At 42.9% G+C, this 57,219-nt stretch carries 65 protein-coding genes, 2 tRNA genes and 1 other RNA gene (2 of these 68 running past the window's edge); 19 read left to right on the top strand and 49 right to left on the bottom strand.

Features of this window, described 5'->3' with window-relative positions; genetic code table 11:
• From thiI to ezrA, 3 genes are all read right to left on the bottom strand, one after another.
• A protein-coding gene (gene thiI / locus FC51_RS00655; protein ID WP_057909306.1) for a tRNA uracil 4-sulfurtransferase ThiI crosses the window boundary here: on the bottom strand, positions 1-1,097 show its 5' portion. It extends 121 nt beyond the left edge of the window; only the first 1,097 of its 1,218 coding nucleotides appear in the window; it begins with the start codon at positions 1,095-1,097; the stop codon falls past the left edge of the window.
• An 8-nt stretch (positions 1,098-1,105) separates the two neighbouring features.
• Positions 1,106-2,251, bottom strand: a complete 1,146-nt coding sequence (locus tag FC51_RS00650) for a cysteine desulfurase family protein (protein WP_057909307.1) — start codon at positions 2,249-2,251, stop codon at positions 1,106-1,108.
• A 164-nt stretch (positions 2,252-2,415) separates the two neighbouring features.
• A complete protein-coding gene (gene ezrA / locus FC51_RS00645; RefSeq protein ID WP_057909308.1) occupies positions 2,416-4,152 on the bottom strand; it encodes a septation ring formation regulator EzrA in 1,737 nt (578 codons plus the stop codon).
• 162 nt (positions 4,153-4,314) lie between these two features.
• Between ezrA and FC51_RS00640 the strand changes: the two genes are divergently transcribed.
• From FC51_RS00640 to FC51_RS00620, 5 genes are all read left to right on the top strand, one after another.
• The gene (locus tag FC51_RS00640) at positions 4,315-4,779 is read left to right on the top strand and encodes a GAF domain-containing protein (protein ID WP_057909309.1); all 465 of its coding nucleotides are present in this window, start codon (positions 4,315-4,317) and stop codon (positions 4,777-4,779) included.
• Between the two features lie 191 nt (positions 4,780-4,970).
• Positions 4,971-5,582 (top strand): 30S ribosomal protein S4, encoded by a 612-nt coding sequence (gene rpsD / locus FC51_RS00635; protein ID WP_057909310.1) that lies wholly within the window; start codon positions 4,971-4,973, stop codon positions 5,580-5,582.
• 110 nt (positions 5,583-5,692) lie between these two features.
• Entirely contained in the window at positions 5,693-6,982 is a 1,290-nt protein-coding gene (locus FC51_RS00630) for a replication-associated recombination protein A (RefSeq protein WP_057909311.1), read from the top strand.
• 14 nt (positions 6,983-6,996) lie between these two features.
• Positions 6,997-7,290 (top strand): hypothetical protein, encoded by a 294-nt coding sequence (locus tag FC51_RS00625; RefSeq protein ID WP_057909312.1) that lies wholly within the window; start codon positions 6,997-6,999, stop codon positions 7,288-7,290.
• Positions 7,291-7,363: 73 nt separating this feature from the next.
• A complete protein-coding gene (locus tag FC51_RS00620) occupies positions 7,364-7,846 on the top strand; it encodes a universal stress protein (protein ID WP_013727704.1) in 483 nt (160 codons plus the stop codon).
• Between the two features lie 218 nt (positions 7,847-8,064).
• Here the strand turns inward: FC51_RS00620 and FC51_RS00615 are convergent, their stop codons facing one another.
• The 35 genes from FC51_RS00615 to FC51_RS00450 form a co-directional block, all read right to left on the bottom strand.
• Complete coding sequence (locus FC51_RS00615) at positions 8,065-8,976, bottom strand: helix-turn-helix transcriptional regulator (protein WP_057909313.1); 912 nt, start codon at positions 8,974-8,976, stop codon at positions 8,065-8,067.
• 102 nt (positions 8,977-9,078) lie between these two features.
• Complete coding sequence (locus tag FC51_RS00610) at positions 9,079-9,624, bottom strand: DNA-3-methyladenine glycosylase I (protein WP_065203806.1); 546 nt, start codon at positions 9,622-9,624, stop codon at positions 9,079-9,081.
• A gap of 32 nt (positions 9,625-9,656) precedes the next feature.
• Complete coding sequence (locus FC51_RS00605) at positions 9,657-11,174, bottom strand: glycerophosphodiester phosphodiesterase family protein (RefSeq protein WP_057909314.1); 1,518 nt, start codon at positions 11,172-11,174, stop codon at positions 9,657-9,659.
• A gap of 63 nt (positions 11,175-11,237) precedes the next feature.
• On the bottom strand, positions 11,238-12,371 hold the full coding sequence (locus tag FC51_RS00600) for a D-alanine--D-alanine ligase family protein (protein WP_057911122.1): 1,134 nt from the start codon (positions 12,369-12,371) through the stop codon (positions 11,238-11,240).
• A 125-nt stretch (positions 12,372-12,496) separates the two neighbouring features.
• The gene (locus tag FC51_RS00595) at positions 12,497-13,270 is read right to left on the bottom strand and encodes a hypothetical protein (RefSeq protein WP_057909316.1); all 774 of its coding nucleotides are present in this window, start codon (positions 13,268-13,270) and stop codon (positions 12,497-12,499) included.
• Positions 13,257-14,138, bottom strand: coding sequence for an ATP-binding cassette domain-containing protein (locus tag FC51_RS00590; protein WP_057909317.1), 882 nt, complete (start codon positions 14,136-14,138; stop codon positions 13,257-13,259). Before FC51_RS00590 ends, FC51_RS00595 begins: the two co-directional genes overlap by 14 nt.
• Positions 14,135-14,503 (bottom strand): GntR family transcriptional regulator, encoded by a 369-nt coding sequence (locus tag FC51_RS00585; protein ID WP_057909383.1) that lies wholly within the window; start codon positions 14,501-14,503, stop codon positions 14,135-14,137. The genes FC51_RS00590 and FC51_RS00585 overlap by 4 nt, the downstream gene beginning before the upstream one ends.
• 30 nt (positions 14,504-14,533) lie before the next feature.
• A complete protein-coding gene (locus tag FC51_RS00580) occupies positions 14,534-16,351 on the bottom strand; it encodes an ABC transporter permease (protein WP_057909318.1) in 1,818 nt (605 codons plus the stop codon).
• A gap of 21 nt (positions 16,352-16,372) precedes the next feature.
• Positions 16,373-17,125: an ABC transporter ATP-binding protein gene (locus FC51_RS00575; protein ID WP_057909319.1), complete on the bottom strand. Its 753-nt coding sequence runs from the start codon at positions 17,123-17,125 to the stop codon at positions 16,373-16,375.
• A 138-nt stretch (positions 17,126-17,263) separates the two neighbouring features.
• The gene (locus FC51_RS00570; RefSeq protein ID WP_057909320.1) at positions 17,264-18,133 is read right to left on the bottom strand and encodes an SPFH domain-containing protein; all 870 of its coding nucleotides are present in this window, start codon (positions 18,131-18,133) and stop codon (positions 17,264-17,266) included.
• Positions 18,134-18,197: 64 nt separating this feature from the next.
• Complete coding sequence (locus tag FC51_RS00565) at positions 18,198-19,028, bottom strand: MetQ/NlpA family ABC transporter substrate-binding protein (protein ID WP_057909321.1); 831 nt, start codon at positions 19,026-19,028, stop codon at positions 18,198-18,200.
• A 25-nt stretch (positions 19,029-19,053) separates the two neighbouring features.
• On the bottom strand, positions 19,054-19,749 hold the full coding sequence (locus FC51_RS00560; protein WP_057909322.1) for a methionine ABC transporter permease: 696 nt from the start codon (positions 19,747-19,749) through the stop codon (positions 19,054-19,056).
• A complete protein-coding gene (locus tag FC51_RS00555; protein ID WP_057909323.1) occupies positions 19,742-20,776 on the bottom strand; it encodes a methionine ABC transporter ATP-binding protein in 1,035 nt (344 codons plus the stop codon). The genes FC51_RS00560 and FC51_RS00555 overlap by 8 nt, the downstream gene beginning before the upstream one ends.
• 121 nt (positions 20,777-20,897) lie before the next feature.
• Complete coding sequence (locus FC51_RS12745; RefSeq protein ID WP_420911853.1) at positions 20,898-21,020, bottom strand: hypothetical protein; 123 nt, start codon at positions 21,018-21,020, stop codon at positions 20,898-20,900.
• Positions 21,021-21,124: 104 nt separating this feature from the next.
• On the bottom strand, positions 21,125-21,418 hold the full coding sequence (locus tag FC51_RS00550; protein WP_057909324.1) for a glycine cleavage system H family protein: 294 nt from the start codon (positions 21,416-21,418) through the stop codon (positions 21,125-21,127).
• 15 nt (positions 21,419-21,433) lie between these two features.
• A complete protein-coding gene (locus FC51_RS00545; protein WP_057909325.1) occupies positions 21,434-22,636 on the bottom strand; it encodes an FtsW/RodA/SpoVE family cell cycle protein in 1,203 nt (400 codons plus the stop codon).
• Positions 22,637-22,666: 30 nt separating this feature from the next.
• Positions 22,667-22,891: a DUF2969 domain-containing protein gene (locus tag FC51_RS00540; protein ID WP_057909326.1), complete on the bottom strand. Its 225-nt coding sequence runs from the start codon at positions 22,889-22,891 to the stop codon at positions 22,667-22,669.
• 21 nt (positions 22,892-22,912) lie between these two features.
• Positions 22,913-23,188: a membrane protein insertion efficiency factor YidD gene (yidD, locus tag FC51_RS00535; RefSeq protein WP_057909327.1), complete on the bottom strand. Its 276-nt coding sequence runs from the start codon at positions 23,186-23,188 to the stop codon at positions 22,913-22,915.
• 11 nt (positions 23,189-23,199) lie between these two features.
• Positions 23,200-24,210, bottom strand: a complete 1,011-nt coding sequence (gene mreB / locus FC51_RS00530; protein ID WP_057909328.1) for a rod shape-determining protein — start codon at positions 24,208-24,210, stop codon at positions 23,200-23,202.
• Between the two features lie 123 nt (positions 24,211-24,333).
• Positions 24,334-25,644, bottom strand: a complete 1,311-nt coding sequence (gene murA, locus FC51_RS00525) for a UDP-N-acetylglucosamine 1-carboxyvinyltransferase (protein WP_057909329.1) — start codon at positions 25,642-25,644, stop codon at positions 24,334-24,336.
• A 16-nt stretch (positions 25,645-25,660) separates the two neighbouring features.
• Positions 25,661-25,891 (bottom strand): DUF1146 family protein, encoded by a 231-nt coding sequence (locus tag FC51_RS00520; protein ID WP_057909330.1) that lies wholly within the window; start codon positions 25,889-25,891, stop codon positions 25,661-25,663.
• A gap of 358 nt (positions 25,892-26,249) precedes the next feature.
• Positions 26,250-26,666: a F0F1 ATP synthase subunit epsilon gene (locus tag FC51_RS00515; RefSeq protein WP_057909331.1), complete on the bottom strand. Its 417-nt coding sequence runs from the start codon at positions 26,664-26,666 to the stop codon at positions 26,250-26,252.
• Between the two features lie 13 nt (positions 26,667-26,679).
• Positions 26,680-28,113 carry a F0F1 ATP synthase subunit beta gene (gene atpD / locus FC51_RS00510; RefSeq protein WP_171031883.1) on the bottom strand — a complete coding sequence of 478 codons (1,434 nt, stop codon included), beginning with the start codon at positions 28,111-28,113 and terminating at the stop codon, positions 26,680-26,682.
• Between the two features lie 29 nt (positions 28,114-28,142).
• Entirely contained in the window at positions 28,143-29,054 is a 912-nt protein-coding gene (locus FC51_RS00505; RefSeq protein ID WP_057909333.1) for a F0F1 ATP synthase subunit gamma, read from the bottom strand.
• Between the two features lie 21 nt (positions 29,055-29,075).
• Positions 29,076-30,632 carry a F0F1 ATP synthase subunit alpha gene (gene atpA / locus FC51_RS00500; RefSeq protein WP_057909334.1) on the bottom strand — a complete coding sequence of 519 codons (1,557 nt, stop codon included), beginning with the start codon at positions 30,630-30,632 and terminating at the stop codon, positions 29,076-29,078.
• A 27-nt stretch (positions 30,633-30,659) separates the two neighbouring features.
• Complete coding sequence (gene atpH / locus FC51_RS00495) at positions 30,660-31,202, bottom strand: ATP synthase F1 subunit delta (protein ID WP_057909335.1); 543 nt, start codon at positions 31,200-31,202, stop codon at positions 30,660-30,662.
• Positions 31,199-31,708, bottom strand: coding sequence for a F0F1 ATP synthase subunit B (gene atpF, locus FC51_RS00490; RefSeq protein WP_057909336.1), 510 nt, complete (start codon positions 31,706-31,708; stop codon positions 31,199-31,201). The genes atpH and atpF overlap by 4 nt, the downstream gene beginning before the upstream one ends.
• 42 nt (positions 31,709-31,750) lie before the next feature.
• A complete protein-coding gene (atpE, locus tag FC51_RS00485) occupies positions 31,751-31,963 on the bottom strand; it encodes a F0F1 ATP synthase subunit C (protein ID WP_008858078.1) in 213 nt (70 codons plus the stop codon).
• Between the two features lie 39 nt (positions 31,964-32,002).
• Complete coding sequence (gene atpB / locus FC51_RS00480) at positions 32,003-32,716, bottom strand: F0F1 ATP synthase subunit A (protein WP_057909337.1); 714 nt, start codon at positions 32,714-32,716, stop codon at positions 32,003-32,005.
• Between the two features lie 341 nt (positions 32,717-33,057).
• Complete coding sequence (gene upp, locus FC51_RS00475) at positions 33,058-33,687, bottom strand: uracil phosphoribosyltransferase (protein ID WP_057909338.1); 630 nt, start codon at positions 33,685-33,687, stop codon at positions 33,058-33,060.
• A gap of 106 nt (positions 33,688-33,793) precedes the next feature.
• Positions 33,794-35,044 (bottom strand): serine hydroxymethyltransferase, encoded by a 1,251-nt coding sequence (gene glyA, locus FC51_RS00470; RefSeq protein ID WP_057909339.1) that lies wholly within the window; start codon positions 35,042-35,044, stop codon positions 33,794-33,796.
• 27 nt (positions 35,045-35,071) lie between these two features.
• Complete coding sequence (locus FC51_RS00465) at positions 35,072-36,094, bottom strand: L-threonylcarbamoyladenylate synthase (protein ID WP_057911121.1); 1,023 nt, start codon at positions 36,092-36,094, stop codon at positions 35,072-35,074.
• 12 nt (positions 36,095-36,106) lie between these two features.
• A complete protein-coding gene (gene prmC, locus FC51_RS00460; RefSeq protein WP_057909341.1) occupies positions 36,107-36,955 on the bottom strand; it encodes a peptide chain release factor N(5)-glutamine methyltransferase in 849 nt (282 codons plus the stop codon).
• On the bottom strand, positions 36,948-38,033 hold the full coding sequence (gene prfA / locus FC51_RS00455; RefSeq protein WP_057909342.1) for a peptide chain release factor 1: 1,086 nt from the start codon (positions 38,031-38,033) through the stop codon (positions 36,948-36,950). The genes prmC and prfA overlap by 8 nt, the downstream gene beginning before the upstream one ends.
• A gap of 18 nt (positions 38,034-38,051) precedes the next feature.
• Complete coding sequence (locus tag FC51_RS00450; protein WP_171031882.1) at positions 38,052-38,624, bottom strand: thymidine kinase; 573 nt, start codon at positions 38,622-38,624, stop codon at positions 38,052-38,054.
• 218 nt (positions 38,625-38,842) lie between these two features.
• On the opposite strand from FC51_RS00450, the gene FC51_RS00445 reads away from it, so the two are divergent.
• Together FC51_RS00445 and FC51_RS00440 are read left to right on the top strand one after the other, a co-directional pair.
• Positions 38,843-40,189, top strand: a complete 1,347-nt coding sequence (locus FC51_RS00445) for a Mur ligase family protein (RefSeq protein ID WP_057909343.1) — start codon at positions 38,843-38,845, stop codon at positions 40,187-40,189.
• Positions 40,189-40,893, top strand: a complete 705-nt coding sequence (locus FC51_RS00440) for a type 1 glutamine amidotransferase (RefSeq protein ID WP_057909344.1) — start codon at positions 40,189-40,191, stop codon at positions 40,891-40,893. The genes FC51_RS00445 and FC51_RS00440 overlap by 1 nt, the downstream gene beginning before the upstream one ends.
• A gap of 92 nt (positions 40,894-40,985) precedes the next feature.
• On the opposite strand, the gene FC51_RS00435 is transcribed toward FC51_RS00440, so the two are convergent.
• The gene (locus tag FC51_RS00435; RefSeq protein ID WP_057909345.1) at positions 40,986-41,993 is read right to left on the bottom strand and encodes a serine hydrolase domain-containing protein; all 1,008 of its coding nucleotides are present in this window, start codon (positions 41,991-41,993) and stop codon (positions 40,986-40,988) included.
• A gap of 167 nt (positions 41,994-42,160) precedes the next feature.
• Between FC51_RS00435 and FC51_RS00430 the strand changes: the two genes are divergently transcribed.
• On the top strand, positions 42,161-42,490 hold the full coding sequence (locus tag FC51_RS00430) for a hypothetical protein (protein WP_057909346.1): 330 nt from the start codon (positions 42,161-42,163) through the stop codon (positions 42,488-42,490).
• Between the two features lie 26 nt (positions 42,491-42,516).
• Positions 42,517-43,140, top strand: coding sequence for a hypothetical protein (locus tag FC51_RS00425; RefSeq protein ID WP_057909347.1), 624 nt, complete (start codon positions 42,517-42,519; stop codon positions 43,138-43,140).
• A 42-nt stretch (positions 43,141-43,182) separates the two neighbouring features.
• On the opposite strand, the gene FC51_RS00420 is transcribed toward FC51_RS00425, so the two are convergent.
• Together FC51_RS00420 and FC51_RS00415 are read right to left on the bottom strand one after the other, a co-directional pair.
• Positions 43,183-43,536, bottom strand: a complete 354-nt coding sequence (locus tag FC51_RS00420) for an MmcQ/YjbR family DNA-binding protein (protein WP_057909348.1) — start codon at positions 43,534-43,536, stop codon at positions 43,183-43,185.
• 163 nt (positions 43,537-43,699) lie between these two features.
• Positions 43,700-43,771, bottom strand: a tRNA-Gln gene (locus FC51_RS00415).
• Positions 43,772-43,892: 121 nt separating this feature from the next.
• Between FC51_RS00415 and FC51_RS00410 the strand changes: the two genes are divergently transcribed.
• Positions 43,893-43,966 (top strand) — tRNA-Glu (locus FC51_RS00410).
• A 378-nt stretch (positions 43,967-44,344) separates the two neighbouring features.
• Positions 44,345-44,578 carry a hypothetical protein gene (locus tag FC51_RS00405; protein WP_057909349.1) on the top strand — a complete coding sequence of 78 codons (234 nt, stop codon included), beginning with the start codon at positions 44,345-44,347 and terminating at the stop codon, positions 44,576-44,578.
• A 107-nt stretch (positions 44,579-44,685) separates the two neighbouring features.
• Here FC51_RS00405 and FC51_RS00400 read toward each other — a convergent pair whose 3' ends face one another.
• Genes FC51_RS00400 through FC51_RS00390 form a run of 3 tightly spaced genes read right to left on the bottom strand, consistent with a single transcriptional unit; the run spans position 44,686 to position 47,590 of the window.
• The gene (locus FC51_RS00400) at positions 44,686-46,149 is read right to left on the bottom strand and encodes a sensor histidine kinase (RefSeq protein ID WP_057909350.1); all 1,464 of its coding nucleotides are present in this window, start codon (positions 46,147-46,149) and stop codon (positions 44,686-44,688) included.
• The gene (locus tag FC51_RS00395; protein ID WP_057909351.1) at positions 46,146-46,877 is read right to left on the bottom strand and encodes a response regulator transcription factor; all 732 of its coding nucleotides are present in this window, start codon (positions 46,875-46,877) and stop codon (positions 46,146-46,148) included. The genes FC51_RS00400 and FC51_RS00395 overlap by 4 nt, the downstream gene beginning before the upstream one ends.
• A gap of 14 nt (positions 46,878-46,891) precedes the next feature.
• A complete protein-coding gene (locus FC51_RS00390) occupies positions 46,892-47,590 on the bottom strand; it encodes a cysteine peptidase family C39 domain-containing protein (RefSeq protein ID WP_057909352.1) in 699 nt (232 codons plus the stop codon).
• A gap of 125 nt (positions 47,591-47,715) precedes the next feature.
• Here FC51_RS00390 and FC51_RS00385 point away from each other — a divergent pair, with 125 nt between their 5' ends.
• The 5 genes from FC51_RS00385 to FC51_RS00370 all read left to right on the top strand — a co-directional run bounded on the left by FC51_RS00385 (position 47,716) and on the right by FC51_RS00370 (position 50,764).
• Entirely contained in the window at positions 47,716-48,489 is a 774-nt protein-coding gene (locus FC51_RS00385) for a Cof-type HAD-IIB family hydrolase (RefSeq protein ID WP_057909353.1), read from the top strand.
• Positions 48,490-48,541: 52 nt separating this feature from the next.
• Positions 48,542-48,908: a transfer-messenger RNA gene (ssrA, locus tag FC51_RS12040) on the top strand.
• 392 nt (positions 48,909-49,300) lie between these two features.
• Complete coding sequence (locus FC51_RS00380; RefSeq protein ID WP_057909354.1) at positions 49,301-49,783, top strand: hypothetical protein; 483 nt, start codon at positions 49,301-49,303, stop codon at positions 49,781-49,783.
• Positions 49,784-49,848: 65 nt separating this feature from the next.
• Positions 49,849-50,088, top strand: a complete 240-nt coding sequence (locus FC51_RS00375) for a hypothetical protein (RefSeq protein ID WP_057909355.1) — start codon at positions 49,849-49,851, stop codon at positions 50,086-50,088.
• Between the two features lie 136 nt (positions 50,089-50,224).
• Positions 50,225-50,764, top strand: coding sequence for a hypothetical protein (locus tag FC51_RS00370; RefSeq protein WP_057909356.1), 540 nt, complete (start codon positions 50,225-50,227; stop codon positions 50,762-50,764).
• A gap of 60 nt (positions 50,765-50,824) precedes the next feature.
• Here FC51_RS00370 and spxB read toward each other — a convergent pair whose 3' ends face one another.
• Positions 50,825-52,579, bottom strand: coding sequence for a pyruvate oxidase (gene spxB, locus FC51_RS00365; protein ID WP_057909357.1), 1,755 nt, complete (start codon positions 52,577-52,579; stop codon positions 50,825-50,827).
• A gap of 309 nt (positions 52,580-52,888) precedes the next feature.
• Here spxB and FC51_RS00360 point away from each other — a divergent pair, with 309 nt between their 5' ends.
• A complete protein-coding gene (locus tag FC51_RS00360; protein ID WP_057909358.1) occupies positions 52,889-53,785 on the top strand; it encodes a zinc ribbon domain-containing protein in 897 nt (298 codons plus the stop codon).
• A 109-nt stretch (positions 53,786-53,894) separates the two neighbouring features.
• On the opposite strand, the gene FC51_RS00355 is transcribed toward FC51_RS00360, so the two are convergent.
• Both FC51_RS00355 and FC51_RS00350 read right to left on the bottom strand, forming a co-directional pair.
• Positions 53,895-54,296, bottom strand: coding sequence for a pyridoxamine 5'-phosphate oxidase family protein (locus FC51_RS00355; protein ID WP_057909359.1), 402 nt, complete (start codon positions 54,294-54,296; stop codon positions 53,895-53,897).
• Between the two features lie 72 nt (positions 54,297-54,368).
• Entirely contained in the window at positions 54,369-54,911 is a 543-nt protein-coding gene (locus FC51_RS00350; protein WP_057909360.1) for a VanZ family protein, read from the bottom strand.
• Positions 54,912-55,122: 211 nt separating this feature from the next.
• Between FC51_RS00350 and FC51_RS00345 the strand changes: the two genes are divergently transcribed.
• Together FC51_RS00345 and FC51_RS00340 are read left to right on the top strand one after the other, a co-directional pair.
• Positions 55,123-55,341: a hypothetical protein gene (locus FC51_RS00345; protein ID WP_057909361.1), complete on the top strand. Its 219-nt coding sequence runs from the start codon at positions 55,123-55,125 to the stop codon at positions 55,339-55,341.
• A gap of 140 nt (positions 55,342-55,481) precedes the next feature.
• Complete coding sequence (locus tag FC51_RS00340; RefSeq protein ID WP_057911120.1) at positions 55,482-56,519, top strand: baeRF6 domain-containing protein; 1,038 nt, start codon at positions 55,482-55,484, stop codon at positions 56,517-56,519.
• A 105-nt stretch (positions 56,520-56,624) separates the two neighbouring features.
• On the opposite strand, the gene ribH is transcribed toward FC51_RS00340, so the two are convergent.
• Entirely contained in the window at positions 56,625-57,104 is a 480-nt protein-coding gene (gene ribH, locus FC51_RS00335) for a 6,7-dimethyl-8-ribityllumazine synthase (protein ID WP_057909362.1), read from the bottom strand.
• Positions 57,101-57,219, bottom strand: the 3' end of a protein-coding gene (locus FC51_RS00330; protein WP_057909363.1) for a bifunctional 3,4-dihydroxy-2-butanone-4-phosphate synthase/GTP cyclohydrolase II. Its footprint extends 1,102 nt past the window's final position; the window shows 119 of its 1,221 coding nt (coding positions 1,103-1,221); the start codon falls outside the window, past its right edge — the gene reads right to left on this strand; the stop codon is at positions 57,101-57,103. Before FC51_RS00330 ends, ribH begins: the two co-directional genes overlap by 4 nt.

Raw genomic sequence — 57,219 nt, 5'->3', positions numbered from 1 at the left:
TCAAACTTGCGCGACTTGTCCAAATCCGGACGCGTCTTTGGTGCAGGTGGCGTAAAAATCGTACAACAATCCTCAAACGGCAGAATCGACAGATCATACGTCTTAATCTTTTCAGAAATCTTGATAATTTCAGTCTTGTCCATTGATACCAACGGTCGTAATACGGGCATCGTTGTGACGTCGTTGATGGCCATCATGCTTTCCAAGGTTTGTGAGGCAACCTGCCCCAGGGCTTCGCCGGTAAAGACGCCGCCGCAATGCCTTTCTTGAGTAATTTTGGCGGCAATGCGCAGCATCATCCGCCGTTGAATGGTCATCAGATAGCCTTCGGGAACCTTTTCCTTGATCGTCTCTTGAATCTCGGTAAACGGCACCTGAATGAACTGAATATTGCCGGAATACTTTGCCAAAACCGAAGTCAACTGCTTCGCCTTATTCAGGGCTTGGTCACTCGTATATGGTGGGCTGTAAAAATGAATCATGTCAATTTTAACGCCACGTTTCATGGCCAAATACGTTGCAACCGGCGAATCGATTCCACCGGAAAGCATCATGGTTGCCCGGCCACCGGTTCCCACGGGAAGGCCGCCCGCCCCATGAATCTTTTCTGAAGACAAAAACGCCCCGTTCATGCGAATTTCAACACGAATTGAAATGTCGGGGTTCTTGACGTCAACGCTAATACCGTCAACATTTTCAAGGATGTAGTCGCCTAACAGATTATTGATTTGGTTGGTGTCGTATTGAAAATGTTTATCCTGACGACGGGTGTTAATTTTAAACGTTGCTCCGTCATGGTACTGTTCTTTGACCATTTCCAGCGCAGTTTGTTTAATCGTCTCCATGTCTTTATCCAACTGAACTGATGGATAAAAATTTTCAATTCCAAAAACGCCCTTCAAACTCTCGATAACCGCCTGATCGTCTTCACCATTAAGGGCAACGTGAAGTCGATCCCGCTGTGGCTTGACTTCGAGCTTTGGAAATGGGTGCAAAACAGCTCGGACATTTCTGCCAAGCTGCTTAATAAACTCTTTTTTATTTTTGCCCTTAGTGGACAGCTCGCCATAGCGAACCATAATTTCTGTATAGTGCATACTGACTCCTAACTTAATTTGTCAAATTCTTCATACAATTGATCAAATACTTTCACGAATTGTTTGGCTTCATCAAGTGTATTATGATCGCCAAGTGAAATTCGAACCGCACTGGTGGCAATATCGTCCGGGACCCGCATCGCATTTAAAGTTCCTGATTCGTCATGATCTTTAGATGAGCAGGCACTGGTGGTTGAAATGTAGATATCGTGTTTTTCAAAGGCATGGACAATCGTTTCACCACGAACACCCTTGATTGCAAAACATAAGATATGTGGTGCAAACGTGGCGTCATTCTTTGAAAAAATGGTCACTTTATCAAACTGACTGATGTGGTCCATAATCAATTGCTTGATTTGGCGTTCCTTATCAATGGCAGCCGGTTCTGTGCCCAGAACTAACCGAATTGCTTTTGACATCGCGGTAATTCCGGGAAGGTTTTCGGTGCCTGAACGCTGATTTTTTTCCTGTCCGCCACCATTCATTAATGGCGCGATTCTGCGGCCGCGACGTGCGTAGATGAAACCTGTCCCACGAGGTGCGTGGAACTTATGGCCGGAGAACACGGCGAAATCAGTCCGATCGTTAAAAATCTGATCCTGAATTCCCTTTCCTAATCCCTGAACCGCATCGACATGGAAGTGAATTTTAGGGTATTGTTTTAACAGCTCAGCCGCTTCTTTGATTGGCTGAATCGTCCCAATTTCATTATTGACCGCCATAATCGACACCAACGTCGTCTCCGGACGAATCGCAGCTTTTAAATCATCAATCGAAATGCGGCCCTCGTCATCGACCGGTAAATAGGTCACGTCATAGCCCAACTGTCTGAGCTGTTCAAACGAATTCTTGACGGCGGCGTGTTCAACCGAGGTGGTAATTAAGTGCTTACCAAACGCCCGCTTTTCAATTGCGGTTCCCTTGATAACCCAGTTGTCGCCTTCGGTTCCGCCACTTGTAAAGTAGATTTCATCAGGATGAACGTTCAGTAAATCGGCAATCTGCTTACGTGACTGCTCAAGTAAGTTGAATGCCTGCTCACCAAAATTATGCAGGCTGGAAGGATTCCCCCAGACCTGCTGGCTAACTTTATTGTATGTGTCAAGAACTTCAGGTAATACTTTTGTGGTGGCACTATTATCAAAATAAATCATTCGAAACCTTCTTCTCTCATTTATTGGTTCGACTCCAACAAATATAACTCCCAGTATGATACACCCAAACACAGCGTGTCACAAGCGGGATGCTTGTTGGCGTCGATTTTAAAACAAACAAAAGGCGGGCCACATTTTTGATTGTGCCCGTCTTTTCATTCAAATTATTGATCTTCTTCAACGACATTATCAGACTTGGAACGTTTCTTGGAGTTGAAATAATCATCTTTAATCTTGGTGAAAACGCCGGAAGACTGTTTTTCCAGCGCCTTAGAGATGATACTTAAGCTCTGTTCATAATCATATTTTTGATCAAAGTACATCTGCGCCGTTTTGCTGGCAGCAGCAATTTCGGAGTTGGTGCTGATAAACCGGTTGGCGTACTGAATGGTCTGTTCAGCCAGCACTGCATCATCGATCAGCTGACTGGTCTTTTCTTCAAGTGTATCCATGTCCGATTGAATGATGATCAGCTGTTTGGAAATATCATCCATATCAATCTGCGGCTGATTCATTGCATTATCCAAATGATTGATCTCACGAATAACGGCGGCAAATGCATCTTGATAGGCATCTGATAATCCGGGTAGATTATGATTATCGATTCGACGCTTTTTATTCCGCATTTCCAAATCAAAACCGGCCAGCGCACTTCTGGCAGCATTTTCTTGTTTTGGCAATTTGATGGCTGCTTGAAAGAGCGCTTTTTGCTCGGACTCAATTTGACTCAAGTCCTTCATCATTTGTTTTTGATCAGTTTGAATGGTTGAAAAAACAGCTTCGCCATCCTTCATTTGTTGAACTTCGTTTTGATACTTCTTTTCAATGGTTGAAATCTGTTGATCATATTGGTGATTATTCTCAATTTCTTGATGATTCAAGACATAACTTTTGTTAAGTGTTTCCAGCCTTAACTGCAAGTCACCATTTTGTTTGCGAACATGGTCAATGTACTCACCAATGACTTTAGTGTGCTTTTCAACGTCAGGACGGGCTTTAAATTCTTTATCGATTGCGTCATACATCTGGTCGATTCGATCTGCGATATTCTGAGTCGCTTTTTCAACCGAATCAATTTCCAAGTTTTCAAGTTTCTTGGTGTTAACCTTCAACTGATCGCGAATTCCCTTGATTGTTTTGACAAACTGATCATTGGGAAAGTTGTACTGCTTTTGTTTTAGTTCGTTGTAGCCTGACTCAATTTCGTCAACTTGTTCAACAAATTCTTTAGAAATCAACTCATAGAGCTTGGGAATCCGATCCATATACGATTCCAATTTATCGGTGGCGGTGTTCAAATCGCTCAAGACTTCTTCCGCGCTGTTTGGATCGCCACTTTTTGTCAACTGGGTGAACTCATCAAAAGTCCCCTCAATATCTGAAAGCATCTTCTCTAAATTATCAATGCTGGGGCCAAATGACTGGTTCTTATTGAGAATATCTTCTCGCAAGCGCTTGTATTTCTTATCAAGTTCATCGAGTGCCAACTTATGCTGCTTATTCAAATCATAAAGTTGGGCTAAGCCGGCTTGAATGTCTTTGAGTGTCGAATCAGCGTCGGAAATTGCTTTGTTGGCAGCTTGCCAATCGCTTTTGGTCTTTAAGAAATTAATGCCCTTGCCGTCTTCTTTAACGGCCTCAATGCCTTCATCAATACTCGGCAGCATTTGGTTCTTATAATGCTGATACTTGTTGTACAGTTGATCATACTTTTTGTGAGACTCACCGGTTAAGTTCATCTTCTTGGCAAGCGCAAATTCATCATCCAACGGAATCTTGTTCAAATCCCGCTTATTCTCGTAAATACTCGTTGCCATCTTAATTGTCCGTCTTTGATAAAAAACGAATCCCAGGTAACAAGCCCCCACTACCACGATAATTCCAATCAACAAAGTAAGCATTCGATCCCATCCTTCAGAAATAAAGATATAAAAAAACGTTATTGTAGTAAAATTGTCAAAAACAATTTATTATGTATGAATAGTTAAATAATGTGCTCTAAGTTGAATTATATCATAGTAGGGCCCTTTCACCATATTATTTTTAAAGTGAGGAAAACAATTATGCAAAACGTTAAAAATTTAGTGAACCAACAGCTTGACGCCCTTTTAGAAGGTGAAACCGATTTGGTTGCAAATATGGCCAACGCAGCGGCCTTATTAAACATTAGTCTTGAAGATATCAACTGGGTCGGATTTTACCGTTACGTCCCTTCAGACGATGAATTGATTCTCGGCCCCTTCCAAGGCAATGTCGCCTGCATGCACATCAAAAATGGTGACGGTGTCTGTGGAACGGCGCTCAAGCAAAAGCATTCATTACGCGTCGCCGATGTTCACCAATTTGCCGGCCACATTGCTTGTGATGCCAACTCAAAATCAGAACTGGTCATTCCATTGTTCAAGGACGGTCAGGCAATTGGCGTTTTGGACATCGATTCACCAATTCTGGATCGTTTTTCAAGTGAAGATGAAGAAAACTTGAACGCCTTTGGTGACATCTTCGTCAAACATGTTGACTTAGGGTAGAAATCTTTATACAATGGTGTTTGTGTAAAATAACGCAGCAGTAGACGGTAAGCTCGTCAACATGTTGTTGCCATTCAATTGGTTCTGCAAGTAACTCAATCGGCTGCTTGAGCGAAAGAGCAAAGCAACATGCACGAATACTAAGTCTGCAATGGCTTATTTTACTCCAAAAAAATATTGGAGGATTACTTATGTCAAGATATACAGGTCCAAGTTGGAGAATTTCACGTCGTTTAGGTATCTCTTTATCAGGTACTGGTAAAGAACTTTCACGTCGTCCTTATGCTCCTGGTGATCACGGTCAAGGCCGTCGTTCAAAACTTTCAGAATATGGTTTGCAATTACACGAAAAGCAAAAGCTTCGTTACATGTACGGACTGACTGAACGTCAATTCAGTAACTTGTTCGTTCGTGCCGGTAAGATTCGTGAAGGTAAGCATGGTGTTAACTTCATGATCTTACTTGAAGAGCGTTTGGATAACATGGTTTACCGTTTAGGTTTGGCTACCACTCGTCGTCAAGCACGTCAATTGGTTAACCATGGTCACATCACTGTTGATGGCAAACGTGTTGATATTCCATCATATGAAGTTCAACCTGGTCAAGTAATCTCTGTTCGTGAGAAGTCCAAGAATCTCCAAGTTATCAAGGATGCTGTTGAAGCTGTTGTGGGTCGTCCACAATACGTTAGCTTCGATGCAGACAAGCTTGAAGGCTCATTGGTACGTCTTCCACAACGTGAAGAACTTGATGCTGATATTGACGAATCACTTATTGTTGAATACTACAACAAGTTGGGTTAATCATTCAGCGGGCGTTTTGCTTATGGCAAAGCGCTTTTTTTGTACCTTTAGGAACATGTTATACTTGATAAGGTTTTGATTTTTAACACGTTTAAGAAAGGAGGATCAATATGCAACAACCCCTCGCCTATCGAATGCGACCCACCAGGATTGAAGACATCGTTGGTCAACAAGACTTGGTTGGTCCAGGTAAAATCATTGATCGAATGGTCCGCGCAAAGATGCTCTCGTCGATGATCCTCTATGGGCCGCCGGGAACCGGGAAAACCAGTATTGCCAGTGCGATTGCCGGCTCAACCAAGTATGCCTTTCGGATGCTGAACGCCGCCACGGATACCAAAAAGGATTTGCAAGTTGTCGCGGAAGAAGCCAAGATGAGCGGCACGGTCGTTTTGCTGCTGGATGAAATTCACCGTTTGGATAAAACCAAGCAGGATTTCTTGCTGCCACTACTGGAAAACGGTTCAATCATTTTGATCGGGGCGACGACTGAAAATCCGTATATCAATATCAACCCAGCCATTCGTTCCAGAACCCAAATTTTTGAGGTGCATCCCCTTTCAGCAGATGACATCAAAAAGGCCTTACAGCGCGCATTGGCTGATAAGGAAAAGGGGCTTGGCAATTACCCTGTCACCATTACTGATTCGGCAATCAACTTTCTTTCGACAGCAACCAATGGCGATTTGAGATCCTCGCTGAACGCTTTGGAACTGGCGGTCAAATCCACCGAAAAAAATGCTGAAGGAAACATCCCAGTCACCCAAGCCGTCGTTGAAGAATGCCTCCAGCGAAAGGCCTTAAATTCCGATAAGGACGGTGACGCCCATTACGACGTGATTTCGGCTTTTCAAAAATCAATCCGCGGATCCGACGTTGACGCCGCCCTGCACTATGCCGGCCGCCTAATTGAGTCTGGAGATCTGATTTCGGTGATGCGCCGGCTGATGGTCATTGCTTATGAAGATATCGGATTGGCAAATCCCGGTGCCTGTGAGCGGACCGTGGCCGCAATCGATGCAGCGCGCCAGTTGGGCCTGCCGGAGGGCCGGATTCCGTTGGCAAATGCGATTATTGAACTCTGTTTGAGTCCCAAATCAAATTCAGCCATGACCGCCATCGACGACGCGTTAAGCGATATTCGATCCGGTAATTACGGTGATGTTCCCCTGCACCTCAAGGATGCTCATTATCAAGGCGCCAAGAAGCTTGGCCGTGGTGTGACGTACAAGTACCCCCACGATTTCCCAAATGATTGGGTCAAGCAGCAGTACCTGCCGGATAAAATTAAGAACGCTCAGTATTATCACCCGAAGGAAAACGGCCGTATTGAAAGTGCCCTTAAACAGCAATACTTAAAATTGCGTCACTCGTCAGGCCATCAATCAATTGAAAAATAATTTGGAGAATACTCATGATCATTAATATTTTAGTCGGCATTGCCGTCATCATTGCAGCCTATATTGGCTACTACCTCCTCTCTCATTTAAAGAAAACAATGTTTAATATCTCGGTTCAAGACGAACCCAGGTTAAAAAGTGCTGCCAAAAATGGCGGTTGGATGTTTTTATTTTTAGCGATATTGGGAATTGTTTCACTATTGATTCAAAACGATATCTTGATTTTGGTTGTGCTTCTATGGATGACGGCTCACGGGTTAATCGTTGAATTTGCGATCCTAAACGTGATCAATCATAAGCAACACTAGGTATTTATTTCTTTGTATTTTCCCGAAAGTACAGTACAATTAAGTTAATTAGAAAGAAATGAGGGTGGGCATCATGTTACAACAACAATATAAACAAATTTTGGTCCCAGTTGACGGATCCTACGAGGCTGAGTTGGCATTCAAGAAGGGTGTTGCCGTTGCCATTCGTAATAATGCATCACTTCACTTAGTTCACGTTGTTGATACACGTGCATTTCAAAATATTTCAAGCTTTGATACGTCAATGGTTGAACAAGTCACTGATACCGCAAAAGAAACTTTGGATAAATACATTGAAGATGCAAAAAAAGCTGGTCTCAACGATGTTGATTATTCGATTGAGTACGGTGCACCAAAGACCGTCATTGCCAGAGACATTCCACAAAATCTCAACATCGATTTAATCATGATCGGTGCAACTGGTTTGAATGCCGTTGAAAGACTCTTAATCGGTTCGGTTACTGAGTACGTCACTCGAACAGCGGTATGTGATGTTTTAGTCGTCAGAACAGACTTGGACAACAAGCCTGCTGTTAACCCCAGCAAACATGTTTAAGCCGTCAATTTTCTGACCAATTAATCATTAGATAGAAAACTTATAAAGGAACTGCAACAAAACTTGGTTTTGTTGTCAGTTCCTTTATTTTTGGCTATTTGTCTTCTGGTAGAAAAATGATTAAGCCGTTTGTCGTATTGTTTAACTGGACAATATCAACCATCAGAAAAGGCTGAGTCAAAAGTTGACACTTTTGACCCAGCCCCATTCGTTCCGACTTACTGAACATATGTCGGATTGCCTTCGTTTTTCTTCAATTCTTTTTTGACCATCTGCACAATATGGGATTGATTACGCTTCAAAATCTTTTCAGAAAGTTCCGTGTTCCCGCGCAGTTCGGCGATGAACATGGCGGCGAACTGTTTCATCGTCGCAGCAATCACCTCACCTTGGGCATACAAACACTTTGATTCAAGTTCGGCTAAAATATCGACCTTATAAATCAAATCGTCTTCAGTCAATTGCTTTAAAATTTCGTGAATCAAAACCAGCGCCCGATCATACTTTTCCAATTCCGAATAAGCGGCAATAATATCAACGTATAAATCAACGATCACGATCATATCGTGCTTGCCGGCCTTTTTAACCTTGGACAGGATCTTCGCGCTGGCATCAATAAAGCTTTCAGCCCGTTTGAGCTTGCCTAACTTTTGGTAAGCCAACCCAATCCCCAAGTTCGACCAAGCCTGGTAGAAGGTAAATTCATCCGCCGAGTATTGGGTGAGCTGCAGATTGAAATTATAAATGGCCTCGTTAATATCATCATTGATATAAAGTTCGATGAATCCTTGGTAACAATGATACTTCCCCTTTAGATACCTTGATTCCAACTTTTTACTATCAATCTGGCCAATGTGCTTATTTGCGTCAGCGTACAAATGGTTGCGCATATCATCTTCAATATATGAAAACACCTTATCGCCATACCGTGAGTTCTTCGCAACATCAGTAATCTTTAAATCCAGTCGCTTACAGATCTTGAATAAGATATCAACACTGGTACACGTGTTTCGACTTTCAATGGAACTGATGGTTGCTTGAGTGCAAATCTCTTCAGCAAGCTGAACTTGGGACATCCCTTTATCTCTTCTAGCTTTCCGGATCAACGACCCAGTAATCACCATTGCCATATCATGACTCCCCTATAGTTAATGGACTTAACATACAACCTTGGTATCATATTATAGATTTTTAAAATAATCAAGAAATTTATTCCTCATTTTTGAAGATAATTACTCACGAAAATCACAAGTGAGAAGGTGATCATTAACCACGCCAACCGCTTGCAGGTAGCTATATACCGTGATCGGTCCGACCCGCTGAAGGCCCAAATTTTTAAAGGCTTTCACAAACTTTTCCGTAAAGACATGGTACCTTTCGGCATGGGCTGGCCCGGACAACAGATGATCCATTTGAACATTATTGACCGGCGCCCAAGTTGCCTGCGCTAACTGACTTGGATCGTTCTGAAGTGCTTTGGCATTGGCCACAATTGCCCGAACCTTCGCATGATTGCGAATAATCCGCTTATCTTGGCAAAATGTCTCAATTTCCTGATCCCCACACCTCGCCAAATAGCTGATCGAAAAGTGATGAAACACCTCGTCCATGCCGCCTTCAAACCTTAAGACCGTTTGAAATGCCAACCCAGCCTGCATAATCTCCAATGACAAGGCCTTAAATAATTTCTGAGGATCCCTTTCCGGGCGTCCCCAGATGGTGTCGTGATAAATCATTAATTCGGGACTTTTGGTCGCCCACTCGCATCGTTTAACCATTTTCCCACCTCCTACTTTAAAATTACGCAAAATCACAAGTAATTCTGCAAAGAATTTAAAAGTAGCAGCCATCTGTCTTGTTGATAATTAATTCGTAAATTTTGAAGGCGAAATGCCTGATCGGTCACCTGGCCGGTAACGCCCAACATGGCCATCCGCAGCATGGAGAACCGACTATCATCCGTCCATGAGTATACCTGACGACCGGTTCGCCCAACCGTTGCAATCAAGAATGGGTTGGCCGTAATGTGCTGCAGCGTATAAAAGTCAACCTGATAGCGTGAAATATCAGCAAAGTTCAGCATGGTCACCAAACCGACTTTGACGGTCGGCAACTTACGTTTAATCTGACGCAAAAATGGGTACCCAATCGAGTGAACCCGGTGAGGTAATTTTGTCATTTGTGATCCGAATTGGTCAGCAAATCGAACCCCCATTAAACGATCGGATTGGTTGGTGACTTTTAATTCAATAATTAATGGCTGTCCCAACCGATTCGCCGTTTTCAAGTAATCGCCAAACATATCGACGTGGTGATACCGTTTAATCGTCGCTAAATCCAAACGATTCACTTCTTGCATTCCTCGTCCGGGAATCCGAATGTCATCATCATGCGCGCAAATAAATTGATGATCCCTGGTTTCTTGGATATCCATTTCAACGTACGGAAAATGGTACTGGCTGTTTTTCGTTAATGAAGCGATAGTATTTCCCTTTGCATTGTGGTTGATGACACCCCGGTGAACGATGATCGTTGGTTTGGCAGTCGGCTTCGCGTTATATGCCGGATTTAACCCCGTCATTAGACCGGCAAATATGATTAACGCCAGACCAAAGCTGGTCACCAAGGCGCCGTGATGGATACGGGTAAACTGAATGCCTAACAGTCGGCTGATGACGGCCAGTTCGATTCCAATTGACACCACGTCAATTAATCCTTGAGATAGCAAAAACACGCCACGATTGATCACTAAGCGATTGACTTCTGCCATCAACAGAGTAAATAAGGTGACCGACAACAGCATGCCAAGCACCGTCAATAACTTCATCAAAAATGATTTCCAAGACATCTGTCGAATGGTTTTCCTCAAAGCTTCCATTGGTCGGTCACTTGGATTTGATAGTAGGCCAAGTTGATACTTTGAAAGAAAGATCCCGACTAACGCCAAAATCACATAAATAATAATGGCTGAGATGGCGATCACATAGCGATTAACGGTAATCCAGGTAAATTGGCTGCCAGAAATTGGCACTGAAAATTTGATGAAGTTCGAAAAGCCAAATAGTCCCAGGGGAATTAGCAGAATAAAGACGTAAATTGAGCTGATCAAGTAAGCCAGCATCGTTCTGGGCCGCCCTAACAGCCGTTTCTGGCTCGTTTGACAAATCCCATAATAAAAGAGACCCATCAACAATATAAACAGCACCAGCGAGCATAGCAGCACATTTCCAAATTGGTGAAACTGATCCATCAGATGACGCAAAACAAGAATGGCAACTATCAGTCCACCAATCGAATAATAATAGCCTTTGGTTTGATTTTCATTCATAACAAGCTTCCTTAGATGCAAAAAAACCGGCGAGAAATTTCTTCACCAGTCTAATTGTAATGATTAATTATTATCGATCGTTTGATCCTTAGGTGGTAATGGCTTAAAGTCGTACAAAATTTTAGTCTGGCGTTCAAACTCATCGATGGCTAACTGAACCAAACGGTCAATCAGTTCCGAGTATGAAATGCCGGATGCGGCAAACAGCTGTGGGTATAAACTGATGTTGGTAAATCCAGGTAAGGTGTTAACCTCACTCATGTATGGCTGATCGTCCTTTGAAACAAGATAATCAATTCGTGCCATTCCCTTAAGTCCGAGGGCCCGATAAGTGGTTAAGCCCATTTCGGTAATTTGTTGCGCAAGTTCGTCGGAAATATCAACCGGAACGTCAAATTGTACCTGGCTGGCATCGACAAACTTGTTGTCATAAGTATAAAAGGCATCACTTGCAGGAACCTTAATTGCCCCAATCTTTGAAGCAATTGGGTGGTCATTTCCCAAAATCGAAATTTCGAGTTCTTCCGGGCCTTCGATGGCCTCTTCAATTAAGACCTTATTGTCGTAACGGAAGGCGTCACGGAGACCTTCAGAATATTCGGCCTCATTTTCAACTTTATGAATCCCGACTGAAGAGCCTTGGTTAGCGGGCTTAATAAATAATGTGCGACCCAGTTTATCACTCAATGACTGATAGGAGAATTGTTCCGCAGTCAGTGGTGTGACCACTTCGTAACGGGTCGTTGGAACACCAGCCAGCTTGACGATCTTTTTGGTAATGTCTTTATCAAACGACATTGCCGAACCCAAAATGCCGGTACCGACATATGGCTTGTGCAACAGGCGCAGCAGGCCTTGGATGGTACCGTCTTCACCCAAATTACCGTGAATAATTGGGAAGAAAACGTCAATATCGGCCGCTTCTCCTAAATTTAAAATTGGTGCCAGCGGATTTCTGGTATCCAGTTTGGATAGTTCCTGTCTGGCAACTTCGTCTTCGGGTTCGCCGTCAAATACCCGAGAGGAAGCTTCATGATCCAAGAAGTATCCGTCTTTAGTCATCAAAAATAAGCTGACGTCATATCTGTCCTTGTCCATGGCATCGTAAATGTTATGAGCAGAACGTTTGGAAACATCGTGTTCGGAGGAATTGCCACCGAAAATTAACCCAATATGAAGCTTTTTATTTTTTTCCATGATTTCTCATCCTATTCGTATAGTCGTGTGTTTTCCAGAAACTTAAGTATATCATGGATAATTCAAGTTGAAAACAGTTTCATTAACTTCTCATAACTTTTTTAAAGACTGCTCATTAATGACAATTATTCACGTTTTAGTTGTTTTTTGCTGAAGAGATACTTGACGATGACCAGCAGAACAGCCGCCACTACCAGCATCGAAATCATCATTGGAAACGGATCGTACGCCCCAGTTGCCCGATAGCCAAGGATGAATTTGGCAAAGTTGGCCACCCATGTCATTTGAAAACTGGCGTCCAAGATTAATTTGGATGCCGTGTACATCAGGGTAATGTAAGCAATAATCGGGGTTACGATCAAAATTATTCGCTGGACGATCTTAGAGAATAACGTCAAGAAATTCCCAATGACCATTCCGATCAACGTCCCAACGACTAATAACAAGCCGCTAAAAATGAAGTTGAAGATGAATCCGACGAACGGATTATGGAAGTAGTTGACATAAGACGACATAAAAATATTGGTGTTGTGTGCATGAACCAGGGGCATCAAGACTACATATTGGTAGAACAAATTGAACGTATTTCCGATTAGAATTAACAACCCGTAGACGGTTACCTGAGCTTCAAAAAAAGTGGTCCGCGAAATGCCATTTTGAATGAGGAATTTGAAATTCTCATATGATAAGGTCGAAATCGCAAACATGTAGACACCAAATGCCGCCGTAATCCAAGTTCCCCGCATCTGTTCGGCTAAGGAATAGTCGCTTAGAGAACCTGAAATGAGCGAAAAGATAAACGGTAAAATCAGGAAGGCCACAAACAAAAAGGCGTACATTTCGAAAAGACCAATTATCTGACGCCGGAATAAATATTGAGTCACTTTATTTGTCTTCATGGTGGGCACTCCCCTCATATTGATTGGTCAAATAGATAAATAATTTCTGCAGATCAAAATTCGATAGTTGAACCGTATCGGGTAAAATCCGGTCGTCCAAGTCGCCATAAACGTAGTTGGCCCGGATGCTTCCCATGTTGTCATGGCCAATCACATTCAACCCTTGGGTATATTGATCCACATCTTTTTCTGGTCCGACCACGGAATGGGTTTTAGCCAAAACGTCTTCAACCGGCTGGTTCAAAATCACCCGCCCTTGATCCAGGACAATGACATCGCTAATAATATTGGCCACTTCTTCAATCAAATGTGTTGAAATGATAAAGGTACGTGGATTATCGGAATATGACTGGATCAACTCAGAATAAAACAGTTCTCGGTGGTTGGCATCAAGGCCTAACACCGGCTCATCCAGCAACACAAATTTGACGGGCAGACACAGTGCCAAAATCAACTTAAAAATTGAATTATAACCCGTCGATAATTTGCCAAACTTCTGATTAATATCCAGTCCAAATTCCGTGATTAACCGGTCTGCCAGCTCGTGATTAAAGCTGCCGTAAAATGATTCGGAATCTTTGATAATCTGCTTAAGCTTCCAGCCATCAGCATAGAGGTTCACTTCGCTCATCAGGTACATCAAACCCAACTTGGCATCATTGTCGTCAACATTTTCGGAGTCAATCTTAACTTCCCCTTCCCCAGCGAAGATCCGATTTGTCATGATACTCAGTAACGTGCTTTTACCGGCACCGTTTCGACCCAGAAGGCCATAGATTTTGCCTTCCTCGAAGGTAAGATTGACATCCGACAAAACGTGTTTGGATCCAAATGTTTTGGTGATGTGGCTGACTTCAAGTACACTCATCGCTTGTAACCTCTTTTCACTAATTCTAGTAATTCGTCTTCGGAAATATCCAAATTACGCGCCTCGCGAACCAAATTCACAACAAATTCCTCGAAGAAACTGTTGCGTTTTTCTTCGAGGATTCGTTGCCTGGCTCCTTGCTGAACAAACATCCCAAGGCCCCGTCGTTTCTCAATTAAATTCTTGGCAACGACAATGTTCATGCCTTTTAAAACGGTCGCTGGATTGATGTGAAACTCCTTTGAAATCTCGGTGGTAGAAGGGATTTGTTGGCCCTCTTCAAAGCCACCGGATGCAACCGCATCTTCAATTTGTTCAGCAACTTGGCGGTAAATGGGTTCCGAACTATTAAATTCAAATTTCATCATAACCAACCCATTTCCTTTTATAAGCAATTAGCGTTCCACCTTAGTCTTTGGAACCACGATCTTTGAGTAAATCAATACCGTTACAACAAAGTAGATCAGGTATAAAATCACAAATCCAATCGTCGTGATTCCAAATGTCTGATAGGCACTGGTTAGCAAGTGGCCTTGGACAAACATTTGCAGACCAAAGGCAACGTCAATGATACCGAGAACGGCTGGTAAGGCAAACAAGCCGAGAATTTGTGCCAAAATCGAATGGCTCAAGACAGAACGACGGGTGCCAATTTTGTTCAGCATATCAAAGCGGATCTTATCACTGGCAGTCCCGCTTAAAATCTTAAACATCAAGCAACTGGCAAGCATGGCCAAAAACGCAATTCCCAGGAAAATACCCATAAATTCAAGGCTGCCAAAGACACCTTTGAGTAATTGATACATCGTAAATGACCCCATCTGCAGGTCCTTAACGTGGTATTGTTTTTGTTGAAGTTCGGTAATTTTTGTTAACTGAGGACTGGCAGCGTCCATATCGTGTGCCCGGACTAAGAAAAGGGCGTTTGTCTTGGCATTAATTTGGCTGAAGGTTTGGGCTGAAACGACCTGAATCTTGTAAGATTGAATGGTTGGTGCCTGCAAACTCGACAGTGCCTGGTATGGATCCGAATTAACATCTTTGAAGTCCTTAAGTGAAGCATTGGAAACTTTTGATTTCAGTTGGGCCTGATTGGTAAAATGGGCATACTTCATCGGTTGTTGCTTTAATTGATCGGCCCGGTAATAAACGTGTTTGGTTTGAGAGTCGACCTTCTGTTGATAGGTCACAGTTGATTTACCTTTAATTTGGCCAATCAGTGAGCCCTGTTTGGCAGTCGGATTAGTCAATGCAACAGAATAATAACCGTTTCCCTCTGCTAATTTGGGAACCATATTCTGAAAGCCAACCCCAACCGTAATGGCCCCCAGTGCCAATGCAAACAAAAGTGAGACAACGGAGAGAATCTTGGTATAATCCCGAATTCTGAATTTAAGCTGAGCCAACGTAAATGAATTTAAACCCTTTGAACTCATCTTTGATCGCTGAAGCCACTCCAGCAGCATAACGAAAAATGAGTTAAAAACAAAGTAAGTTCCAAGCACGATGGTCACCAAGCCAATGGCAATCGCCATAATTTTCAGTCGCATAATGTCGTAAAGGGCATAATATCCGCCAGCTAACAGGACGATTCCCAAGATGGCTTGAATCATCAAATGAGACGTCTTAGGCTGCTTCCAATCGCTTTGTTGGCCCGAACGCAGCAGTTGTAGTGCGGACGTCTTAACAAACGTTCTGGCATTCAAGAACCCGGCAATGACGAACAACACCAGAAACATGATAATTGTTGTCCAAACAGCCGGCATATAAAACGCCGAGAAATTGGTGAGTGAAATATGCAGCGCATTGCCGAGAAAATCGCTGAGAATCTGCGTTACTCCGATTCCAAACACGATCCCAACCAGGGTTGAAACCAACCCGATGACAATCGTTTCCAGGATAATCAACTTGCTGATGACGCCTGATTTGGCCCCCAGCATCATGAACAGGCCATAATCGTGCTTTCGCATGCTCATTAAAAAGTTGTTGGCATAAAAGACGTACACCAGTGTAATGATCGCCAATAGAATCGAGCCAAAAATGAAGACGACTTTTGCATTCTGACCAACTGGACTGTTTGTGGTAAATTTATCGTTGGTTGAAATGGCTTCAAACATATAAAAGATCGCCGTTGTAATCATCATTCCTGAAAACAGGACCAGATAATCTTTCCAACGCGCTTTGACGCCGGATAATGAAATTTTAAATAACATAATTGCGCTCCTTTGAATTGATTACTGTTCGAAAGTTCCTAATTTTTCGAGAATTTCTTGATAAAATTCATTCCGTGGCTTGTTACCAGCATCAATCTCATCACCAATCCTGCCATCCTTGATGAACAAGATGCGTTTACAGAAGCTGGCAGAAAATGGATCATGGGTCACCAACAGGATTGAAACGCCCTGCTGATTAATATTGGTCAGCGTGTCCAATAATTCGCGGGCGTTGGTGGAATCCAAAGCACCGGTTGGCTCATCTCCAAATATGATTGATGGATTGGCAACTAACGCTCTGGCAGCAGCAACCCGTTGCTTTTGGCCACCAGATAGTTGGGTCGGATATTTTCCCAATAATTCTTCGATCCCCAACTTACCGGCTGCAGTTTTGACTGCGGTGTTAATCGCCGACTGCTTGGCGTTTTGAAGTGATAACGGCAAAGCAATATTTTCTTGAGCCGTTAAAGTTTCCAATAAATTAAAATCCTGAAAAATGAATCCTAATTTTTTAGAACGAAAATCAGCCATCTGGTTCGCAGATAAATTAGTCACATCTTGGCCGTCAATTTTAACTGAGCCGCTTGTTGGTTGGTCCAACGTTGCCAAAATATTCAATAAAGTCGTCTTCCCGGATCCGGAAGCCCCCATAATTCCAACGAATTCTCCTTGATTAACGGATAAGCTAATTCCCTTCAATGCTTCATATGGTTTGGCACTATTTTTATCGTAAGTTTTGTGTAAGTCTTCAGTTTCCACAATTTTAGTTGTCATAATAAGCCTCCGTGTTAGTTAATTACTTATGTAACTAACTATATATGTAAGGGACCTAAAAGTCAACAAAAAAACGCTTCATTTAGACGTCAGTTACAAACATCTAAATGAAGCGACCTTAATGAACTTCTGCTCAAATTAATCTAAATTATCTGTGTTAATGACGTTTTGCGTTCCCCGTTCAGTAATAATTGAAACCAAAACGTTATTAATCATTTTCATCCGTTGTTCATCGGTAATTGTCGCCCCAAGATCCTTTTGGAGCTGAGAAACAGCATCTTCTGAGATAGCAACTGCTCCTTGGACAATGATTTTTCTAGCCGAGAGAATCGCAGTTGCTTGTTGACGCTGCAGCATTGCATTGGCAATTTCAGTGGCGTATGCCAAGTGGGTCAACCGAGTTTCAATAATTTGCAGGCCGGCAACATCCAATCGTTCCTGCAACTCGGTTTGTAAGGCTTGAGAAACTTCAGTTGCGTTGCCGCGCAGGGTTAACTTATCGGTGGAATCATCAAAACTATCGTATGGATACTGACTGGCAATGTGTCGGATTCCCGATTCACTTTGAATTTCAACAAATTGTTCATAGTCCTCAACACTAAAAATAGCTTTGGCCGAGTCAACGACTTTATAGACAATAACCGCAGCAATCTCTACAGGATTTCCTTTAGAATCATTCACTTTAATAATCGAGCTGTTAAAATTTCGAACCCGCAATGAAATTGTCTGCTTATTCGTCAGAGGCACAGTCATGTAAAGTCCTGAATTGCGAATGGTCCCGATGTATCGGCCGAAGAAGGTCAATACCTTGGCTTCATTTGGTTGAATGATCGTCAACGAACTGGCAAACAACAGGGCCAAAATGATAATAATTGCCCCAATAATGATCGCGCCCATTGACCCATTTTGACTGCCAATCCACAGCAGATACCCCCCAAGTCCCAGAAGGACCAAGGTTGCAATCAACCCCAGATAGCCATTGACGTGAAAAACACTTTTCTCTTTCAAAAAAAACCGCCCCCTATAACTTAATAACTATCTTAAGTATATAGCGGACGGCACATAATTGATATTACTTAACATTCTTTTCTGGAAGAACAGCACCCTTGTAGTGATGTAAAATCCATTTTTGTGTACTGGTTGATTGAAGTGCTTTGACCAACTTCTTGATGGCCGGCTTCTTCTGATCACCCTTACGTGTGGCAATGATGTTAACGTAAGGCGAATCCCGTTTCTCAATCGCAATTGACTGCTTGATTGGGTTTAAACCGGCACCAACGGCGTAGTTGGCGTTAATCACAACAGCATCACCCTCACCGTTTTTGTAGATGGTTGGCAAAAGCTTTGGTTCGTAACTATGCTTGAACTTTAAGTGACGAGGATTTGAGGCAATATCACTGAAGTTGGCAGACGTAATGTCAATCCCCTTCTTAAGTGTGATCAACCCGGCATCCTTGAAGATTTGCAAAATTCGGCCATAGTCAGGAACATTGCTGCTGACGATGATCGTAGCACCTTTCTTGAGATCTTGGAGCTTCTTAACTTTCTTTGAGAAGACGGCGATTGGTTCCAAATGAACGCCACCGGCATTTACTAAAGTACCGTGGTTTTGCTTGTTCCAAAGCTTTAAGAATGGAATGTGTTGGAAGTAGTTGGCGTCCAATTCACCGTTTGCCAAAGCCTTGTTAGGCATCGTGTAGTCTTGGAACGTGGTGATTTTAAGGTTAACGCCCTCTTTTTTAAGCTGTGGGGCAACGTGACGTAAAATTTGTGCGTGAGGAACGGCAGAGGCACCAATTTTTAAAGTCGTCATTTTTTTGCTGGAATTTGATGATGAAGAACACCCAACTAATAAAAATGCCGTGAAGACAACTGCGAATAAACTCAATAATTTTTTCTTCATGTGAAACCCTCCAAGTAATAATGTATTATAGTGTTCGTTTATCGGTGATCTTAACGAAAATATCGCCAACAAACTGAACGATGAAAACAAATAAACAGATAATCACGGTAGCGACCAGGGTCACCGTGTTATTGCTGGCCTGAAAACCATCTTGATAAGCGAGGTTTCCAAGTCCGCCGGCCCCAATTGCACCGGCCATTGCAGTATACCCAATTAACGAAATGGTGGTGACGGTTGCGCCGGCAATCAACGCTGGCTTACTCTCAGGAATCAAGACCTTGGTAATGACGCCCCAGGTCGTTGCCCCCATTGACTCGGCTGCTTCAAGAACTCCGGCATCCACTTCACGGAAATAAGATTCAACCATCCGTGCGTAAAATGGCGCTGCAGAAATAATTAATGATGGCAAAGCGGCCCGTGGTCCAATGATTGTTCCGGCCAGCTTCATGGTAATCGGCAATAACAAAATGATCAAAATGATAAACGGAATTGATCGGAAAATGTTAACAAACAAACCCACAATCCAATTTAAAACTTTATAGCCGATTCCCGGTTTATTGCGGGTCTCATATAAAATTAAGCCAAGAATAATGCCTAGAATCACGATCACAATCATTGAAACCAGCGTCATCCAAACCGTTTCCCAAGTCGCCGACATCATCGATCCCCAATCAACATTGTGGAATTGAAAGTAAGATTTGAATCCAGTTGTACTACCCATGATGAATCACCTCCGTTTCAACTCGTAATTTTTTAAGATAAGCCAAGGCATCGTTAATTTGACTCTCGGCCCCAACAAATTGGAGATCCAATGACCCAAGTGCCCCCTCCTGTGTTTGATGAATCGCACCGGAAATGATGCTGACAGTCAAATCAGGAAAGTTCTTAACAACATCTGAGACAATGGGCAACTCCGCTTGAGGACCATGAAAGACGAGTCGGATAATTTGGCCGTCCGGATACTTTTTGACCAATTCATCAAGGGTCATAGTGTTGTCACTTTGTTGTGGTGTGAATTCCTCACTGACAAATTTCTTGGTAATGTCTTGTTGTGGGTGACGGAAGACTTCAAACACCGATCCGGTTTCAACGACTCGACCACTGTCCATGACGGCAACCCGCTCACAAACCTTAGCAATGGCGTGCATTTCATGCGTAATTAAGAGAATGGTCAGGTTCATTTCCTTGTTAATTTTTAGGAGGAGGTCCAGAACTTCATTAGTCGTATCCGGATCCAATGCACTGGTAGCTTCATCAGATATCAGGATGGTCGGTTCGTTTGCCAAGGCTCTGGCGATGCCGACACGCTGCTTTTGGCCACCGGAAAGTTCGGATGGGTACGAGTGCTCACGACCTTCCAGTCCAACCAGCTTGATCAGTTCTTCGGCCCGTTTGAGGCGTTTATCCTTGGGCACTTTAGCAATTTCCAAGGGTAACGCAATGTTGTCAAGAACGGTTCTCGACCATAACAAGTTAAAATGTTGGAAGATCATGCCGATTTTTTGCCGTTGCTTTCTGAGTTGATGACCATGCAGCTTGGATACGTCTGTTCCGTTAATATCAATTTCGCCGGTGGTTGGCGCTTCCAAGCCATCTAACATCCGCACCAGCGTACTTTTACCGGCTCCGGAATATCCGACAATTCCGAAAATCTCACCATCGTTAATGTCAATATTCACGTCGTTTACGGCTGTCAGACCGCCATCTTTGGTGCTGTATTGCTTGGACACGTTTTTAAATCGAATCAAATTGTTCACCCCTTAAGTATAAAAAAAGCTTTTCGCCTATCTGTAAATCGCTTAGGACTTACAAAAGGACGAAAAGCTTCGCGGTACCACCTTTATTCACCATCATCTCTCAACAATGGCCTTATCGAGTATTGTCATACTCAACGAAATAATGGTCGTTACCCATTACCGGCTTGCCAAAGCTCACCGATACATTTTTAATCAAGACCATCTTCGAAAATCGTTGCTGACCCGCTCTCACCATGCCGGGCTCTCTTGACAGCTTCTAATTATCTACTCATCTTGTAATTTTTTCTTCATCAAACTATTAGATAGTCTACCTAAAATTCACTTAACCGTCAAGAACTTTTACTTTTGAATTTTAGCGATCCATGAAGTTGCTTTGTCACTGCCATTCAAAATTGAAGGGTCATTGACGGCTGCAGTATTAACTTCAGTCACTTTTCCAGCAACTGGGCTTGGAATATCTGAAACGGCTTTGTCAGCTTCAACGTTTAATAACGTATCGCTTGTGCTTAATTCAGCACCAACTTTGGGAAGTGAAACAAATGTGATGTTTCCTAATTCCTTTTTGCCATCGTCAGTTAAACCAATTGTCACAACACCATTATCTTCTTCAGTCCAATAATATTTTGTATCCATCATTATTCCACCTTTTTATGAAAATTCTTTGTCTTCACCAAACATATAACTCTTATTATGATACTGCATCGACATAATTAATCCAATCCCAATCATGTTTCCAATTAAGGCCGATCCCCCGGCACTTACAAATGGTAGTGGAATACCGGTCAATGGTAATAGCCCGATACTCATCCCAACATTTTCAAACACGTGGAATAAAATCATCATGATGACACCAGTGGAGATATATGCGTAAAAGACATTTCTAGTATCGAATGTAACCTTTATCATTTGATAAATCAACAGAAAATACAACAAAATTAAAATACAACTACCTACGAAGCCAAAATTCTCACCAATAACGGAGAAAATCATGTCTGATTCCCGAACTGGTACGTACACGTGTGACTGATTAAACCCAGTCCCAAAAATGCCACCGGATCCAATGGCTTTCATACTTTGCCAAAGCTGATATCCCTGGTTTGACGTATCTGATGACGGATGCAGCCAGGTATCAACCCGGGCAAATTGATAGGCTTGGAACCCAAATTTTTCCAGCAGATGCCGCCCCGACTCGGGAATAACCAGGGCTAAGACCGTCCCCGCTAAGCCAAAAATCGTAATCGCTGACGGCAGGATGATTTTCCATGTGACACCGGAAACGATAATCAAGCCACCTAAGATAGCAAAGAACACCAACATTGTTCCGAAGTCATTTTGAAGCTTCAGCAGCACCGCAATCGGCAACGTCCACAACAACATTTTCCCAATCAGCAAGAAATCACTTCTCACTGTTCGAATTGGGTAATTATCATTGTGTGAGACAATGACCCGCCCCATCATCAAGATGTAGGCAGGTTTCATGACTTCAGACGGCTGAAACGTTAAACCGAAAAGTGAAAACCAGCTTTTGGCACCGGTGTTAACGTAATAGGCTCGACTATACAAAACCAAAACGCTGGCCAAAAGGGCAATGCCAAGCCAATAAGTAATTGGTGCCACTTTCCACAGCTGTTCGGAATCAAACTGCATGATAATCACCACAGCAACAATTCCGATCACGTACCATACTAATTGAGAAACAACCTGTTTCAAGACGCTGGTAGCACTTGAATCATGGGTTGCAGCGACGTAAATCGACGCCAACCCGATCAGTGCCAACATCAAGACACAGAAAATAATTCCCCAGTCTATCCGAGATTCGTCATCCTTAGAGGTTCTTCGACTGGTATCCAAATTAGACCCTCCTCATTCAAGATCGCCAAATTAATGGTGAAGATGAAAATCCTTTATTAACTGTGTCACACCCTCATCGAAAGTTTTGACATGAAACGCTTCGTCATGGGTGTTAACAGCTTCAAACTTATCCTCGCTCAATTGTTTAATTGAACCGATCATTTTTTTACTGATAAACAATTCGGAGATCGCATCTCCATTTGAATCCGTTCGATCTTTAATTTCAACGTTAATACTTTTATTTGCTTTACTCATCATATTCTCCTTGTTCAAAGATCATTTCAGGTGCATGGATTGACGATAATCGTCCCGTGCTTCCTTATTCCTAAAAATTGTGAAGTGATCAGGAACCGGATCATAGCCGCCCTTAACAAACGGGTGGCAACGAAGGATCCGAGCGATGCCCATAATGGCTCCCTTAAACGCGCCATGCTTATTTAAAGCCGTTACCATATAAGTACTGCAAGTTGGGTAATAACGGCACGTGGGCGGAAATAAGGGCGAAATAAACCGCTGATAACCATGAACAAGACCAATCAGAATTTTTTTCACTTTGACTCCTGTTATTTTTGTTCCTTAGCTTTCAATTTAGGGTTCTTAATATAGTGCTCCAACAAAATCCCGGCACCTTTGGCAACGTTATCCAATGGATTTTCGGAAATAATCACTGGAACTGTTAGTGCGTCCGCAATCACAGTATCAATATTTCGAAGTAGGGCCCCACCACCGGTGAGCATAATCCCACGATCAACAATATCTGATGCTAACTCAGGTGGAATCACTTCCAAGACTTCTTTTGCACCACTGATAATCAACTGAATCGTGTCATTAATCGCCTCGGCAATTTCATTGCTGTCAATCGTAATGGCTCTTGGCATTCCAGAAACGGCATCACGGCCACGAACTTCCATCGTTTTAACGTCGGTATCATCCTTCTTGGCAGTTCCAATTTCGATCTTAATCTTTTCGGCAGAATGTTCACCAATAATCAAGTTGTGCTTTTGCTTGATATAAGTGGCAATCTCACTATTCATCTTGTCTCCGGCAACTCGAATTGACTTGCTGGCAACAATATCGCCTAGCGAAATAATGGCGATATCACTAGTCCCACCACCCATATCAATGACCATATTACCACGCGGCTGGAAGATATCCATTCCAGCACCAACTGCGGCAACTTTTGGCTCTTCCTCAAGATAAACCTGTCCACCGCCGGCTTTTTCAGCGGCCTGCATAATGGCATTTCGTTCAATCTCAGTAACGTTGGTCGGTGCACAGATCATGATCTTTGGCTTGGACATGAATCCTTTAACATCCAACTTATTGATGAAGTATGTCAGCATTTCTTCAGTAATATCAAAGTCTGAAATAACCCCATCCTTCAATGGGCGAATGGCGCGAATGTTGCTTGGCGTTCTTCCGACCATCCGGTATGCTTCGGAGCCAACAGCCAAAACCTTGCCAGTTCTGGTGTCGACTGCAACAACTGATGGTTCGTTTAATACTATTCCCTTCCCGGCAACGTAAATGAGTACGTTGGCAGTTCCTAAATCGATTCCAATGTCTTTTGCCATCTGTGTACTTCCTCCTGAAAAACTTTAATCTCAAAAAATAATTATAACACATAAAAGTTGCGTTTCTAATAAGACTGAAGACAATAAAAGGTTGAGATCAATTACGATCCCAACCCCTTTTTTCTAAGAACGATTTTTAAGTGATTGATTCAAAACGATCGAATCATCTTCAATATTAACACGTTTAATTTCGGCACCTAAGCTGGCCAACTTCTTATGGAAGTCGTGGTACCCACGATCCAAATATTGTAAGTTGGTAACAGTGGTATAACCGCTGGCTGCCAAGCCGGCAATGACCAATGATGCAGCAGCTCGTAAATCGGTTGCGGCAACTTCGGCCCCATTAAAATCTGTCGGGCCATCCATCACAACCGTCCGGCCGGAAATCGTATACTTCGCATTCATCCGACGAAGCTCTTCCATGTGCATAAAGCGATTTTCAAACACAGTCTCAGTCATCGAACTACTACCTTCAGCCGTTAGCTGCAAAATCGTCATCTGTGGCTGCATATCGGTTGGAAAGCCTGGATGAGGCATTGTCTTAACGTCAACCGGCTTGAGATTGTCATGGCCGATGACACGAATGCCTTCGTCACTTTCGTCAATGGTGACACCCATCTCACGCATTTTGAGAATCAATGGTTTATTGTGCTCTGGAATTGCGCCTTCAATGAAGACATCACCTCGAGTGACTGCTGCAGCAATCATGAACGTTCCCGCCTCAATTCGATCTTGAACAACTGCATGATCGGTCCCGTGAAGTTCAGGAACGCCTTGAACACGGATTTGTTCAGTTCCAGCGCCGACAACTTTAGCCCCCATCTTGTTCAAGACGTTTGCCAAATCAACGATTTCAGGTTCCCGGGCGGCATTTTGAATCACCGTGCGGCCCTTTGCCAAAGTTGCTGCCATCATAATATTTTGGGTAGCACCGACACTTGGGAAGTCCAAATAAATCTCAGCACCATGCAATCCCTCGGGAGCATTTGCCTCAACATAGCCATCATGCTGCTCAATCGTTGCACCCAATGCTTCAAAGCCCTTTAAATGAAGGTCGATTGGTCGAGAACCAATCGCACAACCACCAGGCAATGCTACTTTAGCGCGCCCTAAACGCGCCAATAGTGGCCCCATGACAACGATTGAAGCACGCATCTTGGACACGTACTCAAATGGCGCTTCACTGGACAGATCCGTTGAAGCATCAAACGTAATTTCGTTTTGATCTTCGTTAAAATCAACTTTCACGTTCAAGAAACGCAATACCTTATTCATGGTATATACGTCAGACAACAAAGGAACGTTTGAGATGACTGTCTTTCCTTCACCTGCAAGAATTGCAGCTGCTTGAATCGGTAAAACAGCATTCTTAGCCCCGTCAATATGTACTGTCCCCCGAAGTGGATTTCCACCATGTACAATAATTTTTTCCACAAGAACGCCTCCTACATCACTTAATTAAATACATTAAATTTTGAATATTAAATATTACAGAGAGGAAAAATGAACTGCAGCCGTACCCAATCGCAACTGAAACAAGTACGATTAACAATTTCCCCGGCATAGCCCGCAATGGGATATAACGCTCGATGTGGATTTCCTGAACACTCCAAAACGCCATAGCGATAAACAAAAAGTATGTAATCAATGTAATTAGCGCCTGAATGCCAATTGAATTCATTTGAGTCTCCCCCAATTCATTGACAACTATATCATAAAGACGCGAACTTGTCCCAACTTTTCGGTTTGTTTTTTTGAAATATAAGTCTTACTCGCTATATAACAGGGGATTATCATTCGTCCACAGTAATAAAAAAACGAAAAACAACCAATAAAACGCAAACATAAATATTTGGTTCACAAACAAGATAACGAAATTTTACCTTGAATCCGCCATGAATTCAAGAATTAGAACTCAAACTAAGTTGAGAAACGTTACAGCTATGTCTTGGGTGCAAAAAAAGCTGCGGCTTGATTAAATTCAAGCAGCAGCTTTTGAACTATCCTATTTAGTTTCCGAAATTCAAATCAAGATCTGATTACTTTCCGGCAACGTTAATTCGATTGATCGCACGACGAAGGGCAACTTGAGCACGGTCAAGAGCAGCTTTATCCTGTCGTTGACGGGCTTCTTCAATACGCTGTTGCGCATTTTTCTTTGCCTTTTCAGCACGTGCAATGTCAATGTCATTTTGAGTTTCGGCACTATCAGCAACGATTGTTGCAACATTGTTTGAGAATTCGAGAAAGCCGCCGTTGACAGCAATATCGTCTTCCTTGTCGTCGTATTTGACTCGCGTCTCATCAACGTCAAGTGTCGCAATAATCGGAACGTGGTTTGCCATAATTCCTAGTTGTCCCGACTGTGTTGAAACAACTATCATACTAGCAGTATGCTCGTAAACTTTTCCATCGGGAGTCACGATACTAACGGTAATAACTGAATTATCAGCCAATTAGAATCCCTCCTTAGTTTGCGGCACTCTGCTCTTCAGTTTGTGTTTCCTGCTTCATCTTCTTGGCGTTCTCAATAACATCCTCGATTGGTCCGCAGTTACGGAAGGCATCTTCTGGAATGTCATCATACTTACCTTCAAGAATTTCTTTGAAGCCTTTAACAGTGTCTTGAACGGACACATACTTACCAGGTAAGCCGGTAAACTGTTCGGCAACAGAGAAACTTTGAGATAAGAAGAACTGAATTCGACGAGCACGGTTAACAATCGTCTTTTCCTCGTCTGACAATTCATCCATACCAAGAATTGAAATAATATCTTGCAGTTCACGATATCGTTGCAGCACATGCTGAACTTGGGTCGCAACCTCGTAATGTTCCTCACCAACAATGGCAGGATCCAGCGCTGAAGACGTTGAAGCCAACGGATCAACGGCTGGATAGATACCTTGTTGCGTTAATGAACGTTCCAAGTTGGTTGTGGCATCCAAATGGGCAAATGTTGTGGCAGGAGCAGGGTCGGTATAATCATCGGCAGGCACATAAACGGCCTGGATCGATGTAATGGCACCCTTCTTGGTTGACGTGATTCGTTCCTGAAGTTGACCCATTTCAGTAGCCAATGTTGGCTGATAACCAACGGCTGATGGAATTCGGCCAAGCAAAGCAGAAACTTCTGAACCAGCCTGAGTGAATCGGAAGATGTTATCGATAAACAGCAAAACATCTTGGCCTTCACGGTCACGGAAGTATTCCGCAATCGTTAAACCAGTTAAGGCAACACGCATACGTGCACCAGGAGGCTCGTTCATCTGACCATAAACCATGGCCGTCTTTTCAAGAACTCCTGAACCTTTCATTTCGAAGTACATATCGTTACCTTCACGAGTTCGCTCACCAACACCGGTAAATACAGAAATACCATTGTGTCCTTGGGCGATGTTGTGAATTAGCTCCTGAATCAAAACGGTTTTACCAACTCCGGCACCACCGAACAATCCAACTTTACCACCACGAGTGTATGGTTCCAGTAAATCAATCACTTTGATTCCTGTTTCCAGGATTTCAGTTGATGGATTCAATTCATCATACTTTGGAGCTTCGCGGTGAATTGGCCAACGCTCTGCGTCTGGGCCAAATTCTGGGCCGCCATCAATTGGATCTCCGAGAACGTTGAATACTCGGCCAAGAGTATCTTTACCAACAGGCACACTAATGGATGATTCGGTATTTTCAACGTCCATACCTCGACGAAGACCGTCAGTTCCATCCATCGCAATAGTCCGAACAACGCCGTCACCCAAATCAAGGGCAACTTCGACAACAAGATCCTTGTCGTCGCTTTCGTGAATAACTAAAGCTGTGTTAATTTCTGGTAATTTATCGTTCAAGGAGAATTCAACGTCGACAACTGGTCCAATAACTTGTATAACTTTACCAGTACTCATGTTAGTTAATTCCTCCATTCAAATCTTTTCTATTGACTAAGAGCCTCTTGACCACCAGTAATTTCGGTAATTTCAGTCGTAATTGCGGCCTGACGAGCACGGTTATACTGCAATTCCAATGAAGAAATCAAGTCATCAGCATTATCAGATGCCGACTTCATTGCAGTTGAACTCGAGGCATGTTCTGAAGTCTTAGCGTCAAGGATTGCACCATAGACCAAGCTTTCAGAATATTGAGGCAAAATAACATTCAAAACTTCTTTTTCCGATGGTTCAACGTCATATTCGGCACTCATTGGTTTAACTTCGATATCTTGACTGGCAGCTGATGCAATTGCTTCGTCATCAATGGGAAGCATCTTTTCAGCCCGAAATCTTGATATCAATCGGTTAACGAAATGTTCGTAGCAAACATATAATTCATCAAATTCACCCTTACCGTACATCGATGTGACCATCTTAACGATTTGGCGAACCTCATTAAATGTTGGAACATCGCTGACACCACGATATTCGTACGAAACGTTATCTCCACGCTTTTTGTAAAAATCAGAGCCGGTTCCACCAACAGCCAAAATTTGATAGTCATTCGAACCCGAATGCTTCTCAATAAATTCGTTGGTTTCGCGAATGACGTTGCTATTATAACTACCAACCATGCCACGATCGGATGTGATAATTAAATACGCGCTTCTCTTAGTCTTAGACTGATCATTGTCAGCTGAGTGACCTGAGGATTTCTTTAACCCATCCAAAATGTGAGATTGGGCTAAATGTAATACAACAGATTTGATTTGGCTTGCATATTCCGCATAACTAACCGTATGCTTTTGGATCTGGTTCAGTTTTGCCTGAGAAACCATTTCCATGGCATTCGTAATTTGTCGCGTCTTCTTAGTAGAAGTAATCCGATGTTTAACATCGTTCAGCGAAGCACCCATGTAATCTCACCCTCCTTAAAACTAGTCATTCGAAGCAGCTGATTGATCATCATTTGATTGTTGATCATCTTGTTTGCTTGGTTGGAACGTCTTTTCAAACTCTTTAATTGCGGCATCCAATTTTCCTGATTCAGGTAATTGGCCAGTCTTAACGATATCATCCAACAAATCTTTATCATTTTGATCAAAGTAGTCAAAGATTTCGTTTTGATATCTCAAAATATCGTCAATGGCAATCTTATCCAAGAAGCCATGAGTCAAGCAATAAAGAATCACAACCTGCTTTTCAACAGGAATTGGAGAATGAAGCGGCTGCTTCAAAACTTCAACAGTTCTGGCACCACGGTTCAACTTGGATTGAGTTGCTTCATCAAGGTCAGATCCAAATTGAGCAAATGATTCCAGTTCGTGGTATGAAGCAAGGTCGATACGCAAAGTACCGGAAACCTTCTTCATTGCCTTAACCTGCGCATCACCACCAACACGAGAAACAGAAGTTCCGGCATCAACGGCTGGTCGAACACCAGAATAGAAACTGTCGGCGTCCAAGAAGATCTGTCCATCAGTAATGGAAATAACGTTGGTTGGGATATAAGCGGAAACATCCCCTGCTTGAGTTTCAACGATTGGAAGAGCAGTCATTGAACCGCCACCCAACTTGTCACTCAACTTGGCAGCACGTTCCAATAAACGTGAGTGGGTATAGAAAATATCACCAGGATAAGCTTCACGACCTGGAGGACGACGAAGAATAAGTGATAACTCACGGTAAGCATCAGCCTGTTTTGATAAGTCATCATAGACAATCAAAACGTGTTGACCCTTATGCATGAAGTATTCACCCATCGTAGCGCCGGCATATGGTGCAATATACAGCAGTGATGCTGGTTCGGATGGTCCGGCTGAAATAACAGTCGTGTAATCCATTGCGCCATACTTTTCTAAAGTACTTACGGCAGTACGAACAGTTGATTGTTTCTGTCCAATCGCAACGTAAATACATTTCATGTTTTGACCCTTTTGGTTCAAGATTGTATCAATGGCGATTGAAGTCTTACCAGTTTTACGGTCTCCAATGATCAACTCACGCTGACCTCTACCAATTGGAATCAAAGAATCGATCGCTTTAATACCGGTTTGTAGTGGTTCAAAAACAGATTGACGATCCATAACACCTGGTGCTTTATGTTCAATTGCTTTGTGATCGTCGGCCTTGATAGGGCCCTTTCCATCGATTGGTTCACCGAGTGAATTAACAACTCGTCCAATCATATCGTCCCCAACAGGAACTTCCATAATTCGGCCGGTTCTCTTTACAGAGTCACCTTCACGGATATCTGTGTCATCGCCTAAAATCATGATACCAACATCATTGGTTTCCAAGTTTTGGACCATTCCATAAACGCCGTGGCCGAAGTCGAGCAACTCCCCAGACAACGCGTTTTCGAGACCATGAGCACGAGCAATACCATCACCAACATATGTAACGATACCTGTTTCTTCAACGTCGAGCTCGTTCTTATAGCCTTGTAACTGTTGCTTAATAAGAGCACTGATTTCCTCAGCTTTAATGCTCATAAGTTTCACCTCTTTAAATAGATATCGTTAGTTCAACAATAATTCCTTAACTTTATTAATTCGAGTCTTAACACTGCCATCGATAATCACATCGGACGAACGGATCACAATTCCGCCGATTAATGATTGATCAACTTTAGTATCAAAAATCGCCTTTACAGCGCCAACTCGTTTTTCGAAAGCCTTGGCCAAGCGATCAAGCTGATCGTCATCAAGCGGGGAAGCCGAAACAACCTCTGCTCTGACAATCTTCTTGTCGTCTTCGTAGATTTTCTGAAATTGGTCAATAATGTCCAAAATTTGTGGAAATCGACGATAACTGCCAACAACTTTAAGAAAATTATTAATAAAATCTGATGCATTTTGGGTGATAGGAGCCAGTAATGATTGTTTCTCATCATCTGCAACTCGAATATCATCGAGAATATCAATCAACTTTGGATTAGCAGCAAAAATTTTTCGTAGTTCAATCAAATCAGCATAGCCGGTTTCAAGTTCATTAGAATCACTAAGAACTTCAAACATGGCTTTTGCATATTTTTTTGAAGCGCTCATATTATCTAATGTCATTTCTGCTTACCCAACCCTTCAATGTAAGAGTCTACAAGTCCTTTTTGATCATCTTCGTTTAATTCTTTTGAAATAATCTTGGATGCAATTTCAATAGAAAGGCTTGCCACATCTTTTCGAGAATTAGCCAAAGCTTCTTGTCGCTGTTGTTCAATATCCTTTTCAGCAGAACTCTTAAGATTAGATGCTTCATTTCGAGCATCTTCAACGATTTGTTCTCGTTGTCTTTGTCCAGTCTGTTTTGCATTGTTAATAATTCCATTCGCGTCATCACGAGTCTTATCTAATTCAGCCTGACGTTTTTGAGCAAGTTCAGCTGCCTTTGTCCGTGATTCTTTGGCGGAATCAATATCATTAACAATTTTATCTGAACGGTCTTGCATCATCTTCGTAACTGGCTTCCATGCAACAAGTTTGATCAACCACATTAATACAAGAAATGTGAGCATGACAAACAGCATATCACCAACATAAAGCTGAGCTCCAACTACTGAATATGAAAACATCAATTGGCACCTCCTTCTTTGTGTATTTGACTAAACTAGTAATTACTTGTTCATAACTAGTAAAGCAACAACGAAGGCGATGATAGGCATAGCTTCAACCAAACCAACACCGATGAACATGTTACTACGAAGTTGTCCGGATAATTCTGGCTGACGTGCCATACCTTCCAACATCTTTGAAATTAAGATACCATCACCAATAGCTCCACCAATAGCGGCACCAGCCATTGCAATACCTGCAGCAATTGCTCCCATAATTAAAAATCCTCCTTAATAGTCTCCAAAATAGTTTTACTAATCTTCCAGCTCGAGCTTTCGTGAAATATATACGGATGATAACGTCACAAAAACGTAGGCTTGAATACATCCAATAAAGACTGAGAAACCTGTCCAAGCCAGCTCAAGGATGAATGACACAATCCACATAACTGCTCCACCATGCGACATACCAATAATGATCCCAAGAAGCATTTCACCTGACAGGATGTTACCGTAAAGTCGCAATCCTAACGTCAGGAAATTTGTAAATTCTTCGAACAAGTTAATTGGTAAGAATAATACGAATGGCTTCAAATAATTTTGAAAATGTCCCTTATAACCTAATTTACGGATTCCCAAGAATTGGGCAAGCGTTAAAGTCATAAGTGCCAAAGTCATTGCAACCACCGGGTCAGAAGTTGGACTTTTGACATATGTTACACCAGAGATATCGATATGCAAAAAGAGTCCTTGCAAGTTCGCAACAATGATGAACATAAACAATGTAAATCCCCATAATCCAAGGGTTCTACTTGTTTCTCCGGAAATTGAGCTTCGGACAATACCATTAGTAAAGTCTACCGCAAATTCTAATACATTCTGTGCTTTGCCCGGCTTCAAAGTTAGATGCCTCGACAACGCATACACAAGGACTAAAACGACAACGCAGGCTAATAAGATTGAAATCATATTACCGACATTAAATGTCAGTCCTAAGAATTCAAAAGTAGAAGCAGCAGAATCTCCCACAAAATCTCACCTCTTTCCTCGATATAATCACGCATGCAAATCAATCTGGTTTTGGTCCAGAAGACAATAATACCAAAGTGAAACATTGCGATGGTAATGAACACAGAGCCGTGTTCAAATACAACTGAAATCATACCACCAATCATTCCAAAATTCAAAACAATATTGACACGGGCGTTGCCTTTAAACAGTAGGCTGGACGCACATATCCGACACCCGGTTCCTTTACTGAACGTGAATCACGTTGAGTCGCTTAATGATTTGGTCATCAAAATTAAAATTCTTTGTTAATGACGACAAAAGGCTGAAAACAAAATTGATATTTGCTTCAGCCCCCTTCGCTATTTCGTCCCAAACAAACGGTCACCGGCATCACCGAGACCAGGTACGATATAACCTTTATCATTTAATTTTTCATCAAGCGCAGCGGTATAAATATCAACATCCGGATGTGCTTTTTCAAGTGCCTTAACACCTTCTGGAGCGGCAACCAGGCAAACAAACTTGATGTTTGAAGCTCCACGCTTCTTCAGCGCGTCAATCGCCATGATGGAAGAACCACCGGTGGCCAACATTGGATCGACAACAAAAATCTGACGTTGATCAATGTCTGAAGGCAGCTTCACAAAGTATTCGTGAGGTTCAAGTGTCTTTTCGTCACGATACATCCCAATGTGACCAACCTTGGCAGCTGGAATTAAGTTCAGCATGCCGTCGACCATTCCAATTCCTGCTCGCAAGATTGGAACGATGGCCACTTTCTTTCCAGAAATTTGTTTGGCGTGTGCAATGCCTTCCGGTGTCTCAATATCAACATCTGCCAGCGGCATGTCACGAGATACTTCAAACGCCATCAAAGTCGCAATTTCGTTGACGATTTCCCGAAATTCTTTTGTACCGCAATTTTTGTCCCTGATCAGCGATAATTTGTGCTGAATCAGTGGATGATCCATAACTTGAAACTTACCCATTATATTCCCACTCCTTTTTGTATTCCGAAATAATTGTATCACATATGTGGTCGGGAAAAGCATACAAAAAGGCTTGAAACCCCAATTAGTTTCAAGCCTCATAAATTTATTGATTGATCGGATGATCAGCCGTTAATTTTTCAACTTTGGCAGAGACATCCTGCAAGTTCTTTTCATCAGTTGGGTTGTCGATCACCTGCAAAATGAGGTTGGCAACTTGACGCGCATCGTCTTCTTTAAAGCCGCGTGTTGTGATGGCTGGCGTTCCCAACCGCAACCCGCTGGTCTTCGAAGGTGGCAATGGGTCGTTTGGAATGGATTCTTTGTTGGTTGTAATGTGAACCGAATCCAATACGTTTTGTAACTCTTTTCCGTTTAATGATGTCTGGGTGAGATTGATCGTCATCAAATGATTGTCCGTTCCGCCGGTCAAAACAGAAACCGTCTTGGAATTCTCAAAGACTTCCGCCATCGCCTGGGCGTTTTTGATCACTTGTTCACCGTACGTCTTAAATTCAGGTTGTAAATCTTCATAAAATGCTGCAGCTTTTCCGGCAATAACATGTTCCAAAGGACCACCCTGACTGCCCGGAAAGACAGCAGAATTAAGCTTCTTAGCATACTTTTCTTTTGCAAGAATCAAGCCGCCACGAGGACCGCGAAGCGTCTTATGAGTGGTGGTGGTCACAACGTCGGCAACGGGCACTGGACTTGGATGCAAACCAGTTGCCACAAGGCCGGCAATATGTGCCATATCAACCATCAAATAAGCACCAACGGAGTCGGCAATCTCGCGGAATTTTTGCCAGTCGATGATTCGGCTGTACGCAGAAGCACCGGCAATAATCAGCTTAGGCTGCACGATTTGGGCAATCTTGGCCACCTCATCGTAGTCAATCAGCTGCGTCTTTGGATCAAGTCCGTATGAAAATGAATCATACAATTTTCCTGAGAAGCTGACCTTGGCACCGTGGCTCAAATGGCCGCCGGCATCCAAACCCATCCCAAGAATTCTGTCTCCAGGCTTTAAGAAGGCAGCGTATACTTCCTGGTTCGCCTGGGAACCTGAGTGAGGCTGCACGTTAGCATATTCTGCGCCAAATAATTCCTTGGCACGGTCAATTGCCAACTGTTCAACGACATCAATGTACTCACAGCCGCCGTAATATCTGCGACCCGGGTATCCTTCGGCGTACTTGTTGGTCAGTACGGAACCCTGAGCGGCACGAACAGCGTTTGATACGATATTCTCAGACGCGATCAGTTCGATATTATGTTCCTGACGGTTCTCTTCATTGGCAATTGCATCCCAAAGTTCTGGATCCTGCTGTTTATAATCGTAGTTCAACTGCAACACCTCACTAATTTATTTGGTACAAATAAATTATAACTGCTTGAAATGCATTTGCCCAGCCGATTTGTTCAATCGATTCATATAAGCTTCGCCAATCCCCTCAGGGTCAATGCCTTGCGTAAAGATAATTTTATACTCGGGGTGATTATCAAAATCCCGTAATTCCGCAAACAAATCGTGAGCGGCACTTTTAGCATCACTGCCCAGTGAAATGACGTCGGCGTTATCCGGCCAGTTAATGGTTTTAATCACGTGATCAAACGCCATGACCCCCACTGGTTGCGGATGGGACTTGATCCAGTCCACCACGTCGTGCCAGTCATCGTCCGGATCGACAATGTACACCTGGGCGGCCGGTGCATAATGCTTGTATTTCATTCCGGGGGCCTTTGGCGTTTGTTTCGCGCCAACATGATGCAACTCGTCAATGACCGGTCTGTGGATCACTGACTCGATGTCTTCTTTAGTGACCGCACCGGGTCGTAAAATTGAAGGTGTGTCAACTGACATATCCAAAATAGTCGACTCAACGCCAACCGTTGTCGGCCCGCCATCAACGATCGCCGCAATTTTGCCATTAAGGTCATGGTAAACATGCTTGGCGGTTGTGGGACTTGGCTTGCCAGAGGTGTTGGCCGATGGTCCGACAATTGGTACCCCAGCCTTGGAGATCAGGTCAAGGGTCGTTTGATTATTTGGAAATCTGAACGCCGCGGTGTCAAGTCCACCGGTAACGGTTTTTGACAACGCATTCGGCTTTAACTTGAAAATCATCGTCAATGACCCTGGCCAAAACTGTTGGATCAAATGACGTGCCTCATCGGAAAGCGGCTGCACAAATTTTTCAACCATTGAAACGCTTGAGACCGTCACAATCAAAGGATTGTCGCTCGGACGTCCCTTAGCAGCATAGACTTTTTTAACGGCCGCCTCGTTGGTGGCATCCGCACCCAATCCATACACCGTTTCGGTGGGAAATGCGACCAACTCCCCCTTTTTGAGAAAATCAGCAGCTTGGTCCAGTTGGGTTGCTTTTAAGACTAATGTTTCCATATTATATAACCTTCATTTCTTTACTTGAATCATCCGTTGGTGTCCTGCAACGTCATGTTTGCCAATCACCTTCGCCTTTGGCAGCGCGGCTTGAAAAATATCACTAACGGCTTTTTCTTGTTTAAAGCCAATTTCCAAAAATAGTCGGCCATGGGCAGTTAAGTGCGCGTCGGCTCCGACAGCAATTTTCCGGTAAACTGCCAATCCCTCATCAGCGGCATAAAGTGCCATGTCCGGCTCACTTTTAATGACGCTGGCATCCATATAGCGCTTTTCGTCGTATGCAATATAGGGTGGGTTTGACACAATGATGTCAAATTGTGACGAAATCCGGGCAAAAACATCACTGAGAATAAACTGAATATCTGCCTGATTTTGACGGGCATTTTCCATCGCGACTTCAAGGGCCGCCTCTGACAGGTCACTTGCAGTTACCTGCCAGTTGGGGCGTGCTTTTTTTAACGCAATCGCAATCGCCCCGCTGCCGGTCCCAATATCCAAGACACTGAGATGATCAGCCGTGGCTTCATTTAAAACCCAGTCAACCAGTTCCTCGGTTTCCACGCGGGGAATCAACACATCCGGCGTCACCGTCAATGTGCTGCCATAAAAATCAGCCTTGCCCACGATATACTGTGGTGGCGTTCCGGCTTCAAGCTTGCTGACTGCCGTTTGGAATTCCAGCCACTGTTTGGCGGGCATCTTTTGCCGATACCGAATTAAGAGGGCCGTTGGACTTAAATCGAATAATTTTTCCAATAGGAAATCGACGTCGTACATATCAACGTCCGAAATATCTTTAATACGAAAAGAAGCCCACTTTCGGGCTTCAAAGTAGGTCATTTCTGTTCGATTATTCATTGGTCAAGTTCTCAAGCTTTTTGGCCTGATCAGAAACAATCAGCGCGTCAATGATTTCATCAAGTTCACCGTTCATAATCCGATCCAATTTATTTAAAGTCAATCCGATTCGATGGTCAGTAACCCGATTTTGCGGATAATTATAAGTTCTGATTCGTTCAGAACGGTCACCCGTTCCAATGGCTGACTTCCGCTCGGCATTGTATTGATCCTGTTCCTGTTGAGAATAGTAATCATAAACCCGAGCCTTTAAAATTTTCATCGCTTTGGCACGGTTTTGCTGTTGGGAACGTTCATCCTGCATGGCCACCACAATTCCGGTTGGCAAATGGGTCATTCGAACAGCAGACGATGTTTTGTTAATATGCTGGCCACCGGCACCGGAAGAGCGGTAAACATCAACTCGAATGTCCTTTGGATCGATATCGATGTCAACGTCCTCTTCTTCAGGCATGACCCCGACGGTCGCAGTTGACGTGTGGACCCGGCCGGCCGATTCGGTAACTGGCACCCGTTGAACCCGGTGGGCGCCATTCTCATATTTAAGCTTCGAATAAACCTTGTTACCGGTAATCATCAAGACGATTTCCTTGAAACCACCAACTTCGGTTTCATTTTTATCAATAATCTCAACTTGCCAGCCCTGACGCTCAGCGTACTTGGAATACATACTGAACAAATCGCCGGCAAACAAACTGCCTTCATCCCCACCGGCAGCTCCGTGAATTTCCATGATGATGTTTTTGTCATCGTTAGGATCCTGTGGCAGAAGCATCACTTTCAGTTCGCTTTCCAATTTTTCCTTTTGGTCGGTAAAGTCAGAAATCTCGTCTTTAACCATTGTTTCGAGATCGGGATCATCAATTTTGTCTCGAAGCATTTCCTTATCGTCATCCAATTGTTGGGTAACCTTTTGGTACTTTTTATACGCCGCGACCGTGTCACGTAAATCTGCTTCCTCTTTTGAAAGCTTCATAAACTTCTGAGTATCAGCAATCACTTCCGGATCACTAATTAATTCGTTAAGTTCATCGTAACGATCGACGACTGATTGTAATTTGTCGAAAATTTCGTCCATTTAATATTCCTCACTTTGTTACTTGATAGGTGGATTATAGTAATGCTTCCTGCAGACCGGATAATATGATTCGTTGCCGCCCATTTGAATCTGCTCACCCTCGTATACCGGGCTGCCATCATGAAAGCGGAGATTCATGATGGCTTTTTTACCACAGAACCAGCAAATGGTCTTCATTTCTTCTATCTTATCCGCATACAACAACAGATATTTTGAGCCTTCAAACAGATTGTTTTGAAAATCATTTTTGAGTCCGAACGCCATCACGGGAATATTGAGCTCATCAACAATTTTTGCAAGTTCCAGTACGTGCTTTTTAAGTAAAAATTGTGCTTCGTCGATCAAAACGCAGCTGGAATGGGGATTCAACTCTTGAACCAAGTCAAAGACGTTTGTGTTCTCGTGAATGGGTTCCGCCTTTCGTTCCAAGCCAATCCTTGATTCAATCATCCCGTGCTTTTCTCGGGTATCCACCGCACTGGTCATAATGATAACACTTTTGTGCTGCTCCTCGTAGTTGTGAGCAACCTTGATGATCTCGATTGTTTTGCCGCTGTTCATCGCGCCATAACGATAAAATAGTTGAGCCAAAATATCCACCTTTTTCCTTAAGAGCTTCTCTTCCATTATACAGAAAAATAGTTGAAAATCGATAATAATGAGAAAATTAACGTTGAGCCTCATTTTTGGCCCAGAAATTTTTAGTGAAGCTTTAAGCTGTGAGCGGATGTATGTTCAAACCCTTTGGCATATGCTAAACTTAATGGTTGATTAGTATCAATATGTCCTTCACTAAGGGAGTAAATCTTATGTCATTAAAAAGCGCAATTGCGACTGCAGCTGGTCGGTCGTCATACTGGTTCTTACACACGTTCTTGAAGGGTGGCAGTTCGCTGCCTGGTAAAATTACCAAGCGACTGGATCCGGATATTTTAGCAACCCTTGGCAATCATTATGACGTGATTGTCATTACGGGAACGAATGGAAAAACCTTGACGACGGCACTGACAGTTCAAGTGTTAAAAGAAAAATACGATAATATTTTAACCAACCCGACCGGCTCAAACATGGAGCAGGGAATTATTACCACATTCCTTCACGCACCAAAAGCAAAGGGAAAACGACCGCTCGCCGTACTGGAAGTCGATGAAGCAAACGTCATCATGGTCACAAAGTACATTAAACCAAAAGCCTTTGTGTTCACCAATATCTTCCGTGACCAAATGGACCGCTATGGTGAAATTTACACCACTTATAATAAAATTTTAAACGGTGTTGCCCTTGCCCCCAACGCGACGATTATTGCAAATGGTGATGCGCCGATTTTTCATTCCAAGCAACTGCCAAATCCGATCGTGTACTATGGGTTTGATAACCAAAAAGATGGCGACATCAAGGCAACCCCCAATACGGACGGTGTCTTATGTCCCCAATGTCAACATGTGCTGCACTACCACTTCATCAGCTACTCAAATCTCGGCAAGTACTTCTGTCCCAACTGTGGCTTTGAACGGCCTGAGTTAAACTTCGCTTTGAACAAGATCACTGAGTTGACACCCAAGTCGTCGAGTTTTGAAATTGACGGTGAACCAATTAAAATTGAAATTGGTGGTGTGTACAACATTTATAATGCACTCGCTGCTTATTCGGTTGGACGATTCATGGGGGTCTCTCCTGCCCAAACCAAGAAGGCATTCGAAACCGGAAAACAAATTTTCGGTCGTCAAGAAGAAATCAACGTCAACGGGAAGTCGGTAACGCTGATTTTGGTTAAGAACCCCGTTGGTCTCAATCAGGTCATCGATATGATTTCAACCGACAAAGATCCGTTCACGTTTATTGGCCTGCTGAACGCCAACTATGCTGACGGAATTGACACCAGTTGGATTTGGGATGGTGAATTTGAACGGCTGCCAAAGATGAATATCGAACAGTTTATTACCGGCGGTGAACGATATAAAGACATCACTTACCGGCTTCAAGTTGCGGGAGTCGACCCGCAAAAACACTTGGTAGAACCTGATTTGGATAAAGTTGTTGAAATGATTCCAAATGCCCCTACCAAAAAGGTTTATATCCTCGCAACCTACACGGCTATGCTACACTTAAGAAAAGTATTTGCGGCAAAGGGCTTTATCAAAGGAGGAATGGGATAATGGCATACTCACTTAATGTCTGCCACCTTTATGGCGACTTAATGAACACTTATGGTGACCTGGGAAATATCCTGGTTTTAAAGTATTTGGCCGGTAAAATGGGTGTTAACCTGACCTCTGAAGTCATCAGCTTGGGACAGGAGTTTGACCCCGACAAGTATGACATTGTGGTTTTTGGCGGCGGCCAGGATTTTGAACAATCAATTATCTCAAAAGATATTCAAACCAAAAAACAGGCCCTGACTGGTTTTATTGAAGACGGCGGGTCAGTGGTCGCAATCTGTGGCGGCTATCAACTGCTTGGACACTACTACATTGGTGCCAACGGCGAAAAGCTGATGGGAATCGGTGCTTTGGATCATTACACCGACAAGCAAAAGGACCACCGTTTCATTGGCGACGTTGAAATTGAAAATGAAGAAACTGGTGAGAAGTACCACGGTTTCGAAAATCATCAGGGAATTACCTTCTTAGGTAAAGGCGAACGCCCCCTTGGTAAGGTTTTGAAGGGCCATGGTAATAACGGCCAGGATCACACGGAAGGCGCAATTTACAAAAACGTATACTGCACGTATTTCCACGGTCCAATTTTGGCGCGGAATAACGATATTGCCAAACACGTGTTGATGAATGCATTGAAGCGCAAGTATCCGGATGCCGATTTAACTTCTCAAGAAGCACTGAAAGTTGGCGCCACTTTTTAGAAAGCTGACACTACGAAAATTTTACACAATCGAAAAGGAGTTGCCTTCGAACGATACGGTTCGTTGGCAACTCCCTTTTTTGTATTTAGCAATTATTGGTTGGCTTCTGTAATAAACGTTCGAATCAACTCGCTTCGAGACGGTAAAAACATCTTGTTGCCAGGATCTGGATGAACCCGATTAGATAAGAAAATTAACGCCGTGTGGGCAACGCGGTCAATCACCATCAACGTCCCCGTGTAGCCAGTGTGAAGAATGTATGGATGACCAGCGTAACTTCTTAGAATCCAGCCAAACGAGCGATTGTTCATATGACCGGGCGTCTGATCGACAAACAGTTGGTCCAACCATTCGTCTGGAAGAAAATCCGGATATTTGACATCCCCTAAAAGCCAACGGGAAAAATGCATCAAGTCCGATAATGAGTCAAATAATCCCGCGGAGCCACAGTCAGCGCCTAAAATCCGCGCTTTTGGATCATGGACAGTCCCGCGAATTAAGCCCTGACCTGGAATATTTTCAGTTGGGACCACATTTGTGATATCTTGAGGGTGAAAAGTGGCCTGCCCCAATTCCAACGGCTCCAAGACATAATCGTTAATCAGTTCCTGAACGGGTTTCCCCAACACCTTTGTTGCGATCCAACCCAAGAAAATAAAGTTGTAGTCCTGATAGTGAACGACCTTCCCAATATCCGGCCCACTCTTCAATTGAAGCAGTGCCGACATTAATTGATCCTTTGGCAGCTGGTTTCGATTGGGGATATACCCAACGATATCTGACGTATGGGTCAATAAGTGGCGAATCGTTACTTGGGGTGACTGCCACTCGGGAAGATAGTCGCTTAACGATTCGTCTAAAGAGATCTTGCCGGTTACAAGTAACCTTAAAATTAGATTGGTTGTGCCAACGACCTTGGTTAACGATGCCAAATCGTATAGTTCTCCAGGATGCAAAGCAATCCGATGAGGGACTAATTCCTGTTGGCCAAAATAATCGGTGATCTCTTCATCGTTGTCAAGGATTCCAAAGCTGACCCCGGGGACGATCCCAGCGTCGACAAATTGATGCATTTTGGCAATTGTTTTTGAATATTTCATCAAGGATCTCCCTCGTTTCTTAGACGCATTAATGGTTTTAATTTTAACGCTAAACGCTTTTGGGATAAAGTCGCCTCAAATCCAGGCAATTACGAAAAGATGCCCTTAATCAGGCTAGATTTGGTACAATTAGAGGGTAAACGGTTCACAGATTGGAGGAAATAAACGTGGCAAGTAACTCAGACACAATTTATCACGTTCTTTCATATATTAAATCCCACCCGGACAAAGTCGAAACCAAGCGTGATGTTTATGACAACGTTGTCGAAATGTATCTGGATGACGATGTTAAACTGGGCAATCCGGAAATTTACTTTCCTAAACAACGCTTGATGGTTAATTTGATGTCACCGGATTTTATGTCGATGTACAGTGACTTACTGGACTTTTTTCATGACCAGACTAAAGTGAAAGATGCCAGTTATCATGAGCTGTGGGTCACAAGTTCCCACCTTGTTGATAAGCACAAGTATTTAATCGATCTGTCGTTTGAATAAGCGCAAAAGCAAGGAGGAAATTTGATTTGATTAGTCAGTTATTCGATGTAATTACCAAGCTGTCGTCTTATGCGATGGTCATTTTCTTTGCGATGTTTGTGTACTTCAAAACGACCGGTAAGAAGGGAAAGTATCCTTACGGCAAATATGCGTTAATTTCATTAGTGTTAATGGCCGTCTTTGGGACGCTTTTTTTCAACACCCCACAGGGCAAAAATGTGATTAAAAAGGGGAATGCCGAGCAGGAAGCCCGTACGGAAAAAAAGGCTAAATCAAAGCAGCAAACCCCCACGAAAACAACAAAGGCTTCCGTCAAACAAACCCTGAGTACAACTAGAACACTGTTGTTTGTTCACCAGACCAAGTTCAGCTCACGTGGGCAGGTCGCGACCATTGAAGTCACCGATAAGCGGGATACAAAAGAATCATTTCGCTTAACCACGATCGCAATTTTAAAAGCCATTAAGAATTCCAAGTACCAGCAATTCAATGAGTTTGAAATTGTTTTTAATCGAAACGTCGGCAATGGTCAAAAAAAGACAATTGTGAAGTCGACCTTTAAGAAATCAACACTTCAGAAGCTGAACCTAAAGACACTTGAAACCAATCAACTGCGGGATAAAGCTGACACATATTATGAAAGTAAGTAATCAAAAACGACGGTGACCGGACTATTCACCGCCGTTTTTGTATCATGCTTGAGTAATTTGATAACTTTCATCAATCAGATCACAAATTTGTTTTTCTGGCACCTGGCTTAATCGGACGGATAACCAGTTGCTTTTATTCATATGATACGCGGGCAGGAATCCGGCGGTGCCTTGGCGAAGCTCAACTTCCTTCGGGTCAAGCTTGATGTCCATAATTTCTTCACTGCCATCGCCTTCAAGACCGAGTTGACCTCTCTCAACCGTCATTAATAATCCATACCATTTGCGGTTGTCCTGATGCCTCAGTACAGCATAACTGGGATATTTCTTCCACATAAATTCCGGTGTTGTTTGATACTTATCTTTGACGTATGCTTCAACTTCTTTTCGTTGCATTTTGCACCCTCCCCGATTTCATTAGTGTCTTTACAATAACATTGATGGTGGGAAAAGAAAAAGCTGCTGAAATTAAAATAGTTGCTTTGTTTCTTTTAGAGCAATAAAAAAGCTCGGTTTCACAGGACATCAATAGCCTGTAAAGCCGAGCGAACGTTCATTATTGGGTATACTGGGGTCGAACCAGTAAATTACGGATTCAGAGTCCGTTGCCTTACCATTTGGCGAATACCCAATGAATATCACAACTAAATATATTATAGATTTTTCCGCCTTTTGTCAACTCCGGATTTGTAATTGCTTTGTTGACAAACATGGGTAAGTTCGATATTATATTATAGTGAGTTTGAAAGCATTGCCCGCTGGTCAAACTGGTTTAAGACGTCGCCCTCTCAAGGCGGAGTTACGGGTTCGAGCCCCGTGCGGGTGATAAGGAACAAGATAAGGCTGCTAAGCGTTGCTAGAATAACGTTTAGCAGCTTTTTTGTTGTGTCCAGAATTCATTCTGTTTGAGATCGCAGAATGTCTGCATTGTCCTCGAATTCAACATCAAATACAAATAATTCAAAATTTTTTCGGATATCTATTTTGCCGGTACAAACTATGCGACTTTGACTTACCGCCTTTGTCCTTTATATTAAGCATGCAGAAAATAATCGTCCTGATGTTTCATAGTCGGCTCATTCATTTCAAAAAATTTCCTATACACTTTTTCATAATTGTCTAGAGGAATCTCACCAAAGCATATTTCCATCCGGTAAATTGGTTGCGTGGTATCATAAAACCAACAACTTTGAGGAGGTTCATGATGGAATTAACTGATACTGACTATGAAATTTTAAAGGCAATTTATACTGGACGCGTTTCCTCTGGGACACCCGTTAACCATTTTGTTGATTACTGTGATAACGTCATTGGCGGTGATCCAAAGCCACTGGTTGAAGCTGGTTATATCGAAACCGAACATAACGAAATTAACGGCTTAACCGAAAAAGGCACCAAGGCTTATGAGGAACATGCTGCAAAGGAAGCACAAAAATAACAATCAAATAGAGGCTGAGATAGGAGCATTTGCTCGTGTCCCAGCCTCTGTTTTCTTTTGATAACAATTTGAACCATCTAGCCCCAAATGACCTCGGGCCTGCATCTTTAATGACGTTCCTTGTCCTTTTCAGCCGCGGTCGCATCGGGAATAATGACGGTAAACGTCGTTCCCTTACCTAGCTCAGATGATACCGAAATTTTGCCGCCATGGGACTTTACTAATTGGTGAACGATTGCCAAGCCTAGTCCAGATTCCCCATACTTACCGGTTCTTCTGGATGCGTCAGCTTTGTAATACCGTTCAAAAATATTTTTCTGTTGATCGGAAGACATGCCGATTCCAGTGTCGGCAACCTTAATGATTGTTTCGTTGTAGCCCCGCTCACCAGTAATCGTGATCGTCCCATTATTGGTAAACTGAATCCCATTGGTGACGATATTAAAGACAATTTGAACAAACCGATCGTAGTCCGCATAAATCGTCAGGTCTTTAGGCGCGTTGAGGACCAACTCGTCCCCAGATTCCTCTGCCTTGCTGGTCAGCTGATCGATGACGTTTGCCAATACCTTGGTGGCATTAAAATGACGTTTATCCAATTGAATCGAATTCGAACGGATCTTTTCGTAGTCCAAATTTTCATTCACCAGTCGAATAAGCCGTTGCGTCTCACTACTCATTAAATCAATACTCTTGGCACGTGATTCTTGTGGAATAACATCGTACTTAATGCCCTCCAGAATGCCGGAAATCGTCGTCAGCGGGGTTCGCATCTCGTGGGCAGCGTTCGCCAAGAACTCTTGACGGCGCTCCTCTTGCCGCTGAATTTCATTATTCGCCTGTTGGAGTGATTCGGTCATATGGTTAAAATCAACGATCAGTTCGCCAATTTCGTCTTTGCCACCAGGCTTCAACCGAATCTGATAGTTGCCGTTTGACACCTGATTGGCCGCGTTACGCAATTTACTAATCCGCCGATTCAACCTGCGGGCAATAAAATAGCTGACAAACATTGAAATAATCAACGCAATAAACAAAGCCTTCAGTAGGTCCCGATTAATGCGGTCAACGTTTGAGTTAACATCGGAAATAAACGCCCCAACCGTGACGGCTGCAACCAATTTCTTTTTATAATAGTATGGTTTTAAAACTTCAATCATCGCTGGACGTGTCTTACCATTCTTGAGTTTGAAGTTTTTATTGTTAACCTTCCGAACAATTTGATTTTTACGAAGGTGCTGCCAGTCGGTCTTGGTAATCTTCGGGGCAACGCCGTTATTCGGGTAAATTACCTGGTCTTTAGGACTAAATACGGTAAAGTGGACCGCCTGGTTTTCCAACAATGCTTCGGAATTTTTGAGCTTTTCTTCATCAAAAGTGACTTTGGCACTTTTCTTTGAATTAATCGTCAATGATTGCTGGATCAAGCTGTCGGAATACTTTTCCAAATTGCGCCAAGTCGTATCGTACACAAATGTTTTTGACATTCTACCAAACGAAAAGCCCAAGAGAAGAATCGTACAGGCGATAACCAGAAAGAATCCCAGCAATTGCTGATAAATCATTTTCATTTTTTCTTGTCCACTTCACTATCATCGAATTTATAGCCGACCCCCCATACAGTTTGAATAATTTGCGGACCGACTTTTTCAATCTTCTGTCGTAATTTTTTGACGTGGGCGTCAACCGTTCGTTCGTCGCCGTAATACTCATAGTTCCAAACGGCTGCCAGCAGCTGCTCGCGCGAAAATACCTGACGCGGCTTTTGAGCCAACGTCTTCAGCAATTCAAACTCCTTGGGTGTCAGATCCGGAATTAATTTGTTATCCAAATAAGCTTCCCGAGTGTCGATGTTCAACTTAAAATTGTCCGTCTCAATATCCATTGCCTGCTTTGACGACTCCTCAGGAACCGCTTCTTTTTCCGGCTCCGTATGCGCCCGCCGCTGTAACGCCTTAATTCTTGCAACCAGCGTAATTGGTGAAAATGGTTTAGTCACGTAATCGTCGGCGCCCATTTCAAATCCAAGTACCTGATCGCTGTCGGAATCTCTGGCGGTTAACATAATGATCGGGACAGTTTGTGATTTGGCCCGAATTTCTTTGGCAACCTCCATCCCATCTTTTTTGGGCAAATTCAAATCCAAGGTAATCATGTCCCAACTATCCGGATCTTCATTGAATAGGTCGATCGCTTCAATGCCATCATAAGCAAAGGTGACATCCCAGCCTTCCTTTTGGAAAAACATCTGCATCATTTCAGATACTGATTTGTTATCTTCAATCATTAACAATTTCATTTAAATCCCCACCTTTAATAACTAATTGCTTCTAAATCCCCGCGTTTCCAATGCTTTCTTAAATAATTTTGCGAAATGGATTCTAATCTTCCTGTCCAAGGATCATTATAATAATATAACTTTCTGTTGAATCCGGTTAATAGTATGTAACTGGACTTCAAGTTGTCGACGCCGGCCACCTTAATAACGACCGGCCTTCTTCGCATCAACTGTTTGTTGAGCTGGCGAAAATTAGCCCGGTTCAGGTCGCGGATCGAATGAGTTTCAGAGATGATTAACTCACTTAAATCAATGAGATGGCCTGAATTTCCGTGAGATTGTTCAACCGCTTTTTTTAAAGCTGCTGCGGAAATTGAACTGCCCGAACTTCTCAGCAGCATCAAAAGCGCGGTACATTGGTTATCAATGTCTGATTGGGTTGCCTGTTTCAATGGGGCAACATCCAACCTGCGGAATGTTTTTCGAATATTGCGTTTTGGCAGCCAGCCCGATAAATCCCCAAACGTAAAATGATACCAAACAAGTTTGTTAAAAAAGCGAATTTCATCGATCAAAAAATCCTGTGCCTTAATATCGTCAGGAATCCGGGTTTTATCTTTTGAAGTCACTTTTGTTTCGGCGTCAGTTGCCAAGTACCAATGCTCACCAGGAATGCGGCGTAATCGCACAAAGAACCGGCTGGTCTTTTCGCTGGCAATGGTTGTTTTTCTCAATCGTCTCACCTCATATATACTTCATTTTACCAATAAAATAAGAAACTTGCTTGGAAAGTCTTAATATTGTTATGATAGGAATGTTGATTATACTTTAATATTTATCCGGATAGGAAGGTTTACCTATGTATAAAGGAATTGCGTTCTTTGACCTAGACCATACGCTTTACAATGAGCATACCCGCGTCGACCCTGAAGTTGCCGATGCTATGCATCAACTTAAACAAAATAATGTTCTGCCAGTCATTTCAACTGGCCGAAATTTATTTGAAATCCCAACTACCATGAAACAAACTGGAATTGATACGGTCGTTTCTGCAAACGGCAGTTACGTTGTCTTTGAGGGAAAACCCGTCTATAAAGCACTGATTGATAAACAAGTGGCGTTGGACTTTATTCAGTTCGCCAAGGAAAATCATGAAGCCACCACCGTTATGAACAGTGTTGGTGCCAAGATTAACTTCATCAACGACATTGTCCGTGGTAACTACAACTTTATCAATTCAAGAATGCCAAATCTGGGCGTTGAAGATTTTGTTAACAAACAGGAAGTCGTGATGATGTTAATTAACACCAAGGGGCCTGATGAACGTTATATTGATCGCTTTAATGATACGCTGACTTTCTTTAGAAACACACCATTTAGCATGGATATTGTGCACAAGGGCAGCTCCAAGAAAAAAGGAATTCAAGAGCTAATTGCCAATGCAAAATTAGATGGCATCCCCACCTATGCATTTGGCGACGGCAATAATGACATCCCCATGTTAGACTTCGTTGACCACCCCGTTGTTATGGAAAACGGCCTCGATCACGTTAAAGCCTACGCGGAATTTATCACAACTAAAAATACCGACCACGGAATCGTCAATGGATTGAAACATTACGGCTTACTTTAAAGTCAGATTGCTTCTATCTTGTCGTTGAATATGATAAGATACAAGATGTATCGGGGTCGTTATGGATTCGACGGGTATAGGTTGAGCCTGGATTGCGTTTCGTGCTGCGTCACGTAAAAACGTCCAGTTTATTATAACTGCAAAAAATAATAACAATTCTTACGCATTAGCTGCCTAATAAGCGCTTAGCGTAGATCCTCCTAACTTCGCCCATGGGTTAGATCTGGGTCCTAAATTAAGTGGGCTCACGCAGTTTGCTCCCACCTGAAGCAAACTGAAGAGACTAATCAGGTTAGCCTACTGTGGGTGCCTTGATTTATGGCGTTTCAGCAGGTGAATTTTAAATAATAAATCTACGAACGTAGATATCTAGGTGGCAATATGCTCGGACGCGGGTTCAACTCCCGCCGACTCCATTGATAGTAAAAATCCGGTTATAACCAATGCGTGAAGCGTTGGTTGTAACCGGATTTTTTGTCTTCAATACATCGCTCAATCCTAAATCCGTGAAAAAACCAGTTAACTGCGGTTATTTCCCGCCTGTATTTCGTCAAACCGCGACCAAGATTATCCCACGTGCATTCATTTTTTATTTGCCAAACCAACCTATTCCATGCTATACTCTCAATCGGTGCCAAACCAAGGTGAGTTCGTAACGATCGGCGCATTTGCGTTCAGAAGGTCGAAGCGGCTTGCCATTTTTTATATAAAAATTATTTAAGCTCACTGCTATGACGGGCCTTAATGAATAAGTGACTTGAGATAAATGGTATACTCAAGTCGTCAAAAATGTTTGAGGGGGGAATTATTGATGCAAAATCAAACGCCATCTCGCGTTGAGCAAAAACAAGCCAAGCTGGAAAATAAAAAGTCCAAGCACACGAAATTAATCGTCTGGCTCAGCATTCTAGTCATCATTCTTGGTGGGTTTTTGTACGTTGGCCATCAAGTTCACGAATTAACCGACGCCCAACGGCAAACCAACACAATTTTAGATAAACCAATTAAAAATACCGTCGTCAAAATCGTTCAGCCAAAACTGCCGGAAGCCGTTCGCCCGCAAGTTGTTAAAATTATTCAAGAAGAACCCCTTTATCGCCTCCAGCAAGCCGCCGACAACCCAACAACCTTCCAGCGGATCGCGGATAAATATCAAGTTCCGGAAAGTTACGTTGCCCCCGCCAAGCAGTACTGGTTCAGTCAACAAAATGCCCAGTTACGCTCGGACGTATACCACGCGCAATTACTCCAGCTCTTATCGGAATTGCGGCAAATGGACAGTTCAACCCAATAATCAGGCAAATATCAAAATCACCGCACAATGACAAAAATCGTGAATGAATTAATGGAGGTTAGAAAATGGATAACGAAAAAGTCTTTAATGAAGTCAGTGGCCTCGTCAATGAAATGCTGGAATTGGTCCGAAATTACGACGTTGCCGGGTTGGAAAAATTTAAGGCCGACCATTCCCAGGGAAACCATCCTGAATGGATCCACATGCTGGACTCCATGATTGAACTGGCAAGGATTGCACCTGAAAATGAAGAAGCCCGCGAATTTATTAAGAATGAATACACACCTAAAACAGCAAGGGATTAATGCCTTGCTGTTTTTATTTACAAATTTTTCGACAAACGTTAAATATCGGTTTAGTTCGTTTCATCCTTTAAAATCAATCAATCAGTTGTGCTAAAATTTGCTTCGTAATCAAAATTTTCAACCTCGGAGGCATTTCATGCATAAAACGAAAGGATTAATACTGGTTCTCACCATTGGTCTATTGTTATCTGGGTGTGGAACCGGAAGTACCAGCGAAAAATCCAGCCACAAATCTTCGTCCAAAGTGACGGCCAGCACAACATCAAAGCGATCAAATTCGACATCCTCAACAAGCACTCAATCTACTAATCCCAAACTTTCAACCAAACAACAAACTGCATACAATGACACCATGAGCCACGCCCTTGCTCAGGATCAAAAAGAAGCTGAACAAGGCAAAAAAATGTACCAGTGGTCCAAGTATGTGCAAAGCATTTCGTATGACATTGACAATGGCTATATCGTTAAAGTTGGCACTAACTTCCAGCAATTAAACACTGCTTCGAAGACGAGCGTTGCCAACCACGCCCAAAGCTTTGCCCAATCGCAGTTGATCATGATTGGTAAAAATATCAAAGCGACTTCGCCGGCACCCTATTTAGTCTTCAAATCCGACAGCACCACGATCGGTCATTCAAAGAAGTCAGTGCCAACAGAATTTGATTTTACAAAATAACCACAAAAAATCCCCAAGCCGCGATTTGTGCATTTCAATCGTCCTTGGGGATTTTTTATTTTATTGAACGCCGTGTTTCTTTAAGAATTCACTTAATGGCGCCAAATCTTCTGCATAGTAACGTTTCTTGAATTCGTCAATCGTCTTTTGGTCAAATTGATCGGGATCCAATGCCAATTTTTCAACTGGAATTGGTCGTTCGTTTGTGATCTTGACGTCAATCAACACCGGTTTGCCTGCCTTGGTCAGTTCGACAGCTTTATCAAAGGCCGCGGTGATTTGGTCAACCGAAGTCACCGTTATTCCGGTCATGCCTTGTGCTTCAGCAACCTTGGCAAAGTCAGTCTCCGGTAAGCTAATGCCGAACCATTCGTGGTTGTCATCTTCCTGCTCGTCTTCAATAAATCCAAGGGCTTCGTTTGAAAAGACGACGTTAATGATCGGCAGTTTGTATCCGACTTGGGTACTCAAATCCTGCATGACCATCGCTGCAGCGCCATCACCTGTCAGATTGAACACTTGACGGTCAGGATAACTTAACTTGGCTGCAATGGATCCTGGTAAACCAACGCCCATTGTGGCAAATAGGCCGGACGTAATCCAAGGCTGATGACCATTGGTTTTCAATAATCGAACCGCATTTTGAGTAACATCGCCAACATCAATTGAGAAAATCGCGTCCTTTTCAGCAATTCGATTAATTTCTTTAAATGCCGGTTCAAATCGCAATTTGCCTTCGGTTCGATTCATCATGTGGTCGTTGTATTCATGCCAGTTGGTAACATTGTCCACGTTGGCAGCGTACCAATGTGATGGCTCAGCTGTTTCGCCGATTTCAATAAATTTCTGTAAGGTCTTCTTGGCATCGGCCAGCATCGCAACATCGGTCTTATGCCGCTTACCTAACATTTGAGGATTGCTATCAACTTGAATAAATTTAACATCTGGTTTGAACATTGCTTCCGCAAATGGATAGTTCGAGCCGATGAACAACATCAGGTCGGTTTGTTGAAGGGCTTCGTTTGCCGGCTTGGAAGCAACCCGGGCAGCGGAACCTAATAAGGCTTCAAAATCATAAGGAATAATTTCTTTGCCGAGGGCGGTTGTGATAACTGGAATCTGGAATTTCTTAGCGAATTCCATTACCTCGTCAGCTGCCCCAATGGTTCCTTGGCCGACGTACAAAAGCGGCTTTTTAGCCTGCTTAATCAACTCAAGTGCCTGATTAACCTGCTCGTCAGAAGCGGCACTCAGCTCGGGTTTTGCAAAATTAGTGGCGGAGCTGTAGTAGCCATCAGCCGGAATTTCTTTATTTGCCAAATCGTTTGGGATTGTAACGATTGCCGGTCCGTGTTGTGCAAACGCGCGCCGAATCGCTTCGTCCAAAATGTGTGGCAGGCTTTCTGCAGTCGTCACGGTTCGTGCATAGACGCCGGCGTCTTTAAACCATGGGTCCTCATCAAATTCCTGGAAGAAATCCTGGTTCATCAATGCTTGTGGATTTTGGCCAACGATTAGTAACACCGGCACTTTATCAGCCATTGCATCATAAGCGCCTTGGAACAAATGCGTTGCACCAGGTCCGGCAGATCCAAATGCAACCCCGATTTTTCCGGTTAATTTCGTGTCGGCAACTGCAGCCAACGCACCAACTTCTTCATGTCGAACATGCACATAGGTGATTTTATCCTTTTCCTCATCCAGCGCATACATTAAATTGTTAATGGTTCCACCAGGAATGCCGTAAATGTGATCAACGCCCCAACTTTCGAGGGTCCGTAATGCTGCAACTCCTGAATTAATTGTATTTGCCATAATCAAAAACCTCCTATAAACCAATAAACGATTACCAATTACACACATAATAGTTGCGGTGAATTAAAAATACAATCAAAACGACTTTTTATTTGTAAGCGCTTAACAAGCTGTCAGAATAGCAATTGTATTGTCGCTCAATTATAACCACACGCAAATGGAAGTATTCAATTAAGAGAAAATAATAGTTGACGTGCGCCCCATATTTTAGGTATAGTTAGTATTCGTAAAACGATTCACCTAATCAAAAGTGTCACCTGTCCAATCCCGAAGACTATAAAAGCTGAATACATATTTGGAGGTTCCATCATGACTAATGAAACAAAGTTTTGTCAATCTTGTGGAAAGGAGATCCCAAAAGCAGCACAATTTTGCCCCTTTTGTGGACAGCCACAAACCGTTGTTGCCACTAAAGAAGTTTCAAATCAATTAAACGATCATCCTGACCCCAGTTCAAAAGTAATGAGTCGGCAATCCATTCAACAACATTGGTACAAAAACTGGATGGTCTGGGCCATCATCATATTAGGGGTTGGATTTGTGACCTGTATTGCACTGCTAAACAACAATCGGACAACGGTGGTGATGCAACCCACAGCTAGTTCTAAAACTACAAAGCATCATACAAAAGCAAAAACGAAAGATCCTAAAGAAATCCCTTCAACATCGTTAAAACATCCCACAAAAATCGGCCAATGGAAAAACAGTCCACTTATTGGAACAGCAACGTTGATAGGCCTGGGCACCAAACCCAACGCAACCATTCAAGACGGTCCGTTGACAGTCAAATTTAAACATGCAGAAATTGACAAGATCCATGCGAATACTCAGGATCAACTCGATCAAGCCCTCGACTCATACAATAAGAACAGCATGTCCAAAGACTATACGCGAATGAAAATTGAATATACAGTTAAAAACACATCTAGCAATGCAATTAATTTCGGCGGGATCAAGCAAATCATTTATTCAAACGGTTACCAAACCAACTTTGCCGACGATTCACTCAGTGATACTGGTTCTGAAGATGAAATTGCCGCTCATGCCAAAAGAGTTGAATTCGCATTAGTGCTATTAGGAAAATCAACCTCCGGGTTAAAACCCACCTCCATTAAAATATTGACTGATGAATCTGAGGATGCAACCACCTATGATACCGTCACTGACGGCTCCTCATTCTTTGAAAATATCAGCTACCAAGCGTAAAACAAAAAAGTGGTGTTAGGACAAACAAGCACCATGCTCGTGTCCCGCACCACTATCACTGAATGATTACCAGCCGAATCATCTGCCAAATCGCAGCATCCAGCCCACTTTATTCTTCAACCAATTTTCCAGCCTTTGGACCCGGATCCAACGTCCAAATCTGCTCGATGGTGATCACGCCGGCAGCCTTTGGAGCTGGGAACTTGCCTTTTGCCCATTCTTCGGCTTGTTCGTAGTATGGCCCATCCGTATAGAGCTTGGCAGTTCCTCCGAATCGGAATCCTTTAAATGCCTTTTGGTTGGCAACCGCAACGATTGCTTTGCCGTTCTCATTAATGTTTGCCTGGGTCTTTCCACCGGTCATTTCGTTGTAAATCAGATGTTCATCGTCTAACACCCGCATTGAAATTTTGGGTCCGATGTCCGGGTTCCCGTCAGCATCAACCGTTGCGATGTAAGCTAATTCTCCCGCAATCATATCTTTCATTGCCTGATTTAATTTTGCCATCATAACATCTCCCATTTAATTTTTGCAACGTCATTTTAGTGCCAGCGGACCGACAACGCAATCATTTACCCTCGGTTACTTAAAAGCAGTGATCGTAAATGGCTTGATGAGTCCCTTGACAATGGTGTGCCGTAAAACCGCGAGAATTAACCAGCCCACCAAAACGCCAAAGGTATTGGTCAAGACATCATTAATGTCAACCCAACGCGATAAGCCAACGGTTAAATCAAGAACAAACTGTAGTCCCTCGATGGTGCAGCTGACGGCTAATCCGGTTAACAAAACATTTTTTAATTTGAGCTTTGGTAACAACAGCCCCAAATAGATTCCCATCGGCAGCATCATCACCACGTTTTGATAAAAATCAGCAGTTGTGCTCCAAAACGGAACCAAATTGATCGGAGCTGTTCCAATCATCATCGGTGAGACGTATTGTGGTCCCACAAAGGCATATGATGTTGGTGCCAGTGTCAGATAACTCACCACTAAAATGTAGACCAGGGCTGAGATAATCGTCACCAGCTGGAAAATCGACAACCGTTTGAGATGCCCCGACTGCATTTTAAGCCAAACCAGAACACCCGTAATATTTAACAAATATGGCAACCATTTAATCATAACGTCCACCTTCCTTTCAAAATCATTCGTCACTCACTTTATTAATATCGTTATCATAAGAAGATGCGGTTAACTGAAACTTAAAAGCTCCCTTGATACGACAGGCTTAAGGGAGACATAACAATCTTCTCTCAACAGCTCTTAACAATAGTTGCGATTAAAAACAGCTAATGCTATCTTAGAAGATAGATTTTTTTGAGGAGGATTCATGATGGACATCATCCTGGCAGCAGTTTGGATCATATTGACGGCCGGCGTTTTCGTGATTGTGGCAGGCGCATTTTACTTAATTTATAAAAATGCCCGCCACGAACCGGCCCCTTACAAGTGGAAACATCTCTTCATCGCCCTGGCGATCTTTAGCTTGTTATTCACGTTATTCGGTGGTGTCCTTTCAATCATCACCAACCTGCAATACGGCAATCCCTGAGTTTGAATGGGATTGTCTTTTTTTGATGAACACAAATAGCAGGCATAAAATTAGGCTTTATATGCTATATCTGATATACTATAAGTAAGTTATATAATAATATAGTTATAACTAAACATGACTAAAGGAGTGTCCGACTTATGGCAACGATGATAAATGTGTCAGATTTAGCAAGATTACCCGATTTACAAGCACCGGTGATTACATTGAATCTCAACTTACGGAAGCTGTCGTTTGATCAAAATGAACAACTCCGAGTAAAGAATATGCTCAAACAGATCCAAAAAGAAATCGGCGTGGAAATTGACCCATTGATTGACGATATCAATCACCTGATCCACGACCAATTACCCTATGACGGCATGACTGTCATTGCCGATCAGCACGGTCAAACTGTTTATCACCTGATTCGAACAAGTGTCGAAAAGGCCGATTATCGAATAGAGGATGCCATTGACTTTCTGCTGCTCTTAAGCGAGGCGCCCAACGCTGATTACACGTTGATTAGCCTCAATCGAGATAACAGTCAGCTCTATAAGCTGGTCAACAAACGCGTCAGCTCACTTGTCATTGACGATTATCCGGCAACCGTTCAAGACGCCTTGGGAACCGAATTGCGTGGTGGTCAATTGAACTTTAGTGCCCGCGGAGGCAACGCCCAGTATCATGGGCATAACGAAACGACCCAGGAGAAGAAAATTGACCAGGAACGCTACTATCGACTTCTGATTGAACTGTTAAAAAATAATCAAAGGCTCGCTAATCACCCTTTCGTGTTGATGGGCCTGCCACAAAACATTAACTTATTTAAGAAGTTGAACAATGGCTTGGATTTGGCACCGTTTGAGATTGCCCAATCAGTTCAAAACGATTCACTGACTGATATTGAAAAACTCGTCAATGACACGATTGCCGGCTACAATCGGGAAAATACCGCTGAAGCCATCACGAAAACTTTCAAGGACCAACTGTTCACTGATTTCAATAACATTCAAAACTTGTTGAACTCAAAAGAGATTCGTCACTTATTTGTGGGTTCAAGAAGTGAAATTAAGGCGGCTGATCCAAGTGTTTACCGCGAAATTAATCAAATGATCAAACAGGCATTGGCGCAAGATACCCGTGTGACCGTTGTAAACGACGATCCGTCAGTGCCGTTGGTCAGCGCCGTTCAATAATTTTAGAAATTTTGTTTTCAATAAATGAAAAAAGAGCTTGGTGGATTCTTCTCCCACCAAGCTTTTTTCTGTCTTCAGTTGGACCATCGTCACGTTTTGGCACACCTACGATTGGGCCAATTCCTTGATCTGTCTTTGAACATTTAAGATTTGAACAATGTCAATGGCGCATTCAGCCCCTTTGTTGCCGGCTTTGCCACCGGCACGGGCCAAGGCCTGATCCATATTTTCAGTTGTCAACACCCCAAACATCACCGGCTGCGGCCCGTTTAACGACAGGTCGGCCAGCCCATTGGCGGTTGTTTGACAGACATAATCATAATGTGATGTTTCACCACGAATGACCGACCCTAAGGCAATCAAGCCGTCAACCCGATTGGAAGCGCCCAATTCCTTGGTCATTCTTGCCAACTCCATGGCGCCGGGAACGTGGGCCACGGTGATCTGCTCGTCACCGATACCCAGCGTTTTCAGTTGTGCGACGCAACCTGATAACAAGCGCTCCGTCACGATTTCATTAAAATGCGACACCACGATTCCAATTCGATAATCATGGTTTGCAAGTGTTCCATACAAATTTTTCATGCATTTCCAACCTCTTTCAATAGGTGATTTAACTTGTTTTTCTTGGTGAGTAAATAGTGCTGGTTTTCAGAAGTTAATCCCACTTCCAACGGAATTCGTTCAACCGTTTTGATGC

It is taken from the genome of Lentilactobacillus parabuchneri DSM 5707 = NBRC 107865, assembly GCF_001435315.1.
GTDB lineage: Bacteria > Bacillota > Bacilli > Lactobacillales > Lactobacillaceae > Lentilactobacillus > Lentilactobacillus parabuchneri.
Note: the sequence above shows the minus strand (reverse complement) of the source record. Positions and strands in the feature narration are given on the sequence as shown.

Bases quoted from the DNA above. Each gene is read 5' to 3' on its own strand.
- FC51_RS00400 (WP_057909350.1), bottom strand. From the start codon at position 46,149: ATGAAAATGATTTATCAGCAATTGCTGGGATTCTTTCTGGTTATCGCC.
- FC51_RS00550 (WP_057909324.1), bottom strand. From the start codon at position 21,418: ATGGATACAAAATATTATTGGACTGAAGAAGATAATGGTGTTGTGACA.
- FC51_RS00355 (WP_057909359.1), bottom strand. From the start codon at position 54,296: ATGATGGCAAAATTAAATCAGGCAATGAAAGATATGATTGCGGGAGAA.
- FC51_RS00640 (WP_057909309.1), top strand. From the start codon at position 4,315: ATGCAAAACGTTAAAAATTTAGTGAACCAACAGCTTGACGCCCTTTTA.
- atpH (WP_057909335.1), bottom strand. From the start codon at position 31,202: ATGACATTAGATAATATGAGCGCTTCAAAAAAATATGCAAAAGCCATG.
- FC51_RS00385 (WP_057909353.1), top strand. From the start codon at position 47,716: ATGTATAAAGGAATTGCGTTCTTTGACCTAGACCATACGCTTTACAAT.
- FC51_RS00375 (WP_057909355.1), top strand. From the start codon at position 49,849: ATGGATAACGAAAAAGTCTTTAATGAAGTCAGTGGCCTCGTCAATGAA.
- FC51_RS00435 (WP_057909345.1), bottom strand. From the start codon at position 41,993: ATGAAATATTCAAAAACAATTGCCAAAATGCATCAATTTGTCGACGCT.
- FC51_RS00350 (WP_057909360.1), bottom strand. From the start codon at position 54,911: ATGATTAAATGGTTGCCATATTTGTTAAATATTACGGGTGTTCTGGTT.
- FC51_RS00560 (WP_057909322.1), bottom strand. From the start codon at position 19,749: ATGGGTAGTACAACTGGATTCAAATCTTACTTTCAATTCCACAATGTT.
- FC51_RS00380 (WP_057909354.1), top strand. From the start codon at position 49,301: ATGCAAAATCAAACGCCATCTCGCGTTGAGCAAAAACAAGCCAAGCTG.
- FC51_RS00540 (WP_057909326.1), bottom strand. From the start codon at position 22,891: ATGAGTAAAGCAAATAAAAGTATTAACGTTGAAATTAAAGATCGAACG.
- FC51_RS12745 (WP_420911853.1), bottom strand. From the start codon at position 21,020: ATGGTGAGAGCGGGTCAGCAACGATTTTCGAAGATGGTCTTGATTAAA.
- FC51_RS00615 (WP_057909313.1), bottom strand. From the start codon at position 8,976: ATGGCAATGGTGATTACTGGGTCGTTGATCCGGAAAGCTAGAAGAGAT.
- rpsD (WP_057909310.1), top strand. From the start codon at position 4,971: ATGTCAAGATATACAGGTCCAAGTTGGAGAATTTCACGTCGTTTAGGT.
- prfA (WP_057909342.1), bottom strand. From the start codon at position 38,033: ATGGACGAAATTTTCGACAAATTACAATCAGTCGTCGATCGTTACGAT.
- FC51_RS00420 (WP_057909348.1), bottom strand. From the start codon at position 43,536: ATGCAACGAAAAGAAGTTGAAGCATACGTCAAAGATAAGTATCAAACA.
- FC51_RS00610 (WP_065203806.1), bottom strand. From the start codon at position 9,624: ATGGTTAAACGATGCGAGTGGGCGACCAAAAGTCCCGAATTAATGATT.
- FC51_RS00360 (WP_057909358.1), top strand. From the start codon at position 52,889: ATGACTAATGAAACAAAGTTTTGTCAATCTTGTGGAAAGGAGATCCCA.
- FC51_RS00585 (WP_057909383.1), bottom strand. From the start codon at position 14,503: ATGAAATTTGAATTTAATAGTTCGGAACCCATTTACCGCCAAGTTGCT.
- FC51_RS00465 (WP_057911121.1), bottom strand. From the start codon at position 36,094: ATGGAAACATTAGTCTTAAAAGCAACCCAACTGGACCAAGCTGCTGAT.
- atpA (WP_057909334.1), bottom strand. From the start codon at position 30,632: ATGAGCATTAAAGCTGAGGAAATCAGTGCTCTTATTAAGCAACAGTTA.
- FC51_RS00520 (WP_057909330.1), bottom strand. From the start codon at position 25,891: ATGAATTCAATTGGCATTCAGGCGCTAATTACATTGATTACATACTTT.
- atpF (WP_057909336.1), bottom strand. From the start codon at position 31,708: ATGTTTTCATATTCAGTAGTTGGAGCTCAGCTTTATGTTGGTGATATG.
- atpD (WP_171031883.1), bottom strand. From the start codon at position 28,113: ATGAGTACTGGTAAAGTTATACAAGTTATTGGACCAGTTGTCGACGTT.
- FC51_RS00565 (WP_057909321.1), bottom strand. From the start codon at position 19,028: ATGAAGAAAAAATTATTGAGTTTATTCGCAGTTGTCTTCACGGCATTT.
- ezrA (WP_057909308.1), bottom strand. From the start codon at position 4,152: ATGCTTACTTTGTTGATTGGAATTATCGTGGTAGTGGGGGCTTGTTAC.
- FC51_RS00580 (WP_057909318.1), bottom strand. From the start codon at position 16,351: ATGTTATTTAAAATTTCATTATCCGGCGTCAAAGCGCGTTGGAAAGAT.
- FC51_RS00370 (WP_057909356.1), top strand. From the start codon at position 50,225: ATGCATAAAACGAAAGGATTAATACTGGTTCTCACCATTGGTCTATTG.
- FC51_RS00405 (WP_057909349.1), top strand. From the start codon at position 44,345: ATGGAATTAACTGATACTGACTATGAAATTTTAAAGGCAATTTATACT.
- FC51_RS00600 (WP_057911122.1), bottom strand. From the start codon at position 12,371: ATGGAAAAAAATAAAAAGCTTCATATTGGGTTAATTTTCGGTGGCAAT.
- FC51_RS00575 (WP_057909319.1), bottom strand. From the start codon at position 17,125: ATGACAACTAAAATTGTGGAAACTGAAGACTTACACAAAACTTACGAT.
- ribH (WP_057909362.1), bottom strand. From the start codon at position 57,104: ATGAAAAATTTGTATGGAACACTTGCAAACCATGATTATCGAATTGGA.
- FC51_RS00340 (WP_057911120.1), top strand. From the start codon at position 55,482: ATGGCAACGATGATAAATGTGTCAGATTTAGCAAGATTACCCGATTTA.
- prmC (WP_057909341.1), bottom strand. From the start codon at position 36,955: ATGAATAATCGAACAGAAATGACCTACTTTGAAGCCCGAAAGTGGGCT.
- FC51_RS00440 (WP_057909344.1), top strand. From the start codon at position 40,189: ATGGCATACTCACTTAATGTCTGCCACCTTTATGGCGACTTAATGAAC.
- FC51_RS00505 (WP_057909333.1), bottom strand. From the start codon at position 29,054: ATGGGTGCTTCGCTGAACGATGTTAAACATCGGATTACTTCTACTAAG.
- FC51_RS00620 (WP_013727704.1), top strand. From the start codon at position 7,364: ATGTTACAACAACAATATAAACAAATTTTGGTCCCAGTTGACGGATCC.
- FC51_RS00605 (WP_057909314.1), bottom strand. From the start codon at position 11,174: ATGAATGAAAATCAAACCAAAGGCTATTATTATTCGATTGGTGGACTG.
- FC51_RS00595 (WP_057909316.1), bottom strand. From the start codon at position 13,270: ATGAAGACAAATAAAGTGACTCAATATTTATTCCGGCGTCAGATAATT.
- FC51_RS00345 (WP_057909361.1), top strand. From the start codon at position 55,123: ATGGACATCATCCTGGCAGCAGTTTGGATCATATTGACGGCCGGCGTT.
- FC51_RS00625 (WP_057909312.1), top strand. From the start codon at position 6,997: ATGATCATTAATATTTTAGTCGGCATTGCCGTCATCATTGCAGCCTAT.
- FC51_RS00630 (WP_057909311.1), top strand. From the start codon at position 5,693: ATGCAACAACCCCTCGCCTATCGAATGCGACCCACCAGGATTGAAGAC.
- spxB (WP_057909357.1), bottom strand. From the start codon at position 52,579: ATGGCAAATACAATTAATTCAGGAGTTGCAGCATTACGGACCCTCGAA.
- FC51_RS00650 (WP_057909307.1), bottom strand. From the start codon at position 2,251: ATGATTTATTTTGATAATAGTGCCACCACAAAAGTATTACCTGAAGTT.
- FC51_RS00395 (WP_057909351.1), bottom strand. From the start codon at position 46,877: ATGAAATTGTTAATGATTGAAGATAACAAATCAGTATCTGAAATGATG.
- upp (WP_057909338.1), bottom strand. From the start codon at position 33,687: ATGGGTAAGTTTCAAGTTATGGATCATCCACTGATTCAGCACAAATTA.
- mreB (WP_057909328.1), bottom strand. From the start codon at position 24,210: ATGGCAAAAGACATTGGAATCGATTTAGGAACTGCCAACGTACTCATT.
- FC51_RS00590 (WP_057909317.1), bottom strand. From the start codon at position 14,138: ATGAGTGTACTTGAAGTCAGCCACATCACCAAAACATTTGGATCCAAA.
- atpE (WP_008858078.1), bottom strand. From the start codon at position 31,963: ATGGGAGCAATTGCTGCAGGTATTGCAATGGCTGGTGCCGCTATTGGT.
- FC51_RS00445 (WP_057909343.1), top strand. From the start codon at position 38,843: ATGTCATTAAAAAGCGCAATTGCGACTGCAGCTGGTCGGTCGTCATAC.